At 62.9% G+C, this 57,143-nt stretch carries 52 protein-coding genes and 1 pseudogene (2 of these 53 cut by a window edge); 40 read left to right on the top strand and 13 right to left on the bottom strand.

The features are described 5' to 3' along the window. Positions 1-746 carry the 5' portion of a substrate-binding protein gene (locus FF124_RS15945; protein WP_138749473.1) on the bottom strand. Its footprint begins 601 nt before the window's first position, so only the first 746 of its 1,347 coding nucleotides appear in the window; its start codon is at positions 744-746; its stop codon lies off the left edge, out of view. A 237-nt stretch (positions 747-983) separates the two neighbouring features. On the opposite strand from FF124_RS15945, the gene FF124_RS15940 reads away from it, so the two are divergent. The 32 genes and pseudogenes from FF124_RS15940 to FF124_RS15785 all read left to right on the top strand — a co-directional run bounded on the left by FF124_RS15940 (position 984) and on the right by FF124_RS15785 (position 31,096). Next, positions 984-1,463 carry a YcgN family cysteine cluster protein gene (locus FF124_RS15940; RefSeq protein WP_138749472.1) on the top strand — a complete coding sequence of 160 codons (480 nt, stop codon included), beginning with the start codon at positions 984-986 and terminating at the stop codon, positions 1,461-1,463. Positions 1,464-1,570: 107 nt separating this feature from the next. Further along, on the top strand, positions 1,571-1,915 hold the full coding sequence (locus tag FF124_RS15935; RefSeq protein ID WP_138749471.1) for a carboxymuconolactone decarboxylase family protein: 345 nt from the start codon (positions 1,571-1,573) through the stop codon (positions 1,913-1,915). A 195-nt stretch (positions 1,916-2,110) separates the two neighbouring features. Beyond that, positions 2,111-2,599, top strand: a complete 489-nt coding sequence (locus FF124_RS15930) for a hypothetical protein (RefSeq protein ID WP_138749470.1) — start codon at positions 2,111-2,113, stop codon at positions 2,597-2,599. Continuing rightward, on the top strand, positions 2,511-3,827 hold the full coding sequence (locus FF124_RS15925; protein WP_138749469.1) for a DNA-packaging protein: 1,317 nt from the start codon (positions 2,511-2,513) through the stop codon (positions 3,825-3,827). The genes FF124_RS15930 and FF124_RS15925 overlap by 89 nt, the downstream gene beginning before the upstream one ends. An 85-nt stretch (positions 3,828-3,912) precedes the next feature. Then, on the top strand, positions 3,913-4,230 hold the full coding sequence (locus tag FF124_RS15920; RefSeq protein WP_138749468.1) for a Dabb family protein: 318 nt from the start codon (positions 3,913-3,915) through the stop codon (positions 4,228-4,230). A 182-nt stretch (positions 4,231-4,412) separates the two neighbouring features. Further along, positions 4,413-5,570 (top strand): phage portal protein, encoded by a 1,158-nt coding sequence (locus tag FF124_RS15915; RefSeq protein ID WP_138749467.1) that lies wholly within the window; start codon positions 4,413-4,415, stop codon positions 5,568-5,570. A 30-nt stretch (positions 5,571-5,600) separates the two neighbouring features. Next, positions 5,601-6,287, top strand: coding sequence for an HK97 family phage prohead protease (locus FF124_RS15910; protein WP_138749466.1), 687 nt, complete (start codon positions 5,601-5,603; stop codon positions 6,285-6,287). A gap of 40 nt (positions 6,288-6,327) precedes the next feature. Further along, positions 6,328-7,557, top strand: a complete 1,230-nt coding sequence (locus FF124_RS15905) for a phage major capsid protein (protein WP_138749524.1) — start codon at positions 6,328-6,330, stop codon at positions 7,555-7,557. A 76-nt stretch (positions 7,558-7,633) separates the two neighbouring features. Then, entirely contained in the window at positions 7,634-8,200 is a 567-nt protein-coding gene (locus tag FF124_RS15900) for a head-tail connector protein (protein ID WP_138749465.1), read from the top strand. Further along, positions 8,200-8,529 (top strand): phage head closure protein, encoded by a 330-nt coding sequence (locus FF124_RS15895; protein ID WP_138749464.1) that lies wholly within the window; start codon positions 8,200-8,202, stop codon positions 8,527-8,529. The genes FF124_RS15900 and FF124_RS15895 overlap by 1 nt, the downstream gene beginning before the upstream one ends. Continuing rightward, positions 8,526-8,933, top strand: coding sequence for a DUF3168 domain-containing protein (locus tag FF124_RS15890; protein ID WP_138749463.1), 408 nt, complete (start codon positions 8,526-8,528; stop codon positions 8,931-8,933). The genes FF124_RS15895 and FF124_RS15890 overlap by 4 nt, the downstream gene beginning before the upstream one ends. A gap of 31 nt (positions 8,934-8,964) precedes the next feature. Further along, positions 8,965-9,375 carry a phage major tail protein, TP901-1 family gene (locus FF124_RS15885; protein WP_138749462.1) on the top strand — a complete coding sequence of 137 codons (411 nt, stop codon included), beginning with the start codon at positions 8,965-8,967 and terminating at the stop codon, positions 9,373-9,375. Beyond that, complete coding sequence (locus FF124_RS15880) at positions 9,372-9,752, top strand: gene transfer agent family protein (protein ID WP_138749461.1); 381 nt, start codon at positions 9,372-9,374, stop codon at positions 9,750-9,752. Before FF124_RS15885 ends, FF124_RS15880 begins: the two co-directional genes overlap by 4 nt. A gap of 47 nt (positions 9,753-9,799) precedes the next feature. Continuing rightward, positions 9,800-9,979, top strand: a pseudogene (locus tag FF124_RS15875) (rcc01693 family protein); the annotation flags it as partial. After that, on the top strand, positions 9,979-10,557 hold the full coding sequence (locus FF124_RS15870) for a phage tail tape measure protein (RefSeq protein WP_138749459.1): 579 nt from the start codon (positions 9,979-9,981) through the stop codon (positions 10,555-10,557). The pseudogene FF124_RS15875 and the gene FF124_RS15870, both read left to right, overlap by 1 nt. Positions 10,558-10,567: 10 nt before the next feature. Then, the gene (locus FF124_RS15865) at positions 10,568-11,209 is read left to right on the top strand and encodes a DUF2460 domain-containing protein (RefSeq protein ID WP_138749458.1); all 642 of its coding nucleotides are present in this window, start codon (positions 10,568-10,570) and stop codon (positions 11,207-11,209) included. Continuing rightward, positions 11,206-12,096 (top strand): DUF2163 domain-containing protein, encoded by an 891-nt coding sequence (locus tag FF124_RS15860; RefSeq protein WP_138749457.1) that lies wholly within the window; start codon positions 11,206-11,208, stop codon positions 12,094-12,096. The genes FF124_RS15865 and FF124_RS15860 overlap by 4 nt, the downstream gene beginning before the upstream one ends. Further along, positions 12,093-12,527 (top strand): NlpC/P60 family protein, encoded by a 435-nt coding sequence (locus FF124_RS15855; RefSeq protein ID WP_138749456.1) that lies wholly within the window; start codon positions 12,093-12,095, stop codon positions 12,525-12,527. The genes FF124_RS15860 and FF124_RS15855 overlap by 4 nt, the downstream gene beginning before the upstream one ends. Positions 12,528-12,639: 112 nt before the next feature. Next, a complete protein-coding gene (locus FF124_RS15850) occupies positions 12,640-16,494 on the top strand; it encodes a baseplate multidomain protein megatron (RefSeq protein ID WP_138749455.1) in 3,855 nt (1,284 codons plus the stop codon). Between the two features lie 16 nt (positions 16,495-16,510). Beyond that, positions 16,511-16,720 carry a hypothetical protein gene (locus tag FF124_RS15845; protein ID WP_138749454.1) on the top strand — a complete coding sequence of 70 codons (210 nt, stop codon included), beginning with the start codon at positions 16,511-16,513 and terminating at the stop codon, positions 16,718-16,720. Positions 16,721-16,864: 144 nt separating this feature from the next. Further along, the gene (locus FF124_RS15840; RefSeq protein ID WP_138749453.1) at positions 16,865-17,110 is read left to right on the top strand and encodes a hypothetical protein; all 246 of its coding nucleotides are present in this window, start codon (positions 16,865-16,867) and stop codon (positions 17,108-17,110) included. 60 nt (positions 17,111-17,170) lie between these two features. Then, positions 17,171-17,833: a response regulator transcription factor gene (locus FF124_RS15835; RefSeq protein WP_138749452.1), complete on the top strand. Its 663-nt coding sequence runs from the start codon at positions 17,171-17,173 to the stop codon at positions 17,831-17,833. Then, positions 17,830-19,209, top strand: coding sequence for a sensor histidine kinase (locus FF124_RS15830; protein ID WP_138749451.1), 1,380 nt, complete (start codon positions 17,830-17,832; stop codon positions 19,207-19,209). Before FF124_RS15835 ends, FF124_RS15830 begins: the two co-directional genes overlap by 4 nt. A 168-nt stretch (positions 19,210-19,377) precedes the next feature. Continuing rightward, on the top strand, positions 19,378-19,788 hold the full coding sequence (locus tag FF124_RS15825) for a hypothetical protein (protein ID WP_246072484.1): 411 nt from the start codon (positions 19,378-19,380) through the stop codon (positions 19,786-19,788). A 105-nt stretch (positions 19,789-19,893) separates the two neighbouring features. Further along, the gene (ccmI, locus tag FF124_RS15820) at positions 19,894-21,030 is read left to right on the top strand and encodes a c-type cytochrome biogenesis protein CcmI (protein ID WP_138749449.1); all 1,137 of its coding nucleotides are present in this window, start codon (positions 19,894-19,896) and stop codon (positions 21,028-21,030) included. Then, entirely contained in the window at positions 21,027-21,470 is a 444-nt protein-coding gene (ccmE, locus tag FF124_RS15815) for a cytochrome c maturation protein CcmE (protein WP_138749448.1), read from the top strand. Before ccmI ends, ccmE begins: the two co-directional genes overlap by 4 nt. Then, on the top strand, positions 21,467-23,464 hold the full coding sequence (locus FF124_RS15810; protein ID WP_138749447.1) for a heme lyase CcmF/NrfE family subunit: 1,998 nt from the start codon (positions 21,467-21,469) through the stop codon (positions 23,462-23,464). The genes ccmE and FF124_RS15810 overlap by 4 nt, the downstream gene beginning before the upstream one ends. After that, positions 23,461-23,925 carry a cytochrome c-type biogenesis protein gene (locus FF124_RS15805; protein ID WP_138749446.1) on the top strand — a complete coding sequence of 155 codons (465 nt, stop codon included), beginning with the start codon at positions 23,461-23,463 and terminating at the stop codon, positions 23,923-23,925. Before FF124_RS15810 ends, FF124_RS15805 begins: the two co-directional genes overlap by 4 nt. A 108-nt stretch (positions 23,926-24,033) precedes the next feature. Further along, a complete protein-coding gene (locus FF124_RS15800) occupies positions 24,034-25,572 on the top strand; it encodes a Do family serine endopeptidase (RefSeq protein WP_138749445.1) in 1,539 nt (512 codons plus the stop codon). 147 nt (positions 25,573-25,719) lie between these two features. Further along, positions 25,720-26,397: a response regulator transcription factor gene (locus FF124_RS15795; protein ID WP_138749523.1), complete on the top strand. Its 678-nt coding sequence runs from the start codon at positions 25,720-25,722 to the stop codon at positions 26,395-26,397. Positions 26,398-26,412: 15 nt separating this feature from the next. Continuing rightward, positions 26,413-27,837, top strand: a complete 1,425-nt coding sequence (locus FF124_RS15790) for a sensor histidine kinase (protein ID WP_138749444.1) — start codon at positions 26,413-26,415, stop codon at positions 27,835-27,837. Between the two features lie 289 nt (positions 27,838-28,126). Next, the gene (locus tag FF124_RS15785; RefSeq protein WP_138749443.1) at positions 28,127-31,096 is read left to right on the top strand and encodes a bifunctional [glutamine synthetase] adenylyltransferase/[glutamine synthetase]-adenylyl-L-tyrosine phosphorylase; all 2,970 of its coding nucleotides are present in this window, start codon (positions 28,127-28,129) and stop codon (positions 31,094-31,096) included. A 212-nt stretch (positions 31,097-31,308) separates the two neighbouring features. Here the strand turns inward: FF124_RS15785 and FF124_RS15780 are convergent, their stop codons facing one another. Further along, positions 31,309-33,162: a PAS domain-containing protein gene (locus FF124_RS15780; protein WP_138749442.1), complete on the bottom strand. Its 1,854-nt coding sequence runs from the start codon at positions 33,160-33,162 to the stop codon at positions 31,309-31,311. 226 nt (positions 33,163-33,388) lie between these two features. Continuing rightward, positions 33,389-36,037, bottom strand: coding sequence for an aminopeptidase N (pepN, locus tag FF124_RS15775; protein WP_138749441.1), 2,649 nt, complete (start codon positions 36,035-36,037; stop codon positions 33,389-33,391). A gap of 189 nt (positions 36,038-36,226) precedes the next feature. Between pepN and FF124_RS15770 the strand changes: the two genes are divergently transcribed. Beyond that, complete coding sequence (locus tag FF124_RS15770; protein ID WP_138749440.1) at positions 36,227-37,174, top strand: DMT family transporter; 948 nt, start codon at positions 36,227-36,229, stop codon at positions 37,172-37,174. Positions 37,175-37,178: 4 nt separating this feature from the next. Here the strand turns inward: FF124_RS15770 and FF124_RS15765 are convergent, their stop codons facing one another. Further along, the gene (locus FF124_RS15765; RefSeq protein ID WP_138749439.1) at positions 37,179-38,441 is read right to left on the bottom strand and encodes an MFS transporter; all 1,263 of its coding nucleotides are present in this window, start codon (positions 38,439-38,441) and stop codon (positions 37,179-37,181) included. Positions 38,442-38,667: 226 nt separating this feature from the next. On the opposite strand from FF124_RS15765, the gene FF124_RS15760 reads away from it, so the two are divergent. Continuing rightward, complete coding sequence (locus FF124_RS15760) at positions 38,668-39,516, top strand: hypothetical protein (protein ID WP_138749438.1); 849 nt, start codon at positions 38,668-38,670, stop codon at positions 39,514-39,516. Between the two features lie 262 nt (positions 39,517-39,778). After that, complete coding sequence (locus tag FF124_RS15755; protein WP_187326973.1) at positions 39,779-41,023, top strand: PAS domain-containing protein; 1,245 nt, start codon at positions 39,779-39,781, stop codon at positions 41,021-41,023. Between the two features lie 173 nt (positions 41,024-41,196). Here FF124_RS15755 and FF124_RS15750 read toward each other — a convergent pair whose 3' ends face one another. The 3 genes from FF124_RS15750 to FF124_RS15740 all read right to left on the bottom strand — a co-directional run bounded on the left by FF124_RS15750 (position 41,197) and on the right by FF124_RS15740 (position 43,223). Next, positions 41,197-41,388 carry a hypothetical protein gene (locus FF124_RS15750; protein ID WP_138749436.1) on the bottom strand — a complete coding sequence of 64 codons (192 nt, stop codon included), beginning with the start codon at positions 41,386-41,388 and terminating at the stop codon, positions 41,197-41,199. Between the two features lie 160 nt (positions 41,389-41,548). Continuing rightward, positions 41,549-42,385, bottom strand: a complete 837-nt coding sequence (locus FF124_RS15745) for a uracil-DNA glycosylase (RefSeq protein WP_138749435.1) — start codon at positions 42,383-42,385, stop codon at positions 41,549-41,551. Positions 42,386-42,434: 49 nt separating this feature from the next. Beyond that, positions 42,435-43,223, bottom strand: a complete 789-nt coding sequence (locus FF124_RS15740) for an SDR family oxidoreductase (protein ID WP_138749434.1) — start codon at positions 43,221-43,223, stop codon at positions 42,435-42,437. A gap of 278 nt (positions 43,224-43,501) precedes the next feature. On the opposite strand from FF124_RS15740, the gene FF124_RS15735 reads away from it, so the two are divergent. Continuing rightward, positions 43,502-45,160: an electron transfer flavoprotein-ubiquinone oxidoreductase gene (locus FF124_RS15735; protein ID WP_138749433.1), complete on the top strand. Its 1,659-nt coding sequence runs from the start codon at positions 43,502-43,504 to the stop codon at positions 45,158-45,160. Positions 45,161-45,237: 77 nt separating this feature from the next. Continuing rightward, positions 45,238-46,143, top strand: coding sequence for a diacylglycerol/lipid kinase family protein (locus FF124_RS15730; protein WP_138749432.1), 906 nt, complete (start codon positions 45,238-45,240; stop codon positions 46,141-46,143). 228 nt (positions 46,144-46,371) lie between these two features. On the opposite strand, the gene FF124_RS15725 is transcribed toward FF124_RS15730, so the two are convergent. Beyond that, entirely contained in the window at positions 46,372-47,868 is a 1,497-nt protein-coding gene (locus FF124_RS15725) for an AMP nucleosidase (RefSeq protein ID WP_138749431.1), read from the bottom strand. A gap of 130 nt (positions 47,869-47,998) precedes the next feature. Here FF124_RS15725 and FF124_RS15720 point away from each other — a divergent pair, with 130 nt between their 5' ends. Then, the gene (locus FF124_RS15720; protein WP_138749430.1) at positions 47,999-48,697 is read left to right on the top strand and encodes a glutathione S-transferase N-terminal domain-containing protein; all 699 of its coding nucleotides are present in this window, start codon (positions 47,999-48,001) and stop codon (positions 48,695-48,697) included. Positions 48,698-48,727: 30 nt separating this feature from the next. Here FF124_RS15720 and FF124_RS15715 read toward each other — a convergent pair whose 3' ends face one another. The 4 genes from FF124_RS15715 to FF124_RS15700 form a co-directional block, all read right to left on the bottom strand. Then, on the bottom strand, positions 48,728-49,840 hold the full coding sequence (locus FF124_RS15715) for a pyridoxal phosphate-dependent aminotransferase (protein WP_138749429.1): 1,113 nt from the start codon (positions 49,838-49,840) through the stop codon (positions 48,728-48,730). A gap of 136 nt (positions 49,841-49,976) precedes the next feature. Beyond that, positions 49,977-50,120: a DUF1127 domain-containing protein gene (locus tag FF124_RS15710; RefSeq protein ID WP_138749428.1), complete on the bottom strand. Its 144-nt coding sequence runs from the start codon at positions 50,118-50,120 to the stop codon at positions 49,977-49,979. Between the two features lie 280 nt (positions 50,121-50,400). After that, on the bottom strand, positions 50,401-50,544 hold the full coding sequence (locus FF124_RS15705) for a DUF1127 domain-containing protein (protein WP_106304947.1): 144 nt from the start codon (positions 50,542-50,544) through the stop codon (positions 50,401-50,403). 614 nt (positions 50,545-51,158) lie between these two features. Further along, complete coding sequence (locus FF124_RS15700; RefSeq protein ID WP_138749427.1) at positions 51,159-53,744, bottom strand: putative bifunctional diguanylate cyclase/phosphodiesterase; 2,586 nt, start codon at positions 53,742-53,744, stop codon at positions 51,159-51,161. Positions 53,745-54,354: 610 nt separating this feature from the next. Between FF124_RS15700 and mgtE the strand changes: the two genes are divergently transcribed. Together mgtE and FF124_RS15690 are read left to right on the top strand one after the other, a co-directional pair. Next, complete coding sequence (gene mgtE / locus FF124_RS15695) at positions 54,355-55,770, top strand: magnesium transporter (protein WP_138749426.1); 1,416 nt, start codon at positions 54,355-54,357, stop codon at positions 55,768-55,770. Positions 55,771-55,816: 46 nt separating this feature from the next. After that, positions 55,817-56,209, top strand: a complete 393-nt coding sequence (locus FF124_RS15690) for a MerR family transcriptional regulator (protein WP_138749425.1) — start codon at positions 55,817-55,819, stop codon at positions 56,207-56,209. Between the two features lie 39 nt (positions 56,210-56,248). Here the strand turns inward: FF124_RS15690 and FF124_RS15685 are convergent, their stop codons facing one another. Beyond that, a protein-coding gene (locus tag FF124_RS15685) for an acetyltransferase domain-containing protein (protein WP_138749424.1) crosses the window boundary here: on the bottom strand, positions 56,249-57,143 show its 3' portion. 41 nt of this gene lie beyond the right edge of the window; the window shows 895 of its 936 coding nt (coding positions 42-936); the start codon falls outside the window, past its right edge; its stop codon occupies positions 56,249-56,251.

Raw genomic sequence — 57,143 nt, 5'->3', positions numbered from 1 at the left:
ATATACTGCGAGAAGTCGCCGGCGCCGACCGGCGTCTTGACGGTCTGGACCGTTTCCCAACCGAGGCCCTCGGTCGCGTTCTTGATCGATTCTTCCTGAGTCCAGCCCCAGGTATAGTCGGCCGTCAGGTGGTAAGCGCGGCGATCCGAGCCATATTCCTGCTGGAGCACGGGGGCCAGCGCCTCGCCGGACTGATAGGCGTTGAAGAAGTGGCGGAAGCCGTAGCGGCGCTTGTCCTTGCCGGTGGTGTCGTTGGAGTGGGTGAGGCCGGCCATGAAGATGACGCCCATGTCCTGGCAGAGGCTCTGCACGGCAACGGCAACGCCCGAGGACGAGCCGCCGGTGATCATCACCGCGCCTTCCTTCTCGATCATGCGCTTGGCGCTGTCGCGGGCGGCATCCGACTTGGTCTGGGTGTCGCCTGTGACGTAGTTGACCTTCTTGCCGAGAATGCCGTTGCCCTTGAGCGCCTTGGACGAGAAGGTTGCAAGCATGCCGCCGTCGCCCTCGCCGTTCAGGTGCTTGGCTGCGAGCATCAGCGCCTTCATTTCATCCGCGCCCTCATCAGCGTAGGGGCCGGTCTGCGGCACGTTGAAGCCGAGCGTGACGGTGCTGCCGGTCGGCATGTTGCACGACATGTCGGCGGCATAGGCCCCGCGCACGAAATGCATGGGGGCGGCCAGCGTGACGCCGGCGGCCGCACCCGCCCTGAGCAGGCTGCGGCGGTTCATGATAAACTTTGACATCGGACTCCTCCCAAGTCGTCTGAGATGACTGCGCGCTCCTCAGGGCGCAGCGGCGCTTTCCTCCAAAGCGCATGGGAGACAGTAACAAGCAGTCAAATTGTCGCAATTGAGCGAAAGTGATAAGACCTTGGTTGAAGGCAGCAGAGACTTACCTTTGGCAGGCGTGCTCCGTTCACGGGTTGAACAGCGGCAGCCGCTGACGCATATAGCCACCTTCAAGACGAAGGTGATCCGGACATGGGCGACAGAGCAGAAGAACAGCAACCGTTCTGGAAGACGAAACGGCTCGACGAGATGGACGCCCGCGAATGGGAAAGCCTCTGCGACGGTTGCGGGTTGTGCTGTCTCAACAAGCTGGAGGATTGGGAAACGGGCGAGGTGGCCTTCACTTCGGTCGCCTGCCGGCTGCTCGACGGACATTCCTGCCAGTGCTCCGATTATGAGGATCGCTGGAAGACGGTGCCGGAATGCATCCAGCTCGATGTCGCGGGCGTCAGGGAGATCCCCTGGTTGCCGCCGACCTGCGCCTACAGGCTCGTCCACGAGGGGCATGATCTCTACTGGTGGCATTATCTCGTTTCCGGTGACCGCGAGACGGTGCACCAGGTCGGAATCTCCGCGCGCGACCGGACCGTGAGCGAGATGGAGGTGCCGGTCGAGGACTACGAGGACTACATCATCGAATGGCCGGTGCTGACCGGAGAGAAGACCGGCTGATTCGTGTTTCTGATGGGTCGGGCGCCGCTTGACCCAGCGCAATGCGGGAGCCGCGAGGGGGCCTATGTATTCATCATCGTAACTATGAATATGCAAGGATCCTCCCCATGGCGACCGACTATCTTCAGATGACTGCCGACATCTCGCGGCAGACCGCCGTCCTTCGCAAGGACATTCCCGACACCATGAGCGGTTTTTCGGCAATGGCGGGGGCCGCCTGCAAGGCGGGCGCGCTCGATGCCAAGACCAAGGAATATATCGCGCTCGGCATTGCCGTGGCGCTGCGCTGCGAGCCCTGCATCGCCTTTCACGCCAAGGCTCTGGTCAAGCTCGGCGTCACCAGGGCCGAGTATGAGGAAGTGCTCGGCGTTGCCGTTTACATGGATGGCGGGCCGGGGTTGATGTATGCCGCCCATGCGCTGGAAGCCTTCGATCAGTTCTCGGCGAAATAAGAAAAAGAACACAAAATAGGAAAATAATCCTTGACGGCGTTACGGTCGTCTGCTAGGTTTTCCCTACAGTCGGAAATCTGCGGCGGTCGGTGACCTCACTGGTTTCAAGGCCTCCGTCAGATTTTCCAAAGCCCGGTTCTCGCCGGGCTTTTTTGTTGCCGGACGGCTGCCGCGAGCGGTCAAAAGGAGGGTTTCGTGGTCGACCATGAAACATTCGATATTTCGTTTTTCGGGCTCTGGCCGCGCACGCCGCGTTACGAGGGAGATCCGGCGACGCACCGAACCCATGCGGGCTATCATGCGATCGAACCGAAGGCGCGGCGGGCCAATGCCGATGACGATCTCAGGCTCTTGCTCAATGACCTGACCGTCGAGATGCGCGCGCAATTTGCGTTTTTCCGCAAGCTCAGGATGGCGGCCGTCAAAAAGGGCCGGGAGGGAGACGATGCGGATGTGCGCGGCGAGGTGAAGGCCGCGGCCGACGCGGTGGCGCTGATCATCCGCACGCTGGAAAAGGCCGACGAATTGCAGCGCAGGCTTGCCGAGAGCCGTCGCGACGCCGAGGAACGCGCACTCGATCTGAGGACATATGAAGATGCCAAAGCCCATTTCCTCGACCTCATCGAAAAGCGGGCCGAGGAACTGGCAGAAAGGCGCCTCGCCGAGCGCGCCGGCGACCGATGATCGCTATGCCCTTGTCAGCGCGCTTTCCCGCGACTGGGCCTTTCTGGGACGGCCCGAGCAAATGCCGCCCGCTGCCGACTGGCGCACATGGCTTCTGATGGGCGGGCGCGGTTCCGGCAAGACGCGGGCCGGCGCGGAATGGGTGCACGCACTGGCGCTTTCAGGCGGAGCAAAATGCGATCTGCGCATCGCGCTGGTGGCCGAGACGCTCGGGGATGCCCGCGAGGTGATGATCGACGGCGTCTCCGGCATCTGCCGGATCGCGCGGCGGATGGCGCCGGTTCTGGAGATCACCCGCCGCCGGCTGATCTGGCCGAATGGCGCGGTGGCCTATCTTTTTTCCTCTGAAGATCCGGAGGCGCTGCGCGGGCCGCAATTCCACTTCGCCTGGTGCGACGAACTGGCGAAATGGCGTTATGGCCAGGAATGCTGGGACATGCTGCAGTTCGGCCTGAGGCTGGGCGCGCGGCCGCGCCAGATGGTGACGACGACGCCGCGCGCCGTGCCGCTTTTGAAAAAGCTGAAGGCGGAAAGCGACACGACGCTGACGCGGATTTCCACGGCAGACAATCATGCCAATCTGGCGCCGGGTTTCTTGAAGGCGCTTTCAAGCCGCTATGGCGGCACGCGGCTCGGGCGGCAGGAACTCGACGGAGAGATGATCGAGGACCGCGAGGACGGGTTGTGGCGGCGATCCGAACTGGAATCGAGCGTCTCGCGCAACGCGATGGCAACGGGGCGGATCGTGGTTGCCGTCGACCCGCCTTCCGGTTCCGGTCGCCGCTCGGTCTGCGGTATCGTGGTCGCGGGCGGCATGGAAAACGGCGGCGCGCTGGTGCTGGCCGACTGCTCGGTCGAAGGCGGCACGCCGTCCGAATGGGCGCGCGCCGTGGTCGAGGCCTTTCGTCGGTTTGATGCCGACCGCGTGGTTGCGGAGATCAATCAGGGCGGCGACATGGTGACGGCGATGCTGAAAAGCGTCGACGAGCGCCTGCCGGTTTCAACGGTGAGGGCGCGGCGCGGCAAGTTTCTGCGCGCCGAGCCGGTTGCCGCGCTTTATGAGCAGGGCAGGGTGCGCCATGCGGGCCATTTTGCCCGGCTTGTCGACCAGATGTGCGATTTCGGGCCGGACGGGCTTTCCGGCGGTCGCTCGCCGGACCGGCTCGACGCCCTGGTCTGGGCGCTGACGGCGCTGCTTCTGGAAGGCGACGGGGTCCCGCGCGTGTGAGGCGCCATTGGCGCTTGCACCGCACAATGGCCCATGCTAGCCGAATGCCGCAATCGGCCTTTTCAGGGCGCAACGAGGTTTTCGCATGATCAGACATATCGTTTTCTTTTCGGTGCCGGAGGGCGGCGACGCCGATCAGATCGAGACCGGCCTTTCGATCCTGACGGAAAACCCGCATGCTTCGGTTCTGGAGATCGGTCGCAACACGCGCAGCGATCTCTATGACGAAAAGGTCGATTTCGTCGTCTATGGCGAGTTCGAGGATGAGGCGGCGCTTGCTGCCTATCGCGAACACCCGCTCTACAAGAAGTCGACGGCGCTTGTCCGTCCGCTCCGCGAGATGCGGATGGCCGCCGATTACGACACGGCAAAGGCCGTGCGGAAAGCGAGGCTGAAGGACTGACGCCGAACACACTGACTGACTGACGTGGCCCCGGTTTTTCCGGGGCTTTTTTGTTTCTAGAGCGGCTCTGCCTTTCTTGGAAACGCGCAACCGCTCTATCTATCTGTTTTGACGCATTTTCGCGGACGTCAGATGTCTCCATCTGACTGCGAAATGCTCTAGCCAAGGAAAAGGGGGGCGGCATGAAAATGCCCTTTCATCTGCCGGGCAGGCGCCCGGCCGAGCCCGTCGGCGTGCCCGACAAAAAGGCGGCGACAATGCTCTCCGCCATCGCCTTCAGCGGCGAGGCGCGCTGGTCAGGCCGGTCCTATGCCGCCCTTGCCCGCGAAGGGTTCATGAAGAACCCGGTGGCCCACCGCGCCGTCCGTCTGATCGCGGAGGCTGCGGGCGCCATGCCCTGGCAATTGTTCGACAACGGCACGCTCGTTTCAGACCATCCGCTGCTTTCGCTTCTGAAGCGGCCGAACCGGCGGATGTGCGGGGCGGATTTTCTCGAGGCGTTGTTCGGCGCGCTGCTGCTTTCCGGCAATGCCTATGTCGAGCCGATCGTTCTTAGCGGCGACCTTCGCGAACTGCACCTGTTGCGGCCGGACCGCATCCGCGTGATCGAGGGGCGCGACGGCTGGCCGGAGGCCTATGAATACCGCACCGGCAACCATGTGACCCGTTTTGCCGCCGACGGCGAGGGTCTGACGCTTCTGCACATGCGGCTCTTCCATCCGCTCGACGACCAGACCGGGTTTTCGCCGCTCGCGGCCGCCCAGATGGCGCTCGACCTGCACAACGCCGCTTCCGTCTGGAACAAGGCGCTGCTCGACAATTCGGCAAGGCCCTCCGGCGCGCTGGTCTACCAGCCGAAGGACGGCGGCAATTTGACCGAGGAACAGTATGAGCGGCTGAAACAGGAGCTGGAGGAGGGCTATAGCGGACCGGTGAGGGCCGGGCGGCCGTTGCTTCTGGAGGGCGGGCTCGACTGGAAGGCGATGGGGCTGACGCCGCGCGACATGGATTTCACCGAGGCGCGCAATGGGGCAGCTCGCGACATCGCGCTTTCCATCGGCGTGCCGCCGATGATGCTCGGCATTCCCGGCGACAATACCTATTCCAACTATCAGGAGGCCAACCGCGCCTTCTACCGGCTGACCGTTCTGCCGCTGATTGCCCGCACGGCCGCCTCGCTGACGGCCTGGCTGGAGCCGGCCTATGGGGCGGGGCTGAAGCTTGAGCCGGATCTCGACCAGGTGCCCGCACTTGCCGCCGAGCGCGATGCGCTTTGGGCGCGGGTCGGGTCTGCCGAATTCCTGACCGACGACGAGAAGCGCGAGGCCGTGGGGTACTGACACATGCAAGAGCATTCAGGAGGAGCCGCTATGGGCGAGGGATCGATGCTGGCCGATGAACTGAAATATGCCGATCTGTCGCTGACAGACCTTGCCGGCGACGGCTCCTTTTCCGGCTATGCCAGCCTCTTCGGCGAAGTTGACCTGGGCAAGGACATGATCGAGCGCGGCGCGTTTTCGCGCTCCCTGCAAAAGCGCGGGGCCGAGGGCGTGCGCATGCTGTTCCAGCACGACCCTTCCGAGCCGATCGGCGCCTGGCGCAAGCTCCGCGAGGATGGGCGCGGGCTCTACGTTGAAGGCGTTCTGTCGCCGGACGTGGCGCGTGCCCGCGAGGTGCATGCGCTGATGAAATCCGGCGGGCTCGATGGGCTTTCGATCGGCTTCCAGACCGTGCGCGCCAAGACGGACGCGAAGACCGGCGTGCGCCGGGTGCTGGAAGCCGATCTTTGGGAGATTTCGATCGTCACCTTTCCGATGCTGCCTTCGGCACGCATCGCCAGCGTGAAGCAGGCGGGTGACGCATTTCCCACCATCAGGGAATTCGAGCGATGGCTGACGCGGGATGCCGGCCTGAGCCGAAAGGCGGCGCGCCGGTTTCTGACCGGCGGCTATGACGCGCTTGTCGGCGGGCGGGATGCGGCCGGCGGCGATGACGAGATGGACGACGAACGCCTGCTCGGCCTTCTGCGCCGGGCACGGCGGATGATGTCGTCCTGAAGTTTTTCAAAGAGAGGAATTCATCGTGACCGATGCGAAGATGACAGCGGCGCCCGAGATCAAGAGCGCGCCCGCAAGCATTACCGAGGCCTTCGAGGCCTTCATGTCGAGCTTCGAGGCGTTCAAGGACGCCAATGACCGAAGGCTCGGCGAGCTCGAGAGCAAGATGGGCGAGGATGTGCTGACCCGCGAAAAGGTCGACCGCATCAACCGCGCCATGGATGCCCAGGCCCGCCAGCTCGACGAGATGCAGCTGAAGCGGGCGCGACCGGCGCTTGGGCGAGGAACGAGCCTTGCCGCGAGCGAGCACAAGGCTGCGTTCGAAAACTATATCCGCCGCGGCGACGAGCACGGGCTTCGTGCGCTGGAAGCCAAGGCGATCTCGACGACCGAAAGCGACGGCGGCTATCTGGTGCCGGAGGAGACGGATAGCGAGATCGGCCGCAGGCTTTCGGCCGTTTCGCCGATCCGTCGGCTGGCGACCGTGCGCCAGGTGTCCGGCGCGGTCTTGAAGAAGCCGTTCATCGCCTCGGGCTTTACCGCCGGCTGGGTCGGAGAAATTGCCGACCGTGACCAGACGGCGACGCCGGATATTTCCGAGCTCTCCTTCCCGACCATGGAGCTTTACGCCATGCCGGCGGCGAGCGCCTCGCTGCTCGATGACGCAGCCGTCGATGTCGAGAACTGGATTGCCTCGGAGATCGACATCGCCTTTGCCGAGCAGGAAGGGGCGGCCTTTGTCGGCGGCAACACGGCGAATACGCCGAAGGGCTTCCTGAGCTATGCCACAGTGGCCGACAATGCCTGGGAATGGGAGAAGATCGGCTATATCGCCACCGGGGTTGATGGCGGCTTCAAGGCCGCCGATCCCTCCGACACGCTGATCGAGACCATCTATGCGCTGAAGGCGGCGCACCGCCAGAACGCCCATTTCGTCATGAACCGGAAGACGCAAGGGACGATCCGCAAGTTCAAGGATGATGACGGCAATTATCTCTGGCAGCCGCCGGCAAGTCTCGGCCAGCCGGCCTCGCTGATGGGCTTTCCTGTAACCGAGGCGGAAGACATGCCGGATATCGGCATCGACACCATGTCGATCGCCTTCGGCGATTTCGCCGCCGGTTATCTGGTCGTCGACCGGGCCGGGGTCAGGATCCTGCGCGATCCCTATTCTGCCAAGCCCTATGTGCTGTTCTACACGACCAAGCGCGTTGGCGGCGGAGTTCAGAACTTCGAGGCGATCAAGCTGGTGAAGTTCGGCGACGCGTAATGCGCCCTGAGCAACGAAATGACCGGCCCCGGCAGTGTCTGCCGGGGTTTTTTGATGGCAGAAGGACGATTTCGCGATGAGCTATGCGCTGATTACGCCCGCGGGCGAAGAGCCGGTGACCCTTGCCGAGGCCAAGGCGTTTCTGCGCCTTGACGGCAGCGATGAGGATGCACTTCTGGCCGACCTCATCACCACGGCGCGGGACTATCTGGAAATGGTAACCGGGCTTTCGCTTGTCACGCAGGAATGGCGGCTTTACCGCGATGACTGGCCGGCGAGCGGAATGATTTCCCTGGCGCATGGTCCGGTGCAGTCGGTCGAAACGGTCACGGTCTATGACAACGATGGCACAGCCTCGGCGCCGTCCCTGACGGAGGCGCGGCTTGATGGCCGGGCGCGGCCGGCGCGTTTCTACCTGCCCGATCTCGCGGGCCGAAGGGCAGGGCTTAACGGGATCGAAGTTGATTTCACCGCCGGGTTTGGTTCCGCGGCCGATGCGCCGGATGTCGCCAAGCAGGCGATCCTTCGCCACGTCGCCCATATGTTTGCCTTTCGCGGCGTCGTTGCCGCCGATCAGCAACCCGCCGGCGCGCCGGATGGTTATGACCGGCTGATCGCGCCGCTGAAGGCCTGGAGGCTTTGATGCTGACGCTTGACCCCGGCGCCTTTTCCGCCCGCCTCGACCTGATGATGCCGATGGCGGCGCCGGACGGACAGGGCGGCGCAACCATCACCTACACGCTTGTCGCGCGGGCCTGGGCCAGAATTGAACCGCTTTCGGTCGCATCCAGCGAAGAGGCCAGTGGTGAGACTTTTCGCGTGACCCATGAAATCTGGTTTCGGGCACGCAGCGATCTCGTGTCGGGCATGCGGTTCGTGGTCGGCGCGCGGGTGTTCCGCCTTGCCGGTTTTCGCGATCCCGATGAGACGGGCCGCTATACCGTCTGCCGCTGCGAGGAGGAGAGGCCATGAGTTCGGCCGAAAATGCGCTTTTGAGCGCGATCCACGCGCGGCTTGCGAATGATGCCGCGCTGACGGCGCTGATCGGGCCGGACGCGATATTCGACCGGCTGCTGAGCCGGCCGCAACTGCCGGCGATCGTCTTCGGCGAATGCGAGACGCGCGACTATTCGACGGCAACCGAGGCTGGCAGCGAACACTTTCTCACGCTCGAGATCTGGTCGGAAGCGCATGGGCGCAAGACGTTGCAGGCGATCGAGGCGCGGGTCAAGGCGCTGCTGCACGATGCGGCGCTTTCGCTTTCCGGGTTCGCTCTCGTCAGTCTGCTGCACAGCAAGACCACGGGGCGGCGTGTGGCCCGCACCGGCTATTTTCTCGCCGAGATGCGCTTTCGGGCCGTGACCGAGCCTGTTTGAACCGTCCTTTCAATTGACCACGGAGATCACGATGACAGCCCAGAAGGCCAAGGATCTGCTGCTGAAACTGCACAATGGAAGCGCCTATGAGACGGTCGCCGGCCTCAGGTCGAAGACCTTGCGCTTCAATGCCGAGACGGTGGACATCACCGATTCCGAGAGCGCCGGGCGCTGGCGCGAACTGCTTGGCGGCGCCGGCATCCAGCGCGCCTCGCTGACGGCGAGCGGCATTTTCAAGGACGCGGCCTCCGACGAGACGGTGCGCGCGGCCTTTTTCGCCGGGGCGCTGGTGAGTGCGGAGATCGTCATCCCCGGTTTCGGCACGCTGACCGGCCCCTTCCAGTTCACTTCGCTCGAATATTCGGGTCAGCACAATGGCGAATTGCAATTCGACGTCGCGCTCGAATCGGGCGGAGCGATCAGCTTTGGAGCGCTCTCATGACGATTGGCGGAAAGGGCGCGCGCGCCAACCGTCATCGTGGCGAGGTGGAGGCGGTGATTGATGGCGAACGCCGCATTCTCTGCCTGACGCTCGGCGCGCTGGCGGAGCTCGAGACGGCGTTTTCCGCGGACGGCCTCGGGGACCTCGGCAAGCGTCTCGGCGCCGGGCGTCTGCGGGCAAAGGACCTGATTGCCATCATCGGCGCGGGGCTTCGCGGCGGCGGCAACGCCATCGACGACGACGAGGTGGCGGCGATGAGCGTGGAGGGCGGCGTTGCCGCCTATGCCAAACTGGTCGGCGAATTGCTGACCTTGACCTTTTCGGGAGGGGAGGCTGAGCGCGCGCCAGCGGGCGCGACACGGCCGGACCCTTCCTAGCCGCAGCGGCAGGTCCCGAACCTCCCGGCGCCGAGCCTTTCCCCTGGCGCTCGGCGCTGCATACGGGGCTTTGCCTGCTGCGGCTGAAACCTGAGGACTTCTGGTCTTTGACGCCGGTCGAATTCGCGGCAATGACCGGCGCTTTCGCGCCCGTTGCGCCCTATCCGACACGCGCGGGGCTGGACGAGATGATGACGCGCTATCCCGACGAAGCGAGGAGAATGTGATGGAACCAGGCGACGATTATGCCGAGGCGGTGAACGGGGCGAGCGCGCTTTATGACGTGCTTGTGGACCTGGAGGCGCAGTCCGACCGGTTTTCGACCGCGATCACCGGTGCGCTGAAGGATGCGACGCTTTCCGGCAAGGGGTTGCAGACCGTCCTGGGCGATCTCGGCCGGCGGCTCTCCGAACTGGCGCTCAATTCGGCGCTGAAGCCGCTTGAGAATGCGATCTCCGGCCAGATCGGCAACCTCGCCGATGGCCTGATCCAGGTCGTTGCCCATGCCAATGGCGGCGTTCCGGGCCGGATCACGCCGTTTGCCGATGGCGGCGTGGTTTCGCGCCCGACCTTTTTTCCGATGAGCGGCGGGCTCGGGCTGATGGGTGAGGCGGGCAGCGAGGCGATCCTGCCGCTGAAGCGCGGACCGGATGGCGCACTCGGGGTTGCCGCATCCGGCGGTGGCGGCGGTCCGCAGATCGTCTTCAATGTCACGGCTCAGGATGCGGCGAGCTTCCAGAAGAGCCAGGGACAGATTTCCGCGATGCTGGCAAGGGCCGTGCGCACCGGCCAGCGCAATCTCTGAGGGAGCCGTCATGAGCGCGAGTTTTCACGAAGTGCGCTTTCCGCTGAGGCTGTCGCTTTCCGTCAGCGGCGGCCCGGTTCGGCGCACGGATATCGTCAGCCTGTCCAACGGGCGGGAGAACCGCAACCAGCGCTGGAAGAACTCCAGGCGCTCCTATGATGCGGGCTCCGCCCTGCGTTCGATCGCCGACCTTTACGAACTGACGGCGTTTTTCGAGGCGCGCGGCGGCGAGCTTTACGGTTTCCGCTTCCGCGATCCGGTGGATTTCAAGTCCTGCGGCCCGCTGGCGGAACCAGGACCGACGGATCAGCGGATTGCAAGCGGCGACGGCGTTACGGCGGCATTTCAGCTCATCAAGACCTATGGCGATGCCGCGGCCTCATTCGTCCGGACGATCGAAAAGCCGGTTGCCGGCTCGGTTCGGGTTTCCGTCGACGGTATCGAGAGCCCGGACTCTGATTTCTCCGTCGATACGACGACCGGCATCGTGACCTTTGCCGCCGGTGCCATTCCGGCAACCGGAGCTGAGATTTTCGCCGGCTTTTCCTTCGATGTTCCGGTCCGCTTTGCGATCGACCGGATCGACATCAACATGAAGGCCTTCAATGCGGGCAGCGTGCCCTCGGTCCCGCTTACGGAGATCATGCCATGAGAACACTGGATGCAGCACTCGCTGCCCATCTCGGGCAGGATGCAACAACGGTCTGTCACTGCTGGCGAATGACGCTCAAGAACGGAAGCGTGCTTGGTTTTACCGAGCATGACCGCGATCTCGTGTTCGCGGGAACACCGTTTCAGGCGGCAAGCGGTTTCCTGTCTTCAGGCTTCGAAAGCGAGGAGGGGCTCGTCGCCAGCACCAATGAGGTCGTCGGCGGCTTTTCCAGCGAGGCTATTTCGCAGGAGGCGCTGGCCCGGGGAGACTATGACGGTGCAAAGGTCGAGGTCTTTCTCGTCAACTGGCAGGCGCCCGAGCAGCATCAGCTTCTCCAGGTTCTCGAGGTCGGCGAGGTATCGCGCGAAGGCGGCAGCTTCAGCGCCGAATTGCGGTCGCTGACTCATCGACTTTCGCAGCCGCAGGGTCGTAGTTTCACGCGCCGGTGCGATGCCGTTTTTGGCGACGCAGCTTGTGGTTTTGATCCGGGATCGCCCGGTTTCTTCGCCACCGGCGCCGTTTACGCAGTTGAAAGCGAGACCCGGCTCGCGATTGCTGCAACAGGTGATTTCGCCGAAGGGTTTTTCGCCCAGGGCGTGGCGCGGTTTGAAAGCGGAGACCTTGCCGGCCGAAGCTTCGATATCGATGCGAACACGCCGATTGCCGGCGGCATGCGGGTCGATCTCTGGTTGCCGCTCGAGCATTTGCCCGAGGTTGGCGATCAGGTGCGCCTGACGGCGGGATGCGACAAGGCTTTCTCCACCTGCCGGACGAAATTCGGCAACCACCTCAATTTCCGTGGCTTTCCGCATGTGCCGGGAGCGGACTTTGCCTATTCCTATGTGAATGGCGAGAGCGCGCATGACGGGAGCGCGCTGTTCAAATGACGGGCATTGGGCTAAGGGTCGTCGCCGAGGCCGAAAAATGGATCGGCACGCCCTATCGGCATCAGGCAGCAGAGATCGGCGTCGGTTGCGACTGCCTCGGTCTCGTTCGCGGGGTCTGGGGCGCGCTCTACGGTACGGTGCCGGGCATTGAGACGCCTTATGCGGCCGACTGGGCCGAGCGCAGCGGAACCGAACGCTTGGCTGAGGCCGCGGCCCGCTATTGCGGTCCGCCTCTTCCTGAAGATCAGATGATGCCCGGCGATATCCTTCTGTTTCGCTGGCGATCGCAGTTTGCGGCAAAGCATGCGGGGATCCTCAGCGGGCCGGACCATTTCATCCACGCTTATGAGCAGGCGGGCGTCATCCGCTCGCCGCTTGTGCCGTCTTGGCGGCGCAGGATCGCCGGCGTTTATCGGTTTCCCGCGCTTTAGCCGGAGGGCACCGACCCCGGCCGCGCAAGGGCGCAGTTCCTGAAAATTCAAAACGCATATCGTGCCGGCCAAAGGCGGCGGGCGCGTTGTTCTTCTCATCGAGGTCCAACTGATGGCAACAATCGTTTTTCAGGCCGCCGGCGCAGCACTTGGCTCTGTTCTCGGACCGTTCGGCGCGGTTGCCGGGCGGGCGTTGGGGGCGCTTGCCGGCGCCGCGGTCGACGGGTCTGTCTTTTCCGATGGCCGCAGGGGCGCCAGTCGGCATCTGCCGACGGCGCGGGTTGGCGGCGTTGAAGAGGGCGTCGCCATCCCGCGCGTCTACGGCACGGCGCGCATCGGCGGCACGCTGATCTGGGCGACCCGGTTCGAGGAGGAGGTGGTCGAGGAGCGCACAGGCGGCAAGGCGTCAGGTTCGACGCTCGAGAGCTTTGCCTATTTCGGCAATTTCGCCTTCGGCATTTGCGAGGGACCCGTGGCCGCGATCCGGCGGGTGTGGGCGGATGGCCGCGAACTGGATCTTGCGAGCGTTGAAATGCGCTTCTATCCGGGCGATGACAGCCAGTTGCCGGATCCCCTGATCGAGGCCAAGCAGGGCGAAGGCAACGCGCCGGCCTATCGCGGGCTCTGCTATGTTGTCTTTGAACGCCTGCCGCTCGACAGTTTCGGCAACCGCATCCCCGTGATCCAGTTCGAGGTGCTGAAGCCGACCGGCGCGCTCGAGAGCCAGGTGAAGGCCATCGCCATCATTCCCGGCGCGACCGAGCACGGGCTCTGCCCCTTTCCGGTCACCGAATCGCTCGGCAGCGGCAGCCAGCGGGTCATGAACCGCAACACGCTCACCCGCGCGACCGACTGGGAAGCCTCGATCGATGAACTGACGGCGCTTTGCCCCAATCTGGAGCGCGTGGCGCTGGTCGTCGCCTGGTTCGGGTCTGATCTGAGAGCGGGGGAATGCCGCATTCTGCCAGGCGTGGAAACGCCGTTTCGCGCCGAGGAAAGCGCGCCCTGGTCCGTTTCCGGCATCGCGCGCGATGCGGCCCATGTGGTGAGCACGCATGAGGGCGGGCCGGCCTATGGCGGAACGCCGAATGATGCCGGGTTGATGGCCGCGATCGCCGACCTGAAGGCGCGCGGGCTGAAAGTGTTCCTCTACCCCTTCATTATGATGGATGTGCCGGCGGGCAACGGCCTGCCCGACCCCTATGGCGGCGCGGAACAGGCGGTCTATCCCTGGCGCGGTCGCATCACCTGCCATCCCGCCAGGAGCGTGTCCGGCACGAGCGACAGGACTGCGGCGGCGAGAGCGCAGGTGGAGGCTTTTCTGGGCACGGCCGAGCCGCATCACTTCACGCCGGGACCGACCGGTGTTGCCTTTGCCGGAACGGATGCCGGCTATCGGCGTCTCGTCCTGCACTATGCGCATCTGGCCGCCGCCGCCGGAGGCGTTGACGGCTTCATTATCGGGTCTGAACTGAAGGGGCTGACCTCGATCCGCGATCACAATGATTCCTTTCCCTTCGTCGAGGGACTGATCGAGCTTGCGGGCGACGTGCACGGCATTCTGGGGCCGGAGGCAGCACTCACCTACGGCGCGGACTGGAGCGAGTATTTCGGCTTTCATCCCGACGATGGCAGCGGCGATGTCTATTTCAACCTCGATCCGCTGTGGGCAAGCCCTGACATTTCCGCCGTTGGCATCGACAACTATATGCCGTTGTCGGACTGGCGCGATGACGACCTTTCCTCGGCAAATCCGGACGGTTTCAGAAGCGCGACCGATCCGACGGGGTTTGAGGGACAGATCGCGGCGGGCGAGGGGTATGACTGGTACTATGCCGACGAGACGGCGCGGGCGGCGCGAGAGCGGACCCCGATCACCGACGGGCTCTCGGGCAAACCGTGGGTCTACCGGTACAAGGATCTCGAGGGTTGGTGGTCGAACGCGCACTACAACCGGATCGGCGGCAGCGAGGCGACTGTCGCCTCCACCTGGGTTCCGATGGAAAAGCCGATCTGGTTTACCGAACTCGGATGTCCCGCTGTCGACAAGGGGAGTTGCCAGCCGAATGTCTTTGCCGATCCGAAATCGGCGGAGTCCGCCTATCCCCATTTTTCGAACCGCCGCCGTTCCGACGACGAGCAGCGCCGTCTTCTCGAGGCGCATCTCGGCCACTGGTCTGGCGCCGGAGCGCCAGCCGGCATGGTCGATGCGGATCACATTTTCCTCTGGTGCTGGGACATCCGGCCCTTTCCGGCCTTTCCCCAGAACGACGCCTTGTGGAGCGACGGTGCCAACTGGACGACGGGGCATTGGCTGAACGGAAGGCTGGGCGCAACGACGCTCGCCGACGCCGTTCGGGCGCTGCTTGTCGACCACGGCTTTCATGATTGCGACACGCGGCTCTTGAGCGGTGACCTGACCGGTTACCTGCAGGCAGATATCGATGCAGCGCGCGATCTGATCGAGCCGCTGCTTTCGCTCTATTCCGCCGACTGTATCGAAACGGCGGAGGGGCTGGTGTTCCGGTCGCGCCAGCGCGCCAGCCTGCCGTCGCGCGTGATCGATATCATCGCGGAGCGCGAGGAGAGCACCGGCCCGTGGCGGGAGACGCGGCGTCACGACAGCGATCTTCCGGGCGAGGTTGCCGTCACCTATCTCGATCCGGGCACCGATTATGAACAGGCAAGCGCCCGCGCGAGCCGCGCGATCGCGGCAAATGACCGGGTGCTCCGGTTCGGATTGCCAACGGTTCTCTCCGAGGCGACGGCGCTGGAGCGGGCCTCCGCGCTGCTGCGTGAGAGCCGATCCGGCTTGCGGACCCTGCAGCTTGAGCTGTCGCTGCAGGAGCGCGCCCTGGAAATCGGCGATGTGTTCCAGCTTGAGGGCGGACCGGCGGGACGCTTCATGGTGACGCGGCTTGAGATTGCCGACACGATCCGGGTGGAGGCGCGATCCTTTTCGCCTTCTGCCGGAAATGTCGTTCGGGCCTCAGAAAGCGCGCGGCTTGCCAGCGAGACGGCGTCAGAAGGTTTTTCGCCGCGCGTCATCTTCCTCGATCTTGCGCGCGACGGGCAGGGGCCAACTGAGGATTTCGCCCGTGTCGCCGTGTTCTCGAGGCCTTTCCGGCGTGCGTTTGTCGCCTCCTCGTCGACGGATGAAGGCTATCAGCCGGGCGCCGTCATCGACAGGCCGGCGTCGACGGCGAGGCTTGCCGCGCCACTTCTTCCCGGGGCAAGCGGGCGGTTCGATTTTCGCGGTTCGCTGATTATCGATCTGGACTTCGGCGGGCTCTCATCGGCGAGCAGAACCGCAGTCTTGAACGGCGAGAACCGGATAGCAATCAAGGCGGGCAATGGCGTGTTCGAGATCATCGGTTTCCTGCAGGCCACGGAGATCTCATCGGGTCGCTTTCGGCTGGAGGGACTGTTGCGCGGTCTTCACGGCACCGAGGACGCCATGCTGGCGGGCGCCGACACGGGGAACGACGCCGTGGTTCTCAACGCCTCCGTTGTTCCGGTCGGGCTGGATAGCCGACATTTCGGGCTGATGCGCAACTATGTTGTCGAGACCGCCCATGGCCAGGCTGATCCGCGCGGACCCTATCCGTTTGCCGGGGGCATCCGGGCGGAGACGCCCTTTTCGCCGGTGCATCTAACCGTTCGGCGCCTCGTTTCCGGCGATTTGTCTTTCAACTGGGTGCGCCGCTCCCGCCTCGACGCCGATGACTGGGCCGCCGCCGAGATCCCGCATGACGAAGAAATCGAAGCCTACCGGCTGGAGATTTTTGACGGCGCGACGCTGTTGCGCAGCAGCGAGACCCTGGGGCCGGAGTGGCTCTATCCGGCGGCTGATCAGATTGCCGATTTTAGCGCCCCGGCGATCCATTTTTCAGTCCGGCTTCGTCAACTGGGGCGGAAGGTGCCGCTCGGCACGGCGCTTGACCGGGAATTTTCACTTGCAGTCTGAACAGAAAGGAAACGGCATGGATTATACGAAAAAGTGGTATCTCTCGAAGACGGTATGGGGCGCGCTCCTTGCCATCGCCGCACCCCTCTTCCAGATGGGCGGCATCTATCTGGACGACGGCACGCAAAGCGAGCTTGCCGCCTCCATCGCCACGCTCGCTGGCGCCTCCGGCGGGCTGGTCGCGCTTTTTGGCCGGATCTCGGCCAGGGGCACGCTGAGCCGCTGACGCGCAGCGTAATCGCAGGCTGCCGTGGTCGAAAACACCGCGGCAGCCGATCATTTAGCCTGCACCGGCGGGACTATTCATTTGCAGTTCAGCCAACTATTCTTATCAGTCAGAGTTGAGTGAATTTCTTTGGGAAACTTTGTGATGTTCAAGACAATGCACGCATTGCGGATCGCGCTGGCGACCGGCCTGCTGATTGCGTTCCAGACCGGCGGCGCTATCGCTGCCGATTGTGCCGCGGCGGCTGCGGCGGTCGTCAGGAGCACCGGCGGGGAGCTTTTGTCGGCGGTGCCGGCCCAGGGCGGCAACAGCTGCCAGGTCACGGTGATCATTCCGGCGAAGGATGGCAACATGCCGCGCAAGATTACCCAGACTGTTCCCGCAAGCTGATTTTTCACCCGGCCACTGCGCCACGACAAGCTTCTGTCCGCAAACAGCGAATTGACCGACATGCGTATCCTGCTCATCGAAGACGACGAAAACCTCAACCGGCAGCTTGCCCAGATGTTGAGGGAGTCCGATTATGTGGTCGATTGCGCCTATGACGGCGTTGAGGGGCATTTCCTCGGCGATACGGAGCCCTATGACGCCGTGATTCTCGATATCGGCCTGCCGACGATGGACGGGGTAACGATCCTGGAAAAATGGCGCGCGGCCGGGCGCAAGATGCCGGTTCTGATCCTGACCGCACGCGATCGCTGGAGCGACAAGGTCGCCGGCATTGACGCCGGCGCAGACGATTACGTGACCAAGCCTTTTCACATCGAGGAAGTGATGGCGCGCATTCGCGCGTTGATCCGCCGGGCCGCGGGCCATGCAGCGAGCATGATCACCTGCGGGCCGATCGCGCTCGACGTAAAGGCGTCCAAGGCCACGCTCAACGGCGAATTGCTGCGCCTGACCTCGCATGAATACCGGTTGCTTTCCTATCTGATGCACCATCAAGGCGAGGTCGTCTCGCGCACGGAACTGACCGAACACCTCTACGATCAGGATTTCGACCGCGATTCCAACACGATCGAGGTTTTCGTCGGACGCTTGCGCAAGAAGGTCGGCCCGGAATGGATCGAGACGGTCCGCGGCCTCGGCTATCGCATGCAGGTGCCTGAATGAAATGGGCGAATTCACTGACGCTGCGTTCTCTGGCCCTGACGACCGTCTGGTTCGCGATCGCGCTTCTGGTGATCGCAGTGGTGATCTCCGCGCTTTATCGCAATGCCGCCGAGCGCGGCTTCCGCCAGCTCCTGCAGGCGGAGGTATTCAATGTCGTCAATTCCGTCTCCATCGACCAGAATGGCGACCTGCAGGGGGCGCCGCAACTCGGGAACCTGAGCTACAAGCAGCCGCAGACCGGTTGGTATTGGGTTGTCGATCCGCTTTACGATGATTCGCGAGAGGCATTGCGTTCTCCCTCGCTCGGCGGAGAGGACCTGCCGGTTACGCCGGTCAGCGAAGTGCCCTATGACGGCGATTTCCGCCGGACCTATGTCGTCCGTGATGATCACGACAACGAACTGGCCGTGATCGAGACCGTTGTCGTGATGGACGATCAGAACAGGGCGACGCGGGTGCGCGTTTCTGGCAATCGCGACGCGGTGGACAATGACGTCCGCTGGTTCTCGCGCAGGCTCTATATCGCACTGGCGCTCTTTGGCATCGCCAGCATCCTGCTGAACGGGCTGATTGTTCTCTGGGCCTTACGCCCGCTCGACAGGGCCCGCGCGGCGCTCAGGACGATTTCCGAACAGGGCGAGGGGGAAATGAAAGGCGCATTTCCCGTCGAAATCCAGCCGCTCGCCGACGAGATCAATGCGCTTCTCGGCAACAACCGGGCGATTGTCGAGCGCGCGCGCATGCAGGTCGGCAATCTTGCCCATTCGCTAAAGACGCCGATTGCCGTGCTGTTGAATGAGGCGCAGAGCATGGGTGGGCAGGGCGGCAAGCTGATCGCGTCGCAGGTGATGATGATGCAAGCGCAGGTCCAGGCCTATCTCAACCGGGCCCGGATCGCCGCGCAGACCGAATCCGTGCTGACGCGCTGCGAGGTGGAGCCGGTTCTGGAACGGCTCGTCCGTGTGATGCGGCGCCTCAATCCTGATACGGAGTTTGCCTTGTCCTGTGCTCCCGGCCTTGTGCTTGCGGTGGAGCAGCAGGATATCGAGGAAGTGGTCGGCAACCTTTTGGAGAATGCGGCCCGCTTTGCCGAGAGCGAGGTCCGGGTAGGCGCGCGCCGGCTCGACGGGTCGGCGGAGACTGGCGAGTGGGCGGAAATCACTGTTGTTGATGATGGCCCGGGCCTCACCCCTGAGGAAATCCGCAGAGCGATGAAACGCGGACAAAGGCTTGACGAAAGCGGCTCGGGTTCAGGGCTTGGCCTTTCCATTGTCGATGATATCGTGCAGGCTTATGGCGGACGGTTCGAGTTGACAGGGCTTGACGGTTCCGGGCTTCACGCACGGATCGTCCTGCCGGCAAAACTCAAGAAATAAGCCGGTTTGCGAGCCAGGGCGGCCGGTCCCGGCGAAATCTGGCCATAATCTGTTTCTACGTCCAAAGGCGCAGCAGCGTATGCTATGCCTTGCCCGTACCGTATGGAGCCGCTTTGTCCGGGCTATGGGGCGGACACCAATTCATGACGTTCAGGGGGTTGTTACATCGTGCGACGGATCATTCTGCTAGCCGCTGCCGCCATTGCGGTTTCGGGTTGCGCAACAACGGATACCGGAGTTTCCACCGGCGTGGCGGCCTTGCCCGCGTCCGGGCAGCCCGTCCCCGCTGTCGCACTTGAGGGCGGGCTGGTGGAACGGGCGGGCGTTTCGCTTTCGCCGGCCGATCGGGCCAAAGCCCTGCAGGCTGAACAATATGCGCTGGCCTCGGTTCCTGCCGGTGAAACAGTATCCTGGCAGGGACGGGACGCAGAAGGCAAGGTAACTGCCGCAAGCCCCTATCAGGTGGGGGATCAAAACTGCCGACAATACACACAGCGTGTGTCGGTGAAGGGGCAGGAATATGTCGGGCGCGGCGCTGCCTGTCGCGGCGAAGACGGCCTTTGGACGCTGCTAAACTAGCCTGCTGCCGAAGCTCTTCCCTGCTGCGACCTTTTGCGGCAGATTTTGCCAATAAAGCTTTAGTGTGTTGGCTATTGTGCGGCGTTAGCGTACGAAGACATCGTTATGATTTTCGCCATCCCAGCCCTTGTCATACTCCTTGTCGCGGCCTTCGCGGTCGCCCTGCCGCTGCTGCGCAAGCCGGCAGGCGTGAGAGAAAGGTCGTCCGCAAACCAGTCCGCCGTTTATCGCGATCAGCTGCGCGAGATCGAGCGCGAGAAGAGTGAAGGCCTGCTGAGCGAGAAGGAATACGAAGCGGCGCGCGCCGAGATCGGACGACGGCTTCTTGCCGTGGCTGACAAGGGCGACCATTCCCCCACGCGAAGTGCCGGCCGCCGCGCGGGCGCATGGGGCATGGCCGCCGCCATCCTGGCGTTGATGGTCGGGGCTGGTTTCCTCTATCCCTTGCTCGGCATGCCGGGCGCGCCGGATCAGCCGCTTGCCGCGCGCATGAATGCGGACGAACCTGACCTTGCCGTGCTGGTGGCGCGTGTGGAGCAGCATCTTGCGGAAAACCCCGATGACGGACGCGGGTGGGATGTGATTGCCCCGATCTATCTGCGAGAAAGCCGATTCGAAGCGGCGGAGAACGCCTATGCCAACGCAATCCGCGTGTCCGGCGCCACAGCCGATCGCCTGGCAGGTCAGGGCGAAGCCATCGTTGCCATGAATGCGGGGATCGTGACGGACGAAGCGCTCGATATCTTCCGTCAGGCGGAAGCGCTTGACCCGAATGAATTGCGGGCGCTCTATTTCATGGCGCTTGCCGCTGAGCAATCGGGCGACAGGGCCGAAGCGGTGGAGCGGTTCAGGCGACTTGAAGGCGCGCTGCCGGAGGGCTCTCCGTGGCGCGATATGGTTGACCGCCGGATCGCCGAAAACAGCGGCGGGCGTCCTGCCGACGGCGTGGTGCCGAACGGACCCGACGAAGAGGCGGTGGTGGCCGCGTCCGAACTTTCGGATGAGGCGCGGGCCGATATGATCGACGGCATGGTCGCCGGTCTTGAGCAGAGGCTCAAAGACAATCCGGATGATATCGACGGCTGGATGCGCCTGATCCGTTCCTATAGTGTTCTTGGTAACGATGAGAAAGCGGCGTTGGCCCTTCGGCAAGCGATCGATTACTATGGGAAGGACAGCGAAAAGGGCGCGCGGCTTGCGGCTTTTGGAGATTCGCTGCAGCTATCGGGAGCAGAGCGTTGAATCGCAAGCAGAAAAGGCTGGCTGTCATTGCCGGCGGCGTCGGGTTCATAGCCGTCGCCGTGCTGTTGGTGCTGTTTGCGCTCAGCCGCAGCGTTTCCTATTTCTACATGCCGTCCGACCTGGCCGAAAAGCCGGTCGGCGAGGGGACGCGCATCAGGCTCGGCGGGCTGGTCGAGGAGGGGTCGATCAAGCGTGTCGAAAACTCCAATGTTCTCTTTACTGTGACCGACGGTTCCGGCGCTGTTGAGGTGCGGTATGCCGGTATACTGCCTGATCTGTTCCGTGAGGGACAGGGCGTCGTGACGGAAGGTCGTTTCGACCAAGACGGCGCGTTTCATGCCGATACCGTGCTCGCCAAGCATGATGAGAACTACATGCCGAAGGAAGTCGCCGACCGCCTGAAGGAAGATGGCGTCTGGGAGGGGGAGACGAGCCAGTGACAGTTGAACTCGGCCTGTTCTCGCTGATCCTTGCGCTTGCCGTGGCGTTGGTGACGTTCGCGGTGCCCGCCGTCGGTGTCAGGCGGAACAATCCGCAACTGATGTCGGTCTCCGTCAGCGGCACGCTGACACTCTTCGCCCTGGTGGCGACGTCCTTCGGCGTGCTCATCCGCAGCCATCTCGTGTCCGATTTCTCCGTGCGCAATGTCTGGGAGAATTCGCACTCGCTGATGCCGCTGGTCTACAAGTTCTCCGGCGTCTGGGGCAATCACGAGGGATCGATGATGCTCTGGCTCTTGATCCTGACGCTGTTCAGCGCGCTTGTTGCGGCCTTCAGTCGCAATCTGCCGGACGATCTCAGGGCCAATGTCCTGTCGATCCAGGCCTTGATCGCCACGGCTTTTCTCCTCTTCATCCTGTTCACCTCGAACCCGTTCCTGCGGATCTTTCCGGTACCGGGCGAGGGGCAGGATCTCAATCCGATCCTTCAGGATTTCGGTCTCGCGATCCATCCGCCGTTGCTCTATCTCGGCTATGTGGGTTTCTCCGTCTGCTTTTCCTTCGCGGTCGCGGCGCTGATCAGCGGGCGGATCGATGCGGCCTGGGCGCTGTGGGTTCGTCCCTGGGCGCTTCTGGCATGGCTGTTCCTGACGGCCGGTATCGCGATGGGCTCCTACTGGGCCTATTACGAACTGGGCTGGGGCGGCTGGTGGTTCTGGGATCCGGTCGAGAACGCCTCCTTCATGCCCTGGCTTGCCGGGACCGCGCTGCTGCATTCCGCCCTGGTCATGGAAAAGCGCGAGGCGCTGAAAATCTGGACCGTGCTCCTGTCGATCCTGACCTTCTCGCTGTCGCTGCTCGGAACCTTCCTTGTCCGGTCCGGGGTACTGACATCGGTTCATGCCTTTGCGACCGACCCAACGCGCGGCATCTTCATTCTCGCGATCCTTGCCTTTTTTGTCGGCGGCTCGCTGGCGCTGTTTGCCTTCAGGGCCCCTCTCCTGCGCGCCGGCGGCCTGTTCTCGCCGATTTCGCGCGAGGGGGCGTTGGTCTTCAACAATCTCATTTTGACGGTGGCTACGGGAACCGTGCTGACCGGCACGCTCTATCCGCTGGTTCTCGAAACGCTGACCGGCGACAAGATTTCCGTCGGCCCTCCCTTCTTCAACATGACCTTCGGCGTGTTGATGATCCCGCTGCTGCTGGCCGTTCCCTTCGGCCCGATGCTGTCGTGGAAAAGGGGCGATCTGAAAGCCGCCGGCGAGCGCCTGATGGTCGCTGCGGTTATGGCGCTCGTTCTGGCTGCCGGCTTCATCTACTACCATTCCGGCGGCCCGGTTCTCGCGGGCCTTGTCATCGCGATCGCCTTCTTCCTCATGTTCGGAGCGGCAAGCGATCTCTGGTATCGCTCGGGTTTCGGCCGCATGCCGATGGCGCGGGCATGGCCGCGATTTGTCGGCCTGCCGCGTTCCGCCTTCGGCGCGGCGCTTGCCCATTTCGGCCTCGGCGTGGCGGTTCTCGGCATCGTTGCGGTCTCGCTCTACGAGACCGAGGCGGTTCTGGAGATGACGCCGGGAATGAGCGTCGATGCCGGCGGCTACACGGTGACTTTCGATGGCATCACGCCGGTGAGAGGACCCAATTATGTCGATGAACGCGGGGCGTTTACGATTACCCGAGACGACCGGCCTGTCACCGAGAGCTTCTCTGCAAAGCGGGTCTATCTCGCCAACAACATGCCGACGACCGAAGCGGGTATATCAACCTTCGGCCTCAGCCAGCTCTATGTCTCGCTTGGCGATGAACGCGCCGATGGCGCATGGGTCGTCAGGGTGTGGTGGAAACCGTTCATCCTGTGCATCTGGCTCGGCGGCGTCGCCATGGCCGTTGGCGGCGTGGTCTCGCTGACCGACCGGCGCCTGCGCGTCGGCGCCCCGGAGCGCAGCCGCAAGCGCCGTATGGATGCGGCCGCTCATGCAGGGGCGGCGGAATGAGGTTAGGCCCCCTTCTGGCGACATTTCTCCTGTTGCTGCCTCTGGCCGTGGCCCACGCCGTCACGCCTGACGAGGTGCTGGATGATCCGGCGCTCGAGGCGCGGGCCCGCGAAATATCCGCGGAGCTGCGCTGCATGGTCTGCCAGAACCAGTCGATCGATGATTCGAATGCCGACCTGGCGCGAGATCTCAGGCTTCTCGTGCGGGCCCGCCTTGTCGACGGCGACAGCAATGAGGAAGTCATCGACTATGTCGTTTCGCGCTACGGCGAATTTGTGCTTCTGAAACCGCGCTTTTCGCCCAAGACATGGCTTTTGTGGGGCGCGCCTGCGCTTCTGATCGTGCTCGGCGGCATCGTCTTGTGGCGCTTCTCGGTCGCGCGCCGCACGCCGGACCGCCCGCTTTCCCAGGCAGAGGAGGCCCGCCTGGAGCAGCTTCTCGCCGACGGCGAAGACAATTAACAATCCGTCATTTTGCGGACAGATTTCCGTAAGGTCGCAACATTTATAGTGCCTTTATCCGATTTGAAGACAGCTTCAAAAACGTCAATCAAGGAAAAGGTAGACCCGATGCTCGACCAGACTTCCGGATACAACAAGTTCAAGCCGATTTTGAAGGCCTCGGCGCTTGCCGGCGGCGTTGCCGCTGTCCTGTTTTCGGCAGGTGCGCCGCTGACCGTTCCCGAAGCCCTCGCCGACCCGGTTTATGTCGAAGCCCCCAAGGTGCCTGGCTTTGCCGATGTGGTCGAAGCCGTCTCTCCGGCCGTCGTTTCGGTCGTTGTCGAAAGCAATGTCCAGCCGGTTGCCCAGAATGATGGCTTCGGTTTCGGCTTCGGCGGACGCGGCTTCGACAATCTTCCCGATGACCATCCGCTGAAGCGTTTCTTCAAGGATTTCGGCGCGCCGCTTGAGCCGCAGCAGCCGCCCAAGCCACGCGATGGCGGTCCGCGCCCGGTCGCGCAAGGGTCCGGCTTCTTCGTTTCCGAGGACGGCTACCTCGTCACCAACAACCACGTCGTGCGCGAGGGCGACAGCTTCTCCGTTCTGATGGATGACGGCACCGAATACGATGCCAAGCTCGTCGGCACCGATCCGCGCACCGATCTGGCCGTGCTGAAGGTCGATGCCGATCGCGATTTCACCTATGTGAATTTCGCCGATGATTCGAAGCTGCGCGTCGGTGACTGGGTGGTGGCTGTCGGCAACCCCTTCGGTCTCGGCGGCACGGTGACCTCGGGCATCGTCTCCGCGCTTGGACGTGACATCGCTTCCGGCCCTTATGACGACTACATCCAGGTCGACGCGGCGGTCAATCACGGCAATTCCGGCGGCCCGACCTTCGATCTCAACGGTGAGGTCGTCGGCATCAACACTGCGATCTTCTCGCCGTCCGGCGGCAATGTCGGCATCGCCTTCGCCATTCCTTCTCACCTGGCGCAGGACGTGGTCAACGATCTGATCGATGACGGCACCGTCGAACGCGGCTGGCTGGGCGTGCGCATTCAGCCCGTCACCGAAGACATTGCCGACGCGATCGGGCTTGCCAAGCCCGAAGGCGCGCTGATCTCCGAACCGACCTCCGACAGCCCCGGCGCCAAGGCCGGGCTCAGGCAGGGCGATGTCATCACCGCCGTCAACGGCGATGTCATCGAGGACGCGCGTTCGCTCTCGCGGATGATCGGCATGATGGAGCCTGGCGACAATGTCGAGCTTTCCGTCTGGCGCGACGGCAAATCGCAGACCATCGACGTAACGCTCGGTGAATTCCCGAGCGAGGACCAACTGGCCTCTGCCGAAGGCATGAGCGCTCCTGCCGAAAGCTCGCTGATGAGCCGAATGGGCATCGAGGTTCGCCCCTCCGAGGACGGCAAGGGCGTGACGGTCACGGCGGTCAACCCCGATTCGGATGCCGCCCAGAAGGGCCTTGCCGAAGGACAGAAGATCCTGAGCGTCAACAACAAGGACGTCGCATCGGCCCAAGACATCCTGACGCAGGTCGAAGAGGCTGCCAGCAATGGACGCAAGCAGGCGCTCTTCCAGGTCGAAACCGAAAACGGCAGCATGTTCACCGCCCTGCCGACGGGAAGCGAGAACCAGGATGCCGGTTGATCGGCGCTGAGTGAATTGCGAGGGGCGCGCGGGCAAAGGCCCGTGCGCCCCTTTGTCTTGCCGCCCTGTCGGAGTTGTCAAATGTCTGTCGATGAACCTCTCAAGACTGCTTGTAACGAAGATCGCAATGGCGATACTCTCGCCGCCATGCGCATTCTGGTTATTGAAGACGATCTTGAGGCCGCCGCCTATCTGACCAAGGCCTTTCGCGAGGCCGGCATCACCTGCGAACACGCAGGCGATGGCGAGAGCGGTTTGTTCATGGCGAGCGAGAACGAATATGACGTGCTGGTCGTCGACCGCATGCTGCCGCGTCGTGACGGGCTTTCTGTGATTTCCGCGCTGCGCGCGCGCGGCGTGCATACGCCGGTTCTGATCCTCTCCGCTCTGGGGCAGGTGGACGATCGCGTGACGGGGCTGAGGGCAGGCGGCGACGACTATCTGCCCAAGCCCTATGCCTTCTCCGAGCTTCTGGCTCGCGTCGAGGTTCTCGGCCGGCGCAAGGGCACGCCCGACCAGGACGTCGTCTACCGGGTCGGCGATCTGGAACTCGATCGCCTGTCGCACGAGGTGCGCAGGGCCGGTCGCGAGATCACGCTGCAGCCGCGCGAATACCGCCTTCTCGAATATCTGATGAAGAATGCCGGGCAGGTGGTTACCCGCACTATGCTTCTTGAGAATGTTTGGGACTATCATTTCGATCCGCAGACCAATGTGATCGACGTGCATGTCTCGCGTCTGCGCTCCAAGATCGAGAAGGATTTCGACAAGCCGCTTTTGAAGACGATCCGCGGCTCCGGCTATATGATCAAATATGATCCCTGACGTTGATCCCGAGCGATGACGGAACGCCTTCGGCTCCTGTTTAAATCCACCGCCGTCCGCCTGTCGGCCGTCTATATACTGCTGTTCGGCCTGTGCGCGGCGGTTATGGTCTTTTATGTGACGGCTGTTTCGGAGGATCTCGTTCTGCGCCAGACGAGGACGTCGCTCGAACGCGAGGTGACGCAGCTCGATCTCGCTTTCGAGAGCGGCGGCATCAGGCGCGTTTTCAACACCATCGAGAGGCGCGCGCGCCAGCCGGGCGCCAATCTTTATGTCATTGCCAGCCCGCAGGGCGAAATCCTTGCCAGCAATGTCGCATCGCTGCAGCCGGGCGTTTTGAACCGGCTCGGCTGGGTCGAGCCGCCCTTCCGCTACGAAGGTTTTGCCGAAAACAATGGCGGTCTGCACGAGAATCTCGCGGCAGGCTATGTCATTGAGCTCGACAACGGCATCCGGCTTCTGATCGGTCGCGATCTCGGCGATCCTGAACGCCTGCATATCGTCGTCCGGCAGGCGTTGCTGCTTGCGCTGATCATCATGGGCGTTGGCGCATTGGTGATCTGGTTCGCCATCGGGCGCAATGCGCTGAAGCGCATGGACCGCATGTCGAGCGCAAGCGGCAAGATCATGGCCGGCGATCTCTCCCAGCGCCTTCCCGTCACCGGGTCCGGCGATGAATTCGACCGGCTTTCCAACTCACTCAACCTGATGCTCGACCGTATCGTGCGGCTGAACGAGGGCCTGCGCCAGGTTTCCGACAATATTGCCCACGACCTGAAGACGCCGCTCACCCGTCTGCGCAACAAGGCCGCCGATGCCGCGGCGACGCAGGACCCCGATGACCGTCGCGCCGCGCTCGAGGGTATCATTGCCGAGTCGGACCAGTTGATCCGAACCTTCAACGCGCTGTTGATGATCTCCCGCGTCGAGGCGGGCGCCGTTGCCGCCGAGATGTCGGTGGTCAATCTGTCTGCGATTGTCGAGGACAGCGCCGAGCTCTACGGTCCGGTCGCCGAGGAGGCGGGTCTTGTGCTCGACTGCGCCATCGAACGCGATATCTCCGTCAGCGGCAATCGCGAACTGATTGGCCAGGCGATCTTCAATCTTCTCGACAATGCCATCAAATATTCCGAAGGCTGCGGGCAGTCGATCCATCTGTCTCTGAAGCGGGAAGGTGGGCAGGCGGTGTTCGTTGTGGCCGATAACGGGCCTGGAATTCCCCCGTCGCGCATGGACGACGTCAAGCAGCGCTTCTTCCGACTGGATGAAAGCCGGTCGAAGCCCGGCACCGGGTTGGGGCTGTCGCTGGTCGAGGCCGTGGCTTCAATGCATGGTGGCGTGTTCTCGCTGGTTGAGGCCGGGAGCCTGGTTGAGGGGTATACGGGCCTGGCGGCGGTGCTGCGCTTTGAGATCGTCAGTGAGAAGGGCATCACAGGCTAGAGCAATTCCGCGTTTCGCGGAAACGCGAAAAGGCTCTATCTCTTTGTTTTTACGCAATTCCGGACGGTGAACCGGTGTCCACTTCACCTGGAATTGCTCTAGCGCATCGGCCCGAAAATCGGAATCGATTTTCGGAAAGCACGATGCGTAGATTCAATAGGTTAGAGCGTCCTTTGTGCGTCTGAATGGACGCACGTCGCTCTAGGCCGTCGCCGCTCTGCCTCCGTCTTTTGCTTTGAGCCTGCCGTCCGCGATGTTAAGGCAGAGCAAACGGCATACGGAGGAAAAGATGAGCGACCAGGCCGGCGGCACACTGCGCGATATGGCGGGGGAACCCATGTTCCCGCTCAATGACGAACTGGCGCAGTCTGCCTTGGAAGAGATGGCTGCGGCCGTGGAAAAGTGCGGGCTTCCCGGTTTCCTTGCGGATCGTGATGACCGGCTGACGCGCTTCCTCGCTGCTTCCTTTTCGCTTTCGCCGTTTCTGTTCGACAGCTTCCGCGCCCATCCCGAACTGCTTTCCCGCATCGATGAACCGTTCCTGCTGCAGATCGACGCCGATATCGAGACGGCGCGCGCCGCCTGGCTGGACGGGGAGGGCAGGGTCAGCGACAGTGATATCATGCTGCGCCTGCGCCAGGCCAAGCGCAGGGTCGCATTCCTCACCGCGCTTGCCGATCTCGCCGGGATGATCGCGCCGGAAAAGACGACCGCTCTGCTGAGTGACTTTGCAAGCGCCTCAGTTGCCGCGACGGTGGACCATCTGCTCACATCGGCCGCCGGGGAGGGCAAGCTCGTCCTTGAGAACCCTGAGAGCCCCTCGCATCAATCGGGCATGGTCGTGCTCGGCATGGGCAAGCTTGGCGCCTGCGAACTGAACTATTCCTCCGACATCGACATCGTCGTCTTTTTCGAGCCGGAAGCGAAGATCTTCACTGACAAGGACGACCCGCGCTCGCTCGTCCCCCGGCTGATGCGCCGTCTCATCCGTATCCTGCAGGAGCGCACCGGCGACGGCTACGTGTTCCGCACCGATCTTCGCCTGAGGCCGGATCCAGGGTCGACGGCGCTGGCGATCCCGGTCGAGGCGGCGCTTCTCTATTATGAGAGCCGCGGCCAGAACTGGGAGCGGGCCGCCTTCATCAAGGCGCGGCCGATCGCCGGCGATCTCGATGCCGGCGAGGCCTTCCTCGCCGAAATGATCCCCTTCATCTTTCGCAAATATCTCGACTATGCGGCGATCGCCGATATCCATTCGATCAAGCGACAGATCCATGCCCACAAGGGTTTCGGCCTGGTCGCGGTCCATGGGCACAACGTCAAGCTCGGCCGCGGCGGCATTCGCGAGATCGAATTCTTCGTCCAGACCCAGCAGTTGATAGCCGGCGGACGCATGCCCGAACTCAGATGCCGCAGAACGGTCGATGCGCTGGAGGCGCTGCGGGAGGCGCGCTGGATCGACAAGGCCACCGCCGACGAACTGGCGCAAGCGTACTGGTTCCTGCGCAATGTCGAGCACCGCATCCAGATGGTGCGCGACGAGCAGAGCCATGTTCTGCCGGAGGACGACGCCGAACTTCTGAGAATCGCCCGGATGAGCGGGTTTGAAACCACGCAGGCGTTCTCCGGCGCGTTGCTGAAGGCGCTGAAGACTGTCGAGCGGCGCTATGCCCGCCTGTTCGAGCGGGAGGAGACGCTTTCGGGCGAGGCAGGCAATCTCGTCTTTACCGGCGAGGATGACGATCCGGGCACGCTGGAGACGCTGCGCAAGCTCGGCTTCGACCGGCCCGAGGACATCGCCCGCGTCGTGCGGACCTGGCATTACGGCCGCTATCGCGCAACGCAGACGACAAAGGCCCGCCAGCGGCTGACCGAGATCATGCCCGAACTGCTGAAAGCCTTCGGCGCAAGCCGCAGGGGCGACGAGGCGCTGCTGCGCTTCGACCGGTTTCTCTCCGGTCTGCCTGCCGGCGTCCAGCTTTTCTCGCTTCTGAAGAACAATCCGAACCTCATGCTGCTGATCGTCGAGGTGATGTCGGCGGCGCCCAGGCTCGCCGAGATCATCGCCGCGCGCGCCCATATCGTCGACGGCATGCTTGATCCGGCGCTGATGACGGAGATCCCGACGCGCGATTATCTTGCCGGTCGGCTTGAGGATTTCATGAGCGGCGTGGAGATCTATGAGGAGCGGCTGGACCGCCTCAGGATTTTTGCGGCCGAACAGCGTTTCCTGATCGGCATCCGGCTGGTGACGGGATCGATCAGCGGCTTTGCCGCCGGGCGCGCTTTGACGACGCTGGCGACTCTCGTCATCGACGAGGCGCTTCAGGGCGTTCTGGCGCAGATGCAAGAGGCGCATGGCACGGTTGACGGTCAGCGCGCTTGCGTACTCGCCATGGGCAAGCTCGGCAGTTCGGAACTGACGGCGGGCTCTGACGTCGACGTGATCGTGCTCTATGATTGCGACGATCCGCTCGCCATGTCTTCAGGTCCCAAACAGCTGGACGTGCCGCGGTATTTCGCCCGCGTCACCCAGCGCCTGGTCGCCGCCCTGAGCGCGCCGACGGCCGAAGGCGTGCTCTACGAGGTGGACATGCGGCTGCGTCCCTCCGGCAATGCCGGGCCGCTGGCGACACGGCTTGCGGCCTTCGAGAAATACCAGATGAACGAGGCCTGGACCTGGGAGCATATGGCGCTCTCGCGCGCCCATCCGCTCTGCGGAGACCCGTCGCTGATGGCCGATACCGGGGCCGTGATCGATGCCATTCTGGGGCAGACGCGCGATCACGGGAAACTTGCCCGCGACATCGCTGACATGCGCGCCCGCATCGAACGCGACAAGCCGGCAAAGAGCCCGTGGGACCTGAAGCTCATTCCCGGAGGGTTGATCGACATCGAATTCATCGCCCAGTATTGTCATCTGGCCTGCCATGTGCCGCGCGGCGAAATCGGTGGCGCGGATGCGATGACCACGGACGATGTTCTAGCGCGCTTCGGCCCGGAGGTGATGGCCACGGGCGATCTCGAGATCTGCCGCAAGGCGCTTGCGCTCTACACCGATATTGCCCAGCTGACCCGCGCCTGCCTCAACGAAGGCTTTGAGCCCGACACCGCGCCGTCCGGTCTCCTGGAGCGCCTGTGCAAGCTTGCCGATTGCCCGGATGTGAGCGCGCTCGAGGCGAAGATCGCCGATCATGCACGCGATGTGCGGGCGGTCTTCGAAAAGCTGCTTCCCTTTGCCGAGGACAAGAGCGCCTAGAGCGACGTGCGTCCATTTGGACGGACAAAGGACGCTCTAACCTATTATATCTACGCATCGTGCTTTCCGAAAATCGATTCCGATTTTCGGGCCGATGCGCTAGAGCATTTCGCAGTCAGATCGAGACATCTGACGTTAAGCGAAAATGCGTGGAAACGAATTGATAGACCGGTTCCGCGTTTACATGAACGGTGGAGCCGGTCCAGGCAGGATCAGCCGATCCTGCGCCGAATGACGGGTTCATGATCGCCGCTCCGGGCAACGGGCGCATTCGCCTTGCCCTCGAGCCGCCGAACCAAAGCCAGGAGCGTTTCGCCGCCGCTGTGAATATGGCGGGCATAGTCATTGAGCTTGCCGCCGGCCGCCTTGTCGGTCTGCGCCATCATCAGTTCGGAAAAACCGAGCACGGCGGTCAGCGCGGTTCGGATTTCGGCCGGAACGGCGGGATCTGTGAGAGCGGCCTCCTCCCGACGCGGCGCAGCGTGCTTTTCTTCGAGCGACCGCTCCAGCGATGCGCATTTCAGTTCCAGCTTGCGGCGGTCGAGCGCCATGGCGCTCACCTTTTCCCTCAGACGTTCCTGTTCGGCCTGGAGCCGGTTCTGTTCCTGGCGAAAGATCGTGACATCGGTGCCCACCGTCAGCTGTGCGCCGTCGTCGAGGCGGCAGTCGGCGATCCGCATCCACGCTCCCCCCGCGGTTCTGACCTCGGCCGCCGTGCCGCATGCGCCATGATTGCGGCGAACAATCACGGCCTGTTCCTGGTTTTCCGCGGCAAGCGCATCGTAACGCATGGCGCACTGGCCATCATCAAGGTCGTAGGCGGACCTGAAGGCGGCATTGGCAAGGTCGAGGCTTCCATCCTTGCGCCAGAGCGCCAGCGGCTGGGGCAGGGCATCAAAGGCGGCCTCAAGCATGCCAGCGCGTCCTGCGGCAGCCTCGACCGCCTTCTGGTGGCAGGATGCCTGGCGGACGACCGCGCCGGAAACGGATAGACGGTCGCGCCTGATCACGGCATGGGCGCGGAGCGCGAACAGCCCGTAGCGTCCATCCCGGCGGCGAAGGCGAAGGTCGGCCTCGATCAGCCCGTCATCGGAAGGCTTGAGCCTTCTGGAAAGCCCGAGCCGGTCATCGGGATGGACGAGGGCCAGAAGATCGCGATAGCTCATCTCGCAGTCAGCCTCGCCGAAACCGAGGGCCGCACAGGCGGATCCATCGAGGCGCGCGCGCCGGCGCGCCGGATCGAATGACCACAGCCCGGCCTCGCCGTTGGCGAGCATAAGATCGCGCGCGCCGCGCTCTGCGGACATGATGCCGGTGGTCGCATCGGCGCGGTTGATCTGAGTGTAATAGGCGTAAACCACGACAAGCAGCAGCAGCGCCATGGCGGCAAACAGGGTGACGTTGAGATTGACCTCTGCGCGCCAGACGGCATTCATCCGCTCCATTGCGTGCAGTGCGATCACCATGCCGCCGTCATTGCCGATGAGATGCATCGAGACCTGGTAGGGCGCGCCGTCGATCCGCGTTTCGACAACCTGCCCGCTGGTGCGCGGGTGGCGGGCCGAGATCAGCTCGGGAAACACCGAGGCGAGCGAACGGCCGATAAGGTCGGCGCGCGCAGGAGTTGTGGCAAGCACTGCGCCGCCGGTGTCGATCATCACGAGATCGGTATCCGGGTCGGCGATGGACCGCGCGGCAAGCGCCTGCAACCTGTCGTCGGCGGCCGTCGCATTTTCCGGCAAAAACAGGGCGGTCTCGTCTTCCAGCGCCGCAACCGCCATTGCCGAGGTCAGTTCGGTCGTATGGCGCACAGCGTCTTCCATGCGGCTATGGCTGGAAATCAGCGAGAGACCGCGCGCCAGGGCGACGCAGATGAGAAAGGCGATGATCAGATAGGGTATGGACTTCTTTAGGACCCTTTCGACCGCGGGCCGGTTGGCGGCGGCGAAAGCGCCAAGCCCCTGAAAGCCGGCCTGTTCACGGCCTGAAAGTGTCTGGCTTGCAGTGAATCCGGAGCGCAGGTTCCCGGTCACCGCGGGCTCATCCCACAGATCTGATCGTTTCATTTGCTTAAGTTCCCTCGTGTGATCCGCGAAACCGCCTTGCGAATCTACCCTAGTGAATCAAAGGTGATTCGGCTTGTCCAGCACCCTTCGGGAAGCTTTTGTTAACCATATATCAAATAAGGCTTTTTTGTGAATTGACGGCCGCCGCGAAAGCTGTTTGAGCCGGTTTCGGCGGCCGCGATGTCCGAGCGGAGGACTCGGATTACGTGTCTTGGCAAGCGCTAATTCAGCTTTTCAACATGCGATCGACGATATCGCGCAGGTTGCGGGAGAGATCGTCATGGCCGGCAATGCGTTCGATCGCCTTGCGCGCAAGCGCGCGGCGTTGAGGCTCAAGCGCCTCGAAGGAACGCATAGCCGTCATCAGTCGCGCCGTCAGCGTGGCATTGCGCCTGTCGGATGTCAGGATGAAGTCGGCGAAGAAGTCATAGGCCGCGCCGTCGGGCCGGTTGAAACCGGTCGGATTTGATGAGGCGAAGGCGCCGATGAGCGCGCGGACCCGGTTGGGGTTGGTCTCGTCGAAGGCCGTGTCGCCCATCAGCGAGGCAACGCGCTCAAGCGTCTGGCCGCCGGGCACCGTCGCCAAAGTCGAGAACCACTTGTCGAGCACCAGCGGCTCGCCGGCAAAGCGACGCCTGAAATCGGAAAGCGCGTCCTCCGCCTCGTCGGAGCCCGCGAACTGGTGCGCCAGCACCCGCATGGCGGCCAGCATGTCCGTCATGTTGTCCGCCGCCTGATAGGCGCGGCTTGCGCGCGCCGGCGTGTTCTCGGCGGCGGCGGCAAGGGCGAGAGCAGCGTTGGCGAGCGCACGGCGTCCGGCGCTTGCCGCATCGGGACTGAAGGCGCTGAGCGTGTCCATCCCGGTTGCCAGGCGAACGAAGGTCTCGCAGCCTGTTTCGGCGATGGCCCTGATAACCGTCTTGCGCGCCGTATGAATTGCGTCCGGATCGACATTGGCGCCGATCTCGCGGCCAATATCGAGTTCGCTCGGCAGTGCGAGCGCCAGGGCGCGGAAGGCGGGTTCGAGCGTTTCGTCTTCCGCCGTGGCGACAAGGACCGCGCTCAGACCCGCATCCACCGTCACCGGTTGTCCTGCCTTGACGTTTTCCGCCGCCCTGACCAGCGCCTCGAGCGCCAGCGCATTGACGGTGTCCCAGCGGGCGACCAGATCGGTCTCCGCTCCCGCGATGCGCAGCCGGTCCTCGCGCGACTGGTCGAAGCGAACCCGCACCGGCGCGGAAAAGTCGCGATTGACCGAGATGGCGGGCCGCGCGCCGATCCCTTCAAAGACGAAGGTCTGCTCGTCCTGCGTGAGCTCCAGCACGTCCTTGCGATGCGCGCCGCCGCTGATTGCCGATGCTTCCATGTCGTCGCCGTTGGGGCCGATGAGGCCGACCCTCAGCGGGATATGCAGTGGCTTCTTGATCCGTTGGCCCGGCGTCGCCGGCGTCTTCTGGCCGAGCGTCAGCCTCAGCTCGGCTTTCTCCTCGTCATAGGCGCTGTCAACCGAGATCACCGGCGTTCCGGCCTGGTGGTACCAAAGGGCGAAATGGGTCAGGTCATGGCCCGTCGCCTCTTCGAAGCACGTCAGATAGTCCTCGATGGTCACCGCGCCGCCGTCATGGCGTTCGAAGAACAGGTCGAGCCCCTTGCGAAAGCCCTCCGGCCCCAGAAGCGTGGCGATCATGCGCGAGACCTCCGAGCCCTTCTCGTAGACCGTCGTGGTGTAGAAATTGTCGATCTCGACATATTCCGTCGGGCGCACCGGGTGGGCGAGCGGCCCGCCGTCTTCCGGAAACTGGTGGGCGCGCAGGAACTTCACTTCCTCCACCCGCACGACCGGACGCGAGCGCTCGTCGGCGGAGAATTCATGCTCGCGGTAGACCGTCAGACCTTCCTTCAGGCTCAACTGGAACCAGTCGCGGCAGGTGATGCGGTTGCCGGTCCAGTTGTGGAAATATTCATGCGCCACCACGGCCTCGATCCGGGCATAATCGTCGTCGGTCGCCGTTTCCGGGTCCGCCAGGATCAGCCGGTCATTGAAAATGTTGAGCCCCTTGTTCTCCATCGCGCCCATGTTGAAATCGGAGACGGCGACGATCATGAAGATGTCGAGGTCGTATTCGCGCCCGAAGCGTTCCTCGTCCCACTTCATCGCGCGCTTGAGCGAATCCATGGCATAGCCGGCGCGTCCGGCCTTGCCGTGCTCGACATAGATCCGAAGCGTCACGTCGCGGCCCGACATGGTCTTGAACCTGTCCTCGATCATCGAAAGGTCGCCGGCGACCAGCGCGAAGAGGTAGGACGGCTTGGGGAAGGGGTCGTGCCACCTGGCCATATGCCGGCCGTCGTCGAGCCTCTGTTCTTCAACCAGGTTGCCGTTTGAAAGCAGGAGCGGGCAGGTCTTCTCGTCGGCGATGATGGTCACCGTGTAGACCGCCAGCACGTCGGGCCGGTCGTAGAAATAGGTGATGCGGCGGAAGCCCTCGGCCTCGCACTGGGTGGAGTAGATGCCGTTGGTCCGGTAGAGGCCCAGAAGCTGGCTGTTCGCGGTCGGGTTGATTCGCGTCTTGATCGTCAGCGTGAAGGCGCCGTCCTCGGGCAGGTCGCGGATCGTCAGCCTGTTGGCGTTGCTGTCATAGCGCTCGGGCAACAGCGGCTTGCCGTCAAGCGCGAGCCCGGAAAGCGCAAGGCCATCGCCGTCGAAGATCAGCGGGGCGGAAGGGTCCGCGCCGGGCCTGCGGCGCATGCGGATCTGGCTCCCCACCGTCGTCATCGTCTCGCCGAGGTCGAACACCAGGTCGACGGTCTCGATGATGAAATCGGTCGGCCGATAGTCCTTCAGGTAAACGGTCCGGTTCTTGTCCGCTTGCATGGGCTTCCTCTTCAAATCGTTATCTTCGGCGCGGCCGATCGATGCACAACAAAGCGCCCGAGGCCGAAAAATGCAAATGCTTCGCCGGATTTTCATGAAATCTGTACATGGACGCGGGAACTGGCGTAAGGAGGGCATGATTTCCGTGGCCGTCGCCGCCGCCTAACCGAACACCAGATCGCGTCATCCATGCCCTTTGAAACCAATGCCAACCCGTTGCGCGGCATCATTCTCAAACTGTCCTCGATTCTTGCCTTTCTCGGCATGCAGACCTGCATCAAGCTCGCGGGCGAGGGGATCGCGCCGGGGCAGGTCACATTCTACCGCTCCTTGTTCGGCATCGTTCCCATCATCGTCTATCTTGCCTGGCGGCATGAATTAAAGGGCGCTTACAAGACGAAACGCCCGGTCGGACATTTCCTGCGCTCGCTGATCGGCATCACCTCGATGGGGATGGGGTTTTACGGGCTGATGCACTTGCCGTTGCCCGAGGTGATCGCCCTCGGCTATGCGCTGCCGTTGCTCTCGGTCGTCTTTGCCGCCCTGCTTCTGGGCGAGGTGGTGCGTATCTATCGCTGGTCGGCCGTCGGCGTCGGGCTCTTTGGCGTGATGATCATCTCCTGGCCCAAGCTCACGCTGTTTCGCCAGGGCGGCATCGGCTCGGAAGAGGCGCTTGCCGTCGTGCTTGTTCTAGCGGGCGCGGCGCTTGGCGCGCTGGCGATGATCCAGGTCCGTCGCCTACTGGTGACCGAGAAGGGCCCGACGATCGTGCTCTATTTCTCGACCTTTGCCGCGCTGCTGTCGCTTGCGACGCTGCCCTTCGGCTGGGCCTCGCTGGGCTTCTGGCCGCTCGTCCTGCTCATTCTTTCGGGTCTCTTCGGCGGCGTCGGCCAGATCATGATGACCGAGAGCTATCGCTTCGCAGATGCCTCGACGATCGCGCCATTCGACTACAGCTCGATCATTTTCGGCATTCTGATTTCGTTGTTCGTCTTCGGCGAGATCCCGACGCTGAACACGATCGCCGGCTCCGTCTTCGTCGTCGGCGCCGGCATCTTCATCATCTTCCGCGAGCACAGGCTGGGGCTGGAACGGCGGAAGATCCGCCGCGTTTCCTCCTCGCAAAACCCTAGCTGAGACCCTATTCGCTCTGGGCGGGATCGTAGTCGGTCTCGTAATCCACAGCGATGCTGCCTGCCGGGTCCGTACCGCGCATCGGCACGGCGATCGCGTGGAAGTCAGTGCGCTCGTCCGGGGCGACCGTCGGATTGCCCTTCATGACGCGCCAGGCGGCATAGGCCGCGTAGATGGCGAAACCGATCGACAGATAGAGCATCAGTCCGCGCGGACCGGCAAGCTCCATCGCGCCGCCGCCGATCAGGGGGCCGGCGACGGTGCCGAGGCCGTAAAGCACCATGAGCGAGCTCGAAATCGTCACATATTCGCTCGGATCGGCGCGGTCATTGGCGTGGGCGACGTTGAGCGCGTAGATCGGATAGAGCATCGAGCCGACGATGAAGGCCGTGCCGTAGAGCAGGCGCGGCGTGTCCGGCGACATGAAGAACATGGCGCAGGCGGCAACGACGCCGATCACGCCGCAGGCGATCATCACATAACGCCGGTCGGTGAGGTCCGAGATGCGCCCGATCGGGATCTGCCCGAGCGCGCCGCCGGCAAGCACGAAGGCAAGCAGCGTGGCGCCCTGGCCGGTGGTGAAGCCGCTCTGCGTGGTGTAGACGCCGCCGAGGCTCGCCCAGGTGCCGGACAGGATCCCGGCGAGAACCGCTCCGACGGCGGCAACCGGCGAGCGCCGGTAAAGCTTGCCGAGCCCGAACTGAACCTGCGCGATCGGCGCGGGCGATTGCGCGGTCGAGAGCGCCGTCGGAAGAATGGCGACGGCGAAGACGATGCCGCAGACGATGAACAGCGTCGTATTGAGCGGGTCGCCAAGCGGCACGAGATACTGACCGCCGATCGAACCGGCAAGCGTCACCATCATGTAGATCGAAAAGACCGAGCCGCGGGTCTCGTTCGTCACGCGTTCGTTCAGCCAGCTTTCGATCACCAGATAGCAGCCGGCGACGGCGAAACCGGAGATCGCGCGGAAGGCGATCCAGGCATGCCAGTCAACGAGCAGCGAACTGGCAAGGATCGAGGCCGTCAGCAGCGTGATCAGGGCGCCGAACACGCGGACATGGCCAACCCGCAGCACCAGTTTCGGGGTGACGATGCATGACACGGTGAAGCCCACCGTATAGCCGGTCGCGATCACCGAAATCAGGAAGGAGGACCAGCCTTCGGCGACTGAGCGCACCGGGACGAGATAGTTCATCAGTCCGTAGCCGACCATCATCAGCATGGTGGAGAGCATCAGGGAGGTGATGGAGACGAGACTGGCAAACATGGTTTTCGCTCGCTGCGGTGTTTTTGCGTTTCTCAGGTTTCCGCCGGAAGCACGGCCAGCGCGGCGACTTCCGGCGCTATAGGGTTTAAAAGACCTGCCCGCAACCGCCCGCGGGCGTTTTTTGCGTCTGTATTTTCCCGCCGCTATCCAGTAGGGTCGCTCCCAACCTCAAGGCCGGAGGCAGCGCAGCTTCCGGCACAACAGCGCCGACAAGCCTATAAGAACAATGCCGCTTTCCGCAGAAACGATCGCGCAACATCCCGCCTTTCTCCCATCACTTTCGCTTTACGGCGAAAGGCTTGCCGGCGTTTACCAGGAAAACCAGCGCCTCGGCGCGAATTTCGGTTCGCAGCGCCGTTGGCTGATTTCCCAAGCGGCGCTTGCCCTCTACTGGGGCGGACACGAAGGCCTGACGGTCAACAGCCTGATCGAGGCGTTGAAGCCGTTCAAGGTCGCCAGCCCGAACACCATTCGCGACTATGTCGATGAATCGCTCACCTATGGATTTTTACGGCCGGATCCCGAGCGCGACAGCCTCAGGCCGCGCTATTTCGAACCGACGCGTCCGGTCTATGTGGCCATCGGGCAATGGCTTGCCGCCAATCTCATGATGCTGGACGCAATCGATGGACAGGACCGGGCGGCGGCCTTGGCTGCGCACGCCGAGATGATCCCGGTCATCCAGCCGCGTCTCGCTCTGGCTTGTCTGCACGATGCCGCCTGGCGCGAACCGCCGCCGCGCGTCGCTCTTCTGCAGAAATCGATTTCGGGCGGTTTGGTGATGGACAACATCATCGTTATGGTCGGTCGCGAGCGGCCGGAAGAGGGGCGCTATCTGATCCCGGCCCTCAATGCTCGGGAAATGGCGAAGCGGATCCTGATCTCGCGCACGCATCTGCAGCGCATCCTGCGCAAGGTCGTCAATGTCGGCGCGATCGGCTGGAGCGGACGGCCGTTTGAAAGCGCCATGTGGGTCGATGGCGCTTTTATCGCCGAATATTGCCGTTGGCAGGCGGTCAAGTCGCACCACCTCGATGAGGCGTTTGCATTCGCGACCGGAGACCTGATAGATTAGTCGTTACAATATCGCGTCAGACCATTTTTGGTAAAATGCCGCCTCGGCGTCGAATGTGCCCAATATGTGCTGGGTTTGGCGTTTAATATGCGATTTACCTCGCGGGCTTATCATGCTTGTCTTGATGCCCGCACACGACGTGCCCGGCCATCGCCGTGACAGATGATTTGAATTGGACCCGTCCCGGCGCTGAAACGCTCGACTGGACAAACGGATGCAACTGATGAATTCCGAATTGCCTCAGACAGCTGAAAACAGACCGGTGGTTCAGACACTCAACCGGGCGCCTGAATGTATCTTGCTGGTCGACCCCAATGGCACGATCGAGATCGCCAATGCCGCCGCCCTTTCGCTGCTTCGGGCGGATGAGGCCGATGTCTGCGGAACGGCGCTGACCTCATGGTTTTCGCGGGCTGATGGCCAGGAAATCGATCGGGCGATGACGCGCGTGCTCTCCGATGAGCCGGGCAGCCGGCTCGAGGAAGTCTCGGCCGAGTTCGCCGTCGGGCCGCAAGGGCGCTCGCAGCTTTCTCTCGCCCGAATGCGCCACCGCGATGCCGTTTGCGTGGTGATCTCCCGTCCGGCCGCGCAACAGGAGCGTCCGCGACGGACCGCTGCCATGCCGCGGGTGAGCGAAAGCGAACTGGATCGCCGAAGCGAAACCGCGTCGCCGGTCCGCACAGCCCGGCCCAGGGCGCAGCAAGCCGAGGCGAACCCGTCCCATCTCGGGACGATCAACGGTCACATGCCCTGGAATCCGGGGCGTAGCCGTCCGGAGAAGGCGCCGGCACGGCCGCACCGCATCATCGCGAACGGGTTTTTCAGCGCCTCAGTGCCCGAGGAAGAACCCCTTGATGATCTCAAGGAGGCCCGGTTCAGCAAGGCTTCGCCTGACATGACGAAACCTTCGCTCGCCGAAGAGCAAAAGATCAGGAATGCTGACAGCGCTAACAAGCCTGAGCGCGCGCCGGCTACCAATGTCGCTCCGGTCTCGGCTGCGTCAGCCCTCAGGCGCGACATCTTCGCGGAGTTCGAATCCGAGCGCGATCGAAAGGAACGCGAGCAGGACATCCCGCTGATCTCTCCGGCGAAGTGTCTGCTTGACTCGCTTGAGCGCCATCGCGGCGAAGCGGTGGCGGAAAGCGTCATGCTGACCACGGCGATCGACGACGGCGGTCTCGGCTACCCGCTCGACGAAGAGCTTCTGACAACGCTGTTCTCTCATCTTGTCGAGCGGCTGATCGCGGTTTCCCCGCCCTATTGCGATGCCCGGGTGACGCTCAAGCCTTCCGAATCCGACGGGTTCAGGGCCGAATTTTCCGATATCGGCAGGGGGCTCAGCGAAAGCGAGCTTGAGGCGGTGTTCAAGCAGCCGGAGCTGACGATGGGCATCTCTCACACATGCCTTGTCGAGGCGCAGGATGCCGCATCCAGGCTCGGGCTCAAATTTTCGATCCGCACCGCCATCGAGAGCGGCACCACTGTCGAAGTCACCTTCATCGACTAGAGCAATGTGCAGTCAGATGGAAATATCTGGCGTTATGCGAAATGCATCAAGACAAAGAGATCGATCGTTTTGGCTTGAAGCATGAAGCAAAGCCAGGACCCGGACGCAGAAAAGCCGGGACATATCCCGGCTTTTCAATCAATCCGTGAATTTCCGTATCCGCCGTCGCCCGATCAGGCGCCGAGGGCCCGCATTGCCGGGCGGCGCGTGCTGGCATCGTGATGGCCGAGTGCCTTGGCAAAGCCCTTGGCGATCGCGCGGTCGATGCCCCGCTGGCCGTGATAGCCATTGGTCGAGCGTCCGAGTTCGAGAGAAAAGCGCGTGTTCTGCATAAGGGTTGCGTCCATGTCCTGTGCGTATCTCATTGCCTTGGTTCCGTTGGTCCTCCCAAGACATGTCCCCTTATCCATGAAACGGCCGGAACCAGCAATGGTCCCTGCCGTAGGGCAGCCATGCGTCACATGCATGCCGGCGTTAACCCTTCAGAAACTGAGTATTTTCTGGGCACTCAAGAAGAGAGGGCGTTCAGCCAAGGCGCGCCCTGAACGACAGAAGGTCCTGCCAGGCCGGCTTCTTGTTGGCGGGCGCGGCCAGAAGCTCGGTCGGGGAGAAGGTCACGAGCGCCTCGACCGCATGGCTGTCGACATTCAGCGCGTGCCATTCGCCGCGCAGGTTGAACACCGTCTTGTCGGCATCGATCAGCATGCGGCTGGCGAAATTTCCGAGCACCAGAAGATGGCGCGGTTCGGCAAGCGCGATCTGGCGTTTCAGGAAGGGCCGGCAGATATCCACCTCCGACTGGGTGGGGCTGCGGTCGCCAGGCGTGCGCCAGGGAAGGGCAGTGGTGACGGCGACATCCTCGCGGGAAAGGCCGATTGCAGCGAGCATGCGTTCGAAGAGGCTGCCGGCGCGGCCGGCAAGCGGTGCGCCGTTGCGGTCGTCGTCCCCGGCCGGATAGCCGCATATTGCCAGTATGCCGCTTTCCGGCATGGCGTCGAGCGTGATGGTGGAGCGGGCATTGTGTTTGAGATTGCAGCTGGAAAACCCGTCCAGAACCGTCTTGAGCTCGGCAAGCGAGCGGGCGCTTTCGGCGGCGAACTGCGCATCGGAGACGGCCTTGTCGTCCGGAATGGTCGTCGTGCCGATGGCGGGGCGCGCGACAGCGGCGGGACGGGCGGCCGGGGAAGCCGCCTGCGTTTCGCGCTGCGGGGCGGCCGGACGCTTCTCCACGGGCGCAGGCGTTTCGGCGCGCGCCGCAAGGTCGATGGCGGCGTCTTCCAGAAGCGCGTCAACCCCGGCATCTGCGTAGAAATGCAGAAGGGCGGCCGCCTCGTGTGCTGTCAAATCCCGTGCGGATATCATCGGTCGGTTCCATGGGGCGACCATCCGGCCGCCCGGCCATGCATTGAACTCAAATCGCGTGCGTCGCGCCGCCGTCGCAGCGGATCAGGCTGCCGGTCAGGTAGCTCGCCTGCCTGGAGCAGAGGAAGGCTGCGATGCTGGCGAATTCCTCGACCCGCCCCAGCCTTCCGGCCGGGATCGTCGAAAGCGTGGCCTTGCGCACCTCGGCAAGGCTCCTTCCCGAGCGCTCGGCATTGGCATGGTCGAGTTCGTCGATCCGGTCGGTATGGATGCGCCCCGGCAGAAGCATGTTCGCGGTGATGCCGGACGCGGCGACCTCGCTCGACAGCGTCTTGTTCCAGCCGACCAGCGCGGAACGCAGCGTGTTGGAGAGCGCAAGGTTCGGGATCGGCTCGATCACGCCGCTCGAGGCGACGGTGACGATCCGGCCCCAACCCTTTTCCTTCATCTGCGGCACAAGCGCATTGGTGAGCGTGATGATCGGCGAAACCATGGAGCGGAAGAAATTGTCGAGCCGTTCAGGGCTCATCTCGGCGACGGTGCCGGGCGTCGGGCCGCCGGAATTATTGACGAGGATATCGACGCCGCCGAGCTTCTCCCCGATGGCCGACAGCAGGTCCTCGACGAACGTGTCCTGGGCGATATCAGCCACGACGAAATCGGCCTTGCCGGGCGTCGTTTCATTGATCACTTTGCAGTTGGTCTGAAGCCGGTCTTCGGTGCGCCCGCAGAGAAGCACATGCACGCCTTCCCTCGCCAGCGCCTCGGCGATGCCGGCGCCCAGCCCGCGCGAGGAGGCGAGCACGACGGCCTTCTTGTCGGCAATACCAAAATCCATGAAATAAACTCCCCTGGCCGGAACCGGCCGACGCTTTGAAAAATGAACCGCGGAAATTGGCTTTCACCATAGACGCCCGCCATGTCGTCAATCAATCATTATCGGACGTTTGCGCGGGCGTGTCGCACGCAGGGCCTGTGGAAACTCCCTGTGGCCGGCGAATTGCGCGCGCGCCGGGGCGCTTTTCATTTCGTTGCAACCTCTCTAGGAATAACGGGTGGAGTTGCTAGACCGCATGCCTCGCCGATCCCGGGGCATGCGGCAATGGAAGGGATAACATGGCTGAAGAATTGCCGGAACGTGAAAGCATGGAATTCGATGTGGTGATTGTCGGGGCCGGTCCATCCGGTCTTGCCGCCGCCATTCGGCTGAAACAGCTCAACGAGGACTTGAGCGTCGTCGTGCTGGAGAAAGGCGCAGAGGTCGGCGCCCATATCCTGTCCGGCGCGGTCGTCGATCCGTCCGGCGTCGACGCTCTTCTGCCCGGCTGGCGGGAGGAGGAAGGTCATCCCTTCAGGACCGAGGTCACGCGCGACCGCTTTCTTCTGCTCGGTCCCGCCGGCGCGCTCACCCTGCCGAATTTCGTGATGCCGCCGCTGATGAACAATCACGGCAATTACATCGTCTCGCTCGGCAATGTCTGTCGCTGGCTGGCCGAAAAGGCCGAGGCGCTGGGGGTCGAGATCTACCCCGGATTTGCCGCGGCCGAAGTGCTCTATGACGACGCCGGCGCGGTCATCGGCGTCGCCACCGGCGACATGGGGGTGGAGCGCGACGGCACGCCCGGCCCGAACTTTACCCGCGGCATGGCGCTTCTCGGAAAATACGTGCTGATCGGCGAGGGCGTGCGCGGTTCGCTCGCCAAGCAACTGATCGCCAAATTCGGCCTCGATGAGGGCCGCGAGCCGCAGAAATACGGCATCGGCCTGAAGGAATTGTGGGAAGTCGCGCCGGAGAAAAGCCAGCCCGGCCTCGTCCAGCATTCCTTCGGCTGGCCGCTCGATGCGAAAACCGGCGGCGGCTCCTTCCTCTACCATCTAGAGGATAATCAGGTGGCCGTCGGCTTCGTGCTGCACCTGAACTACAAGAACCCCTATCTCTCCCCCTTCGAGGAGTTTCAGCGCTTCAAGACCCATCCGGCCATCGCGCCGACCTTTGACGGGGCAAAACGCATTTCCTACGGCGCGCGGGCAATCTCCGAGGGCGGCTACCAGTCCGTTCCGAAGCTTTCCTTCCCCGGCGGCGCGCTGATCGGCTGTTCGGCGGGCTTCGTCAACGTGCCGCGAATCAAGGGATCGCACAATGCGGTGCTCTCCGGCATGCTTGCCGCCGAACGCGTCGCGGAGGCGCTTGCGGCGGGCCGCGAACACGACGAGATCGTCGAGATCGAGGCGGACTGGCGCAACGGCGCCATCGGCCGTGACCTGAGGAAGGTCCGCAACGTCAAGCCGCTGTGGTCGAAGCTCGGCACCTATGCCGGAATCGCGCTTGGCGGTCTCGACATGTGGACCAACACGCTGTTCGGCTTTTCCTTTTTCGGCACGATGAAGCACGGCAAGAGCGATGCTGCGTCGCTGGAGCCGGCGGAAAAGCACCAGCCGATCGACTATCCGAAGCCCGACGGCGTGCTGACCTTCGACCGCCTCTCCTCGGTGTTCCTGTCGAACACCAATCACGAGGAGGACCAGCCTGTCCACCTGAAGGTCAAGGACATGGCGCTGCAGAAAAGCTCGGAATACGAAATCTATGCGGGCCCTTCCGGCCGATACTGTCCGGCGGGCGTTTATGAATGGGTCGAGGAGGACGGCACGGAAAAATTCGTGATCAACGCCCAGAACTGCGTGCACTGCAAGACCTGCGACATCAAGGACCCGAACCAGAACATCACCTGGGTGCCGCCGCAGGGGGGCGAAGGGCCGGTTTACCCGAATATGTGACGGGTCCAGGCGGGAGGGGCGGAACCGGCGACCGCCCTGACCCGTTTCAGGCCAGTCAACAGTCTCAAGGACAAGCAATGCGTCTGAAAGGTATTTTCAATCGCGACGGCGGTACGTTCAAGACCACCGATATGGACGCATTTTCCGACCTTGCCGCCAATATCTTCCGCGATGCCGGGCATGAGTTCGAATGCGCGGTCGTCGGAGGCAGGGAAATCGCGGATGTGATCAAAAAGACGGTCGAGGCCGAAGGATTTGACGGCATGATCGTCGGCGGCGGCGACGGCTCGATCTCGCTTGCGGCGGGCTCGATGTATGGCACCGACAAGCTGCTCGGCGTCATTCCGGCCGGCACCATGAACCTCTTTGCCCGCAGTCTCGGCCTGCCGCTTGATATCGAGGAGGCCTTGAAGACGCTGGCCGGCGGCAAGCCCGCCCGAGTCGATGTGCCGACGATGAACGGCCGGCCCTTCATCCACCAGTTCTCCGCCGGTCTTCACGCGACGATGATCCGCAACCGCGAAAAACTCGACTATGATTCGCGGTTCGGCAAGATTTCAGCCAGCACGCGCGCCTGGGTCGATACGCTGCGCACCATTCCTGAAATCAGCCTCGGCTACGAATGCGCCGAGGCCAGCGGCGAGGGGAGGTTCGCCCTCGTCGGCGTCGCGAATAATCGCATCCACGGCAATGCCAGCCTGTTTACCGACCGGCCCCAGGGCGGCATGCTTGCCTTTTATCTGCTGAAGGCCGAGGAATTCGACTCGGTGCTCGGCTTCGCGCTCAGCTATCTGGCAGGCCGGATCGAGGACAGCGAGAACGTGACCGTGATCGAAACGGAAAGATTGACGCTCGACTTCCATTCAACGGGCATCGACCAGTCGCTTGATGGCGACCCGATTGAAGAGGTGCGCCATGCCGTGCTCGAGCAGCATCCCCGCTCGCTGCCGGTGATCGTCCCCGCCGACAGCCGGCTGGACTGACAGCCTTACTGGAAGGCCGTCAGTTTGTTGACAAAGCCTGTTTGCGGACTCAGAGAGCCTGCCCCATCCTCCGTCATCCCGGCCCTGAGCCGGGGGTCCATGGCTACAAAAACACCTTTTGCAACAATGTCTTAATCGCGAAGGTCCTTGCTGTTTGGCCCTGGATGCCGGCTCAAGGCCGGCATGATGGAAATGAGGACCGTGACCCTTGCGGGCAAACGGAAGGCCTTACTGGAAGGCCGTCTCGTAAAAACTTCTCAATTTGCGCGAATGCAGCCGTTCCGGTGGCATGGCGGCGAGTTTCTGTACGGCCTTGATGCCGATGCGGAGATGCTGTCGCACCTGGGTGGTGTAGAAGGCGGTCGCCATGCCGGGCAGTTTCAGTTCGCCGTGCAGGGGCCGGTCGGAAACGCAGAGCAGCGTGCCGTAGGGCACGCGGAAGCGGAAGCCGTTGGCGGCAATCGTCGCCGATTCCATGTCGAGCGCGATGGCGCGCGACTGCGACAGGCGCTTTACCGGTCCGCTCTGGTGCGAAAGCTCCCAGTTGCGGTTGTCGATGGTGGCGACCGTGCCGGTGCGCATCACCCGCTTCAACTCGTAGCCCTCAAGCCCGGTCACCTCGCCGACGGCTTCCTCGAGCGCCTGCTGGACTTCGGCGAGCGCCGGGATCGGCACCCAGACCGGCAGGTCGTCGTCCAGCACATGGTCCTCGCGCACATAGGCGTGGGCAAGCACGTAGTCGCCGAGCTTCTGGCTGTTTCTGAGCCCCGCGCAATGGCCGAGCATCAGCCAGGCATGCGGTCGCAGCACCGCGATATGGTCGGTGATCGTCTTGGCGTTGGACGGACCGACGCCGATATTGACCATGGAGATGCCGGAATTGTCGGCGCGTTTCAGGTGGTAGGCCGGCATTTGCGGCATGCGAACGCCGGTATGCCCGCCTTCCGGCTCCACCTCGCCCGGAAGCGTGATGTTGTTGCCGGGCTCGACGAAGGCGCTGTAGCCCTCTCCGCCCTTGGCCATTACCTCCCGCGCATAGGCGCAGAACTCATCGATATAGAACTGGTAGTTGGTAAACAGCACGAAGTTCTGGAAATGCGCCGAACTCGTCGCCGTATAGTGGCTGAGGCGCGCCAGCGAATAGTCGATGCGCTGGGCGGTAAACGGGGCAAGCGGTTGCGGCGCGCCGGGTTCCGGCTCGAAGTCGCCATTGGCGATCTGGTCGTCGGTCGTGTTGAGATCGGGCGTGTCGAAGATGTCGCGCAAGGGGACGTCGGCAAGCGCGGCGAGATCCGCCTCCACATGGGTGTTTTCGCCGAAGGCGAAATGCAGCGGAATGGGCGTGTCGGACTCTTCGACCGTCACCGGAACGCCGTGGTTTTTGATCAGCAGGCCGAGCTGCTCGATCAGGTAGTCCGCAAACAGGGTCGGGTGGCTGATCGTCGTCGCATATTCGCCAGGCGTCGCCACATGGCCGAAGGAGAGGCGCGAATCGGTGAGCCCGTAGCTGCCGGTCTCGATGCTGACCTTGGGATAGCAGGCGCGGTAGCGCCCCTCGATCGGCGCGCCGCCGGCAAGCGCGATGAAGGCATCGATGATGAAGCGGGTATTGCGCTTGTAGAGCGCCTGCAGGGCCTTCACAGCTTCGCCGGGGTCCGTGAAGCTCTGCGGCTCGACAGGATCGGGCGAAATGATCTTTGCTGTCAAAGCTTCGTTCTGGTGCATGGCGACCCTCGTGATGGCGGAAAACGGTCTGATCGCGAACAGGACCGCGCCACTCCGCTCTTTTTTGCGTTCGAAATCGATCTATATCGAAGGGATCAGTGTTTTGCGACACGCGAGAGGATGATTTTTCATGACCACACCGATCGAGCTTTTCTACTGGCCGACGCCCAACGGCTACAAGATCACGATTTATCTGGAAGAGGCCGGCGTTCCCTACAACGTCAATTACGTGAATATCGGCAAGGGCGATCAGTTCAAGCCGGAATTCCTGAAGATTTCGCCCAATAACCGCATGCCGGCGATCGTCGATCCGGAAGGGCCGGGCGGCGAGCCCGTCTCGGTGTTCGAATCCGGTGCGATCCTTCAGTATCTCGGCCGCAAGTTCAAAAAGTTCTATCCCGAGACCGAACGCGAACGGGTGGCCGTCGAGGAATGGCTGTTCTGGCAGGTCGGCGGGCTGGGGCCGATGGCGGGCCAGGCGCATCACTTCCGCAATTACGCGCCGGAGAAGATCGCCTATGGCATCGACCGCTACACCAATGAGGTCAACCGGCTCTATGGCGTCATGAACACGCGGTTGGGGGAGGCGGACTATCTTGGCGGCGATTATTCGATCGCCGACATGGCCTCGATCGGCTGGGTCCGCTCATATGAGGCGCAGGGCCAGAACCTCGATGACTTTCCGAACCTCAAACGCTGGTATGAGGCGGTGATGGCACGGCCGGCGGTGAAGGCCGGCATCGCCGTGGGGCAGGAGGAGCGCGCCAGAATGAACCTCGCTTCCGACAAGGACGCCCAGTCGGTGCTCTTCGGTCAGAAGGCGCGCTGAGCGGATGCCGCGTCGCTTCGGGCGCCTGGCTCAGCCAAGCGCCTGGAGCACGGACGGCAGTTCCTGCGCGAAGAGGTCCATGTCTTCGCTCGGACCGGTCGAAACGCGGATGCAGCGGTCAAGCGGCGCGACGCCCGGCATGCGGATGAAGACGCCGCGTGCGCCGAGCGCATCGACGATGGCGCGCGCATAGGCGCCGTCCCTGCCGCAATCGATGGCGACGAAATTCGTCGCCGAGGGCAACGGCTCCAGGCCGTTGTCACGGGCGATCCGGGCGATCTCGTCGCGCGATTCGCGGATGCGTCCGACAACGCTTTGAAGATAGGCCTGGTCGGCAAGCGCTGCCTCCGCAGCAACCAGCGTCAGGCGCGGCATGCCGAAATGGTTGCGGATTTTGTTGAAGGCGGAAATCGTCTCGGCCTCGCCGATGATGTAGCCGGCGCGCGCACCGGCGAGCCCATAGGCCTTGGAGAAGGTGCGGAACCGCATGACGTTCGGCCGGTCGAGAAAACGGTCGATCGCCGGAAAGGCCTCCGCCGGGCCGCATTCGCAATAGGCCTCGTCCAGCACCATCATGCAGGTCTCCGGCAGGTCCTCGACGAAGCGGATAACATCGTCCTCATGCCAGAAGCTGCCCATCGGATTGTCGGGATTGGCGAAATAGACCATGGTCGCGTCATGTTCCTTCACCGCCGCCATCAGCGCATCAAGGTCTTCCTTGTCGCCCGCATAGGGGACGCTCACCCGTTTTCCGCCGAACCCGTCGACATGGTAGTTGAAGGTCGGATAGGCGCCGAGCGAGGTGACGACGACCGTGCCCGGCGAGACGACCAGTCTGACAGCCATGCCCAGGAGTCCGTCGACGCCCTCTCCGATCATCAGGTTTTCCGGCTTGCAGCCGTGATGATCGGCAAGGGCCTTGCGCAGCGACAGATGCTCGGAATCGGAATATTTCCAGATGTCGCCGGCGGCCTCGCGGATCGCCGCAAGCACGGACGGTGCGGGTCCGAAGCCGCTCTCATTCGCGCCGATACGGGCGATGATCGGGTAGTTGCGGCTGCGCTCCAGCGCTTCGGGTCCGACAAAGGGGACCGTGGATGGCAGTTCCTTGATCAGAGAGGTAAAGCGCGGGAATGCGGCCATGCTGTGCGTCGTCCGGTTGCTGCGAGAAGGGGCCCCAACATAATCGCTGCGTTTTGGAAGGCAAGCACCGCGACATCCGCCGAAACGCAAAACGGCGCCACGCGGCGCCGTTGGCAAATTCAGTGCGGGTATTATCTCAGCGGAAAGCGCGAGCAGCAACGCGATCGATATCGCCCGGCAGCAGGCCGATATCCTTGAGCTCTTCGGCGGTAAGGTTGCGCAGCTGGGAGCGCGTGCGGCGGTAGCTGAACCATTTCATGGTGAAGTCGAAGGGATGCATGGGTGTTTCCTCGAATTTGTCCGGCAGCGTTGTGCTGTGTTGATTTTGGCCGGGAGAATACAAGGAAAACGGCAATGCGTCGTGTGCAGTTATTATGCAACTGCCATGCATTTGTGCACTAGATAGCACAATATCGGTGCAGGTCTATGGCATCGCATAGTTTTGAGGCATTCTGCGCATGACAAGCGTCAAGTCTGCTTTTCGCAATCAGTGCCTGCTCAAAAAAAAGCCCCGCGCCTGGTTGGGCGTGGGGCTTTTGCAAGGTTGGGAAAGGCAGCGCTTAGAATGCTGCCTTGCGGGCAACGCGACGGATGTCTTCGCGGTTGATGCCGAGGTCGGACAGTTCGCGCGCATTCATGCGGCCGAGTTCCGAAACGGTCTGACGATACTTGATCCAGTTGTTGAACGAACGAGCCATGCTCATATTACTCTCTCCTGTTTGCTGCGGCGCTTCGATTTCCTGCGCCTCAATCTCTGATGACCGGGATATAGTCCTTGCCTTCGGTCTCGGTCAGTGGGTTTGCGGTAAAGCCGCTATGCGTTTCGCGCATGGCAATGCGGGAGAGGGTCTGTAAACGCTGCGACAGCGAGCAGAATCGCTATTGAAAGGTTGATACGTGTCGTGAATTCCGGGCGTCATCGGACAATGGGCGAGACCGGTTTCACAAGACTGGGATGCGCAATGGGTTGGATCGGGAGTGTGCATCGCACAAAAAAATAACGCTCACCGGGGGAGGAGGATCCGGTGAGCGTCATTTGCGTTGGTCGACGACTGGGAGGAGGAGCGTCGTCAACCCATCGAAGCGCGCTCGGAGGAGGAGGAGTGCGCGGCTTCGAATTTCAAACCCGGGGACCGGGCCAAGTCACTGAGCTTCTGTCAAACCGTTTTGATCTCTGCTCAATCACTCTGTTGATCCTTATATACGCGTCCGAGCCGGAAATTTGCAGTGCCATCTCGGCATACAAGGTATGCGCTCGGCGCATGCCGCATGTCTCGCGGCGTCTTCTCTGCCGAAGAATTAGGGAGCGTCGGCTCGATCAGTCGAGGCCGTTGCGCGTGCGCATGAAGGCGATGAACTGGTCCTCATCCATCGGGCGCGAGAAATAGTAGCCCTGCTGCAGGAAGCAGCCGAGCGCTTCCAGCTTCTTGTAGTGCGCCTTCGAGGTCACGCCCTCGCAGATGACGCCGATGTTGAAGGTCCGCGCGATGCGCACAATCGTCTCGACGATCTGGAGGCTCTCCTCCGATCCGGTGATCGGTGCAATCAGCTGGCCCGCAATCTTCAGCCGGTCGGGGCGCACCTGGTTGAGGCCGACGAGCGAGGCATAGCCCGAGCCGAAGTCATCAAGATCGATGCCGATGCCGAGTTTCCTGATGGCATTGACCGTCTTGATCAATGCGGTATCGGGCCGGTCGAAGGGGATCGACTCCAGCAGTTCGAAATGAACCGTGCCCGGCGGAAGGTCAAACGAGGCGAGTTGGTCGAGCAGCAGCGGGTCGCGAAGGCGCTGCGAGGAGATGTTGACCGAGATGCCGGGAAGCGGAACGCCCGCCGCTTTGGCGTGGTCGATGACCGCGACCGCCTTCCTGAAGACAGTGTCATCGATCGCATGCAGCAGGCCGAGTTGCTCGGCCACATCGAGAAAGGCCTTGGGCTCCAACACGCCCCGTCGCGGATGCTGCCAGCGGACGAGCGCTTCAACGCCGATGATCGCTGACGTCCTGACATCGAAGATCGGCTGGTAGTGGGCGATGATCTCTCCGTTCTCGACAGCCTCCTGCAGCTCGTCGGCCAGACGTTTCAACGAGAAGGTCTTGGCCATCAGGTTGCTGGTATAGTTCACCGTGCGCCCGCGCCCGCGGTTCTTGGCCTCGTAGAGCGCAAGGTCCGCCTTGATCAGGAGGTCCGAAGCCGTATCGGCGGAATCCTCGGCCGTGGCAATGCCGAGACTGACGCCCAGGCGGCAGGAGCGTCCGTCAATGCGCAGCGGCTTGGAGAAAGCGGCGGTGACGGTTGTCGCGAAGGCCTCGACATCGCTGGTCGCCGGCATCAGGGCGACGAACTCGTCGCCGCCGGTGCGCGCCAGGAAGTCGTCGGGGCCGAGGTTCTTCATGAATGTTTCGGCCGCGTAGCGCAGAACGTCGTCGCCGAAGAAATGTCCCATCGTGTCGTTGATGGTCTTGAACCCGTCAAGGTCGATCAGCACGATGTTCATGCCTTCCGGCATGGCGCCGCCGCCCTGGGCGGCTGCCAGTCGCTTTTCGAAATGACGTCGGTTGGGTATGCCCGTCAACGTGTCCTGCAGGGCGATCTCTTCCATGCGGGCGCGGGCCTCTTCCAGCGCGACATTCTGTTCTTCCGCCCTTGCCTTGGCGTCCGCCAGCGCCTCCTGCAGCGCCTTGTCGGCGGAAACATCCCAGTTGACGCCGACAAATTTGCGCTTGCCGTCGGCATCGCGATAGGCGTTGCCGGCAGAGCGAATGGTCCTCTCCTGCCCCTCGGGCGTGATGATGCGGTATTCGGTCAGGAAACCGTTCTCGTTCTCCGCGTCCTCCCAGCTGAAACGGCGGAAGCGTTCCTGGTCGTCGGGATGCAGCCTGGCGCGCCAGCTCTCGAACGTCTGAACATGGCTCTCTCCCTCAATGCCGTAGATCCTCAGGATCTGGTCGTCCCAGATCTGGATGTCGGTTTCCAGATCATGTTCCCAAAGCCCGATATTCGAAGCATTGAGGGCAACGTCGAGATGGCGCGAAAGGTTGTCGACGGCCATCATGCTGCGGCGGATATTGATATTGTCCCTGAGACGCGCGCGGAACAGGAGCAGCAAGGCGATGAAGGGCGCGACAAACATCAGGACCAGTAAGCCGCCGGCGAGCCGGAACGCCCGGCCCCAGTCGAACAGGCCATCCGAAAGCGCGCGCGGCGCTACGCTGATCGTCCATGTCGCGTTGTCGACGCGCACGTCCTGCCGGATCGCGTCCTCCACGGGGAGGTCGCTTTCGCCGGCGACGGCGCGATCGTCGGGGCCCGGTGCGGCAACGGTCGTGACGCTGAGCTGGGTCGTCTCCTCAAGCTCCAGAAGGCCGACAGCCTCGAGGATCGCCTCGAAGCCGACGACGAGTTCCATGTTTCCCGCATCGAACACATAGCGATAGACGAGGATCCGTTCTCCGTTCGGCAGCCTGAAGGGCCCGAAGATCTTTCGCTGGTCAACATCCTCGGCGGGAACCGGAAGCTCGCGCATGGTGGCCGAAAGGTCCTGCGGCGAAACGCGTGTGGCGTCGTCGCGGTTGAGGATGACTGCCTTCGTCCACGGCGCGGAGGCCAGATAGGTGTCAACGGATGTGTCATAGCCCTCAAGGCCACCCTCGTCGAAACTCTCGGCAAGCGCCTGGCCGACATTGTCGGTCAACTTGAGAACCGATTTCAGCGCCTTGGCGAAGCCTTCGGCCCGGGCTTCGGCCTGTTCCTGGCGCTCCTGGCGGATCGCATCGCGAACGGCCAGCCCACCGAATACCGTTCCCGCAGCCAACGTCGCAAAGAACAGGATCGTCAGGGCCGTGTAGAGCCTGATCGTCGAACGCCTGTCGCGTGGTATGCTGGCGTTCTTCAGCAGCGCCATTCAATGACCCGCAGAAAAGAAACGGCTTTTGATCGCATCGCAAGCTCCCCTGTTGCCTGTCTCGCCCCACGCCTCCGCCGGTCACCGAGGTCGGGGACAATCCGCCGGCGTCGCACCTTGCCCGCGGCTGCCTGCCGCTTCTTGTTGTCGCCACGCGCGGCAGACTGCGCGGACGTCACGGGTCGTATTCCCGCCTGCTTGTAATCTGTGATAGGAGCCGTGCCTCCGATAGTCAAACGGCTTGCTGCATTGTTGGCGACGGATCGATCGAGACGTGCATGCAAGCCCGTCGGCGATGTTGCGGGCAAGGACTGTTGAGCCATGGAAAGTCCACATCGTGCGGTTGTTTCGCCGGGCAATAGAGATCAAAGGCTGGTCACCTGCAGGCTTTGTTACGGCGACCGCGGTGCGTCCTCGAAAAATGTTAACAAAAAAGATTTGCCATTCAACAGATTGCTTCGTCGCGCCGGAGAACACGATTTCGCTGTTCTTGTTTGTCATCAAAAGGTTGCCCCGAAGCGATTTCATTTCCGTGTGAAACGCTCTAAGAGATGAGCGCGGGCGGAACCGCGCGTAAAGGGTCGCGTTGCTGACAGAAAGGTTTCCCAAAATGAGCCATCTGGATGAAGAAGTGCTGAACGAGACCGAAGCGCGCGAGCAGATCGACGATATCTACAGCGAGGAAGGGGCGGTCAGCGCCGAGTTCCTCGCTGGCGTCCAGCAGGCAATCGCCGAGGGCAATACCGCCTATCTGCGCGAAGAGGTGGCGAGCCTGCACGAATCCGAGCTCGGCGACGTCATCGAGGCGCTCGATTACGAAAGCCGGCCCGAACTGGTGCGCCTGCTCGGCGACGAATTTGACCTGACGGCGCTGACCGAGGTCGACGAGGCGATCCGCCTCGACATCATCGAATCGCTGCCCTCCGAACAGCTCGTCAGCGCGCTGAGCGCTCTCGATTCGGACGACGCGGTCTATATCCTCGAAGACCTCGAGGACGAAGAGCGCGAGAATATCCTCTCGAAACTGCCGTTTACCGAGCGGATCAGGCTGACGCGCTCGCTCGATTATCCCGAGAGTTCGGCCGGCCGGCGCATGCAGACGGAATTTGTGGCGGTGCCGCCGTTCTGGACCGTCGGCCAGACCATCGACTACATGCGCGAGGACGACGACCTGCCTGATTCCTTCTCGCAGATCTTCGTGGTCGATCCGACCTTCCGGTTGCTCGGCGCGGTCGATCTCGACAGCATCCTGCGCACCAAGCGCCAGGTGAAGATCGAGACGATCATGCGCGAGACCAACCATCCGATCGATGCCGAACTCGATCAGGAGGAGGCTGCCCAGGTCTTTGAACAATACGACCTTCTGTCTGCTGCCGTGGTCGACAATAACGGCCGTCTCGTCGGCGTGCTCACGATCGACGATGTCGTTGACGTCATTCACGAAGAGGCGGATGAGGACATCAAGCGCCTCGGCGGCGTCGGCGACGAGGAACTCTCCGACAATGTCGTCAGGGCGGTGCGCTCGCGTTTCGGCTGGCTTCTGATCAATATGGGCACGGCCTTCATGTCCGCGAGCGTCATCGGCCTTTTCGACGAATCAATCGGCCAGATGATCGCCCTTGCCGTACTGATGCCGGTCGTCGCCTCGATGGGGGGCAATGCCGGCACCCAAACGATGACGGTAACGGTGCGCGCGCTCGCCACCCGCGATCTCGACATCTACAACGCAGCGCGCATTATCCGCAGGGAGGCCGGCGTCGGCCTGTTCAACGGCGTCGTCTTTGCATTGTTGATCGCGTTAGTTGCCGGTTACTGGTTTGACAACCCGCAACTCGGAGGAGTTGTGGCCGCTGCCATGATCATTAACATGTTCGCCGCCGCCATGGCCGGCATTCTGATTCCTCTTCTTCTTGACCGAGCTGGCGCCGATCCTGCCATTTCTTCGTCCGTTTTCGTGACCACAACCACTGACGTCATCGGCTTTTTCTCGTTCTTGGGAATTGCGACTTGGTGGTTTAACATCTAGTTTCATAAACGTTTTTCAAACCAAACAAAAATAAACGTCGGGGCGCATTGTGCAGAAGAGATTTTACTCGATTACAGAACTTACGCGCGAATTCGGGGTATCCACCCGGACCCTCAGATTCTACGAGGATGAGGGACTGCTGCAGCCCGAGAGGCGCGGACGCACGCGGCTTTACAGCGAGAATGAGCGCGTGCTGATCAAGGAAATCCTTCGCAGCCGTCGTATCGGGCTAACGCTTGCCGAGATCAGGGACATGCAGAACCTGTTCCATCGCCCGCCAACCGAGATCGACCAGCTGAAGCAGACCATGAACGAAATCAAGTCGCGGCGCGACGACCTGCGCCAGAAGCGCCGCGACATTGACGAGATGATGAGCGAACTCGACATCGCCGAAGAGACCTGCCTGGCCCGTCTCGCCGAAATCGGCGTCGGCACCTGATCCCTCCCGGCCGTCCTTACGGCCTCTCCTCCGACAATCCTACCGAATGCTGCAGGACATCGCGATCCGGCCGAGCGCGACCGCGTCCTTGTCCGTGGTCTGGTTGCGCATCAGCGGCGCCAGCAGGCCCTCCTGTTCCAGCGCGTCGAGCGTGCAGGCGCAATAGGAGCGGCAGAAGCCCGCCTCGTCCGTCTGTTCGCACGCAGCCTGACAGCCGGAGAGATAGGCCGGCGCCGGGTTTGGCGGGGCCACCAGCGTCGCGACATAGACGAGGCCGTAGAGCACAGGCTGGTGGACGAGATAGAAGATCAGGCTGTGACGGCCGAGAAAGGTCAGTGGGTTTTCCGTCGCCGGTAGCTGTTTCTGCCGCCTCAGCCAGGACAGCGTGAGCTTCGAGGCGGCGAACCCGGCGAGGAAGGGCGCAATCCACGGCAGCAGCGGCACATAATCGCTCGAGGGGTAGGGGTGGGCCGCCATGCCGATCCAGGCGAGATAGCGCGGATCAAGCGCGTCGAACCTGACGAGATGGGGCGCAAGCAGGGCGATTGCGGCAATCACGAGGGTGATGACGGCCGGCACCCTGCGGAACAGAAGGCCGATCACCGAGGCGACTGCGATGATGTGGAGGATGCCGAAATAGATGATGGCGTCGGGCGTGGCGAAGAACGAGACCGCTGTGATCGCGAGGCTGGCGGCCGCCAAGATGGCGAGCCGCCTCAGGAAGGATCGCGGCCTCAACGAAGCGCCATGGGCCATCCACAGGCTGTAACCGGCCAGGAACAGGAAGCTGGCCGCGTCCAGATGAGCGAAGATCGCCCAGCCGCCGCGCGTCGACAGGCCGGGGGAGACATAGCCGAAAAAATCGAGGTCCCAGACGAAATGATAGATCGCCATGGCGATCAGCGCGATCCCGCGTGCGGCATCAATCGCATGG

This window comes from Martelella lutilitoris, assembly GCF_005924265.1.
GTDB lineage: Bacteria > Pseudomonadota > Alphaproteobacteria > Rhizobiales > Rhizobiaceae > Martelella > Martelella lutilitoris.
The sequence above is the reverse complement of the archived record's forward strand: the minus strand, read 5'-3'. Positions and strand labels throughout refer to the sequence as shown.

What these genes read in the sequence shown, in the direction of transcription:
- FF124_RS15900 (WP_138749465.1), top strand. Translation starts at nt 7,634, where the DNA reads ATGAGCTATGCGCTGATTACGCCCGCGGGCGAAGAGCCGGTGACCCTT.
- mgtE (WP_138749426.1), top strand. Translation starts at nt 54,355, where the DNA reads ATGAGCCATCTGGATGAAGAAGTGCTGAACGAGACCGAAGCGCGCGAG.
- FF124_RS15910 (WP_138749466.1), top strand. Translation starts at nt 5,601, where the DNA reads ATGGGCGAGGGATCGATGCTGGCCGATGAACTGAAATATGCCGATCTG.
- FF124_RS15745 (WP_138749435.1), bottom strand. Translation starts at nt 42,385, where the DNA reads ATGATATCCGCACGGGATTTGACAGCACACGAGGCGGCCGCCCTTCTG.
- FF124_RS15935 (WP_138749471.1), top strand. Translation starts at nt 1,571, where the DNA reads ATGGCGACCGACTATCTTCAGATGACTGCCGACATCTCGCGGCAGACC.
- FF124_RS15915 (WP_138749467.1), top strand. Translation starts at nt 4,413, where the DNA reads ATGAAAATGCCCTTTCATCTGCCGGGCAGGCGCCCGGCCGAGCCCGTC.
- FF124_RS15895 (WP_138749464.1), top strand. Translation starts at nt 8,200, where the DNA reads ATGCTGACGCTTGACCCCGGCGCCTTTTCCGCCCGCCTCGACCTGATG.
- FF124_RS15850 (WP_138749455.1), top strand. Translation starts at nt 12,640, where the DNA reads ATGGCAACAATCGTTTTTCAGGCCGCCGGCGCAGCACTTGGCTCTGTT.
- FF124_RS15865 (WP_138749458.1), top strand. Translation starts at nt 10,568, where the DNA reads ATGAGCGCGAGTTTTCACGAAGTGCGCTTTCCGCTGAGGCTGTCGCTT.
- FF124_RS15730 (WP_138749432.1), top strand. Translation starts at nt 45,238, where the DNA reads ATGCGTCTGAAAGGTATTTTCAATCGCGACGGCGGTACGTTCAAGACC.
- FF124_RS15770 (WP_138749440.1), top strand. Translation starts at nt 36,227, where the DNA reads ATGCCCTTTGAAACCAATGCCAACCCGTTGCGCGGCATCATTCTCAAA.
- ccmI (WP_138749449.1), top strand. Translation starts at nt 19,894, where the DNA reads ATGATTTTCGCCATCCCAGCCCTTGTCATACTCCTTGTCGCGGCCTTC.
- FF124_RS15720 (WP_138749430.1), top strand. Translation starts at nt 47,999, where the DNA reads ATGACCACACCGATCGAGCTTTTCTACTGGCCGACGCCCAACGGCTAC.
- pepN (WP_138749441.1), bottom strand. Translation starts at nt 36,037, where the DNA reads ATGCAAGCGGACAAGAACCGGACCGTTTACCTGAAGGACTATCGGCCG.
- FF124_RS15805 (WP_138749446.1), top strand. Translation starts at nt 23,461, where the DNA reads ATGAGGTTAGGCCCCCTTCTGGCGACATTTCTCCTGTTGCTGCCTCTG.
- FF124_RS15940 (WP_138749472.1), top strand. Translation starts at nt 984, where the DNA reads ATGGGCGACAGAGCAGAAGAACAGCAACCGTTCTGGAAGACGAAACGG.
- FF124_RS15835 (WP_138749452.1), top strand. Translation starts at nt 17,171, where the DNA reads ATGCGTATCCTGCTCATCGAAGACGACGAAAACCTCAACCGGCAGCTT.
- FF124_RS15880 (WP_138749461.1), top strand. Translation starts at nt 9,372, where the DNA reads ATGACGATTGGCGGAAAGGGCGCGCGCGCCAACCGTCATCGTGGCGAG.
- FF124_RS15860 (WP_138749457.1), top strand. Translation starts at nt 11,206, where the DNA reads ATGAGAACACTGGATGCAGCACTCGCTGCCCATCTCGGGCAGGATGCA.
- FF124_RS15750 (WP_138749436.1), bottom strand. Translation starts at nt 41,388, where the DNA reads ATGAGATACGCACAGGACATGGACGCAACCCTTATGCAGAACACGCGC.
- FF124_RS15870 (WP_138749459.1), top strand. Translation starts at nt 9,979, where the DNA reads ATGGAACCAGGCGACGATTATGCCGAGGCGGTGAACGGGGCGAGCGCG.
- FF124_RS15725 (WP_138749431.1), bottom strand. Translation starts at nt 47,868, where the DNA reads ATGCACCAGAACGAAGCTTTGACAGCAAAGATCATTTCGCCCGATCCT.
- FF124_RS15735 (WP_138749433.1), top strand. Translation starts at nt 43,502, where the DNA reads ATGGCTGAAGAATTGCCGGAACGTGAAAGCATGGAATTCGATGTGGTG.
- FF124_RS15700 (WP_138749427.1), bottom strand. Translation starts at nt 53,744, where the DNA reads ATGGCGCTGCTGAAGAACGCCAGCATACCACGCGACAGGCGTTCGACG.
- FF124_RS15785 (WP_138749443.1), top strand. Translation starts at nt 28,127, where the DNA reads ATGAGCGACCAGGCCGGCGGCACACTGCGCGATATGGCGGGGGAACCC.
- FF124_RS15795 (WP_138749523.1), top strand. Translation starts at nt 25,720, where the DNA reads ATGCGCATTCTGGTTATTGAAGACGATCTTGAGGCCGCCGCCTATCTG.
- FF124_RS15885 (WP_138749462.1), top strand. Translation starts at nt 8,965, where the DNA reads ATGACAGCCCAGAAGGCCAAGGATCTGCTGCTGAAACTGCACAATGGA.
- FF124_RS15890 (WP_138749463.1), top strand. Translation starts at nt 8,526, where the DNA reads ATGAGTTCGGCCGAAAATGCGCTTTTGAGCGCGATCCACGCGCGGCTT.
- FF124_RS15790 (WP_138749444.1), top strand. Translation starts at nt 26,413, where the DNA reads ATGACGGAACGCCTTCGGCTCCTGTTTAAATCCACCGCCGTCCGCCTG.
- FF124_RS15740 (WP_138749434.1), bottom strand. Translation starts at nt 43,223, where the DNA reads ATGGATTTTGGTATTGCCGACAAGAAGGCCGTCGTGCTCGCCTCCTCG.
- FF124_RS15905 (WP_138749524.1), top strand. Translation starts at nt 6,328, where the DNA reads ATGACAGCGGCGCCCGAGATCAAGAGCGCGCCCGCAAGCATTACCGAG.
- FF124_RS15855 (WP_138749456.1), top strand. Translation starts at nt 12,093, where the DNA reads ATGACGGGCATTGGGCTAAGGGTCGTCGCCGAGGCCGAAAAATGGATC.
- FF124_RS15800 (WP_138749445.1), top strand. Translation starts at nt 24,034, where the DNA reads ATGCTCGACCAGACTTCCGGATACAACAAGTTCAAGCCGATTTTGAAG.
- FF124_RS15920 (WP_138749468.1), top strand. Translation starts at nt 3,913, where the DNA reads ATGATCAGACATATCGTTTTCTTTTCGGTGCCGGAGGGCGGCGACGCC.
- FF124_RS15840 (WP_138749453.1), top strand. Translation starts at nt 16,865, where the DNA reads ATGTTCAAGACAATGCACGCATTGCGGATCGCGCTGGCGACCGGCCTG.
- FF124_RS15780 (WP_138749442.1), bottom strand. Translation starts at nt 33,162, where the DNA reads ATGAAACGATCAGATCTGTGGGATGAGCCCGCGGTGACCGGGAACCTG.
- FF124_RS15925 (WP_138749469.1), top strand. Translation starts at nt 2,511, where the DNA reads ATGCCAAAGCCCATTTCCTCGACCTCATCGAAAAGCGGGCCGAGGAAC.
- FF124_RS15765 (WP_138749439.1), bottom strand. Translation starts at nt 38,441, where the DNA reads ATGTTTGCCAGTCTCGTCTCCATCACCTCCCTGATGCTCTCCACCATG.
- FF124_RS15715 (WP_138749429.1), bottom strand. Translation starts at nt 49,840, where the DNA reads ATGGCCGCATTCCCGCGCTTTACCTCTCTGATCAAGGAACTGCCATCC.
- FF124_RS15710 (WP_138749428.1), bottom strand. Translation starts at nt 50,120, where the DNA reads ATGCATCCCTTCGACTTCACCATGAAATGGTTCAGCTACCGCCGCACG.
- FF124_RS15845 (WP_138749454.1), top strand. Translation starts at nt 16,511, where the DNA reads ATGGATTATACGAAAAAGTGGTATCTCTCGAAGACGGTATGGGGCGCG.
- FF124_RS15705 (WP_106304947.1), bottom strand. Translation starts at nt 50,544, where the DNA reads ATGAGCATGGCTCGTTCGTTCAACAACTGGATCAAGTATCGTCAGACC.
- FF124_RS15760 (WP_138749438.1), top strand. Translation starts at nt 38,668, where the DNA reads ATGCCGCTTTCCGCAGAAACGATCGCGCAACATCCCGCCTTTCTCCCA.
- FF124_RS15830 (WP_138749451.1), top strand. Translation starts at nt 17,830, where the DNA reads ATGAAATGGGCGAATTCACTGACGCTGCGTTCTCTGGCCCTGACGACC.